The 56,010-nt window shown below is 71.6% G+C and carries 52 protein-coding genes and 1 riboswitch (1 of these 53 only partly in view); of the genes, 24 read left to right on the forward strand and 28 right to left on the reverse strand.

The annotated features are described in order from the left end of the window. Positions 1–143: 143 nt before the first annotated feature. The 3 genes from ACFT4A_RS12120 to ACFT4A_RS12130 all read right to left on the reverse strand — a co-directional run bounded on the left by ACFT4A_RS12120 (position 144) and on the right by ACFT4A_RS12130 (position 3,354). Entirely contained in the window at positions 144–1,073 is a 930-nt protein-coding gene (locus ACFT4A_RS12120) for a 1-phosphofructokinase family hexose kinase (RefSeq protein ID WP_382828495.1), read from the reverse strand. Positions 1,074–1,201: 128 nt separating this feature from the next. After that, on the reverse strand, positions 1,202–2,413 hold the full coding sequence (nagA, locus tag ACFT4A_RS12125; RefSeq protein WP_382828497.1) for an N-acetylglucosamine-6-phosphate deacetylase: 1,212 nt from the start codon (positions 2,411–2,413) through the stop codon (positions 1,202–1,204). Beyond that, positions 2,413–3,354 carry an ROK family protein gene (locus ACFT4A_RS12130; RefSeq protein WP_382828499.1) on the reverse strand — a complete coding sequence of 314 codons (942 nt, stop codon included), beginning with the start codon at positions 3,352–3,354 and terminating at the stop codon, positions 2,413–2,415. The genes nagA and ACFT4A_RS12130 overlap by 1 nt, the downstream gene beginning before the upstream one ends. A gap of 134 nt (positions 3,355–3,488) precedes the next feature. Here ACFT4A_RS12130 and ACFT4A_RS12135 point away from each other — a divergent pair, with 134 nt between their 5' ends. Both ACFT4A_RS12135 and ACFT4A_RS12140 read left to right on the forward strand, forming a co-directional pair. Further along, on the forward strand, positions 3,489–4,742 hold the full coding sequence (locus tag ACFT4A_RS12135; protein ID WP_382828502.1) for an ABC transporter substrate-binding protein: 1,254 nt from the start codon (positions 3,489–3,491) through the stop codon (positions 4,740–4,742). Positions 4,743–4,775: 33 nt separating this feature from the next. Continuing rightward, entirely contained in the window at positions 4,776–5,021 is a 246-nt protein-coding gene (locus tag ACFT4A_RS12140) for a DUF3263 domain-containing protein (RefSeq protein WP_382828504.1), read from the forward strand. Between the two features lie 106 nt (positions 5,022–5,127). Here the strand turns inward: ACFT4A_RS12140 and otsB are convergent, their stop codons facing one another. From otsB to ACFT4A_RS12155, 3 genes are all read right to left on the reverse strand, one after another. Continuing rightward, positions 5,128–6,027 carry a trehalose-phosphatase gene (otsB, locus tag ACFT4A_RS12145; RefSeq protein ID WP_382828506.1) on the reverse strand — a complete coding sequence of 300 codons (900 nt, stop codon included), beginning with the start codon at positions 6,025–6,027 and terminating at the stop codon, positions 5,128–5,130. Positions 6,028–6,081: 54 nt separating this feature from the next. Then, positions 6,082–7,470: a trehalose-6-phosphate synthase gene (locus ACFT4A_RS12150; RefSeq protein WP_382828508.1), complete on the reverse strand. Its 1,389-nt coding sequence runs from the start codon at positions 7,468–7,470 to the stop codon at positions 6,082–6,084. An 85-nt stretch (positions 7,471–7,555) separates the two neighbouring features. Next, positions 7,556–8,500: a glucosyl-3-phosphoglycerate synthase gene (locus ACFT4A_RS12155; protein ID WP_382828510.1), complete on the reverse strand. Its 945-nt coding sequence runs from the start codon at positions 8,498–8,500 to the stop codon at positions 7,556–7,558. A gap of 155 nt (positions 8,501–8,655) precedes the next feature. Beyond that, a riboswitch (SAM riboswitch) is annotated at positions 8,656–8,812 on the forward strand. An 18-nt stretch (positions 8,813–8,830) separates the two neighbouring features. Here ACFT4A_RS12155 and thrC point away from each other — a divergent pair. The 6 genes from thrC to ACFT4A_RS12185 all read left to right on the forward strand — a co-directional run bounded on the left by thrC (position 8,831) and on the right by ACFT4A_RS12185 (position 16,061). Continuing rightward, positions 8,831–10,117: a threonine synthase gene (thrC, locus tag ACFT4A_RS12160; RefSeq protein ID WP_382828513.1), complete on the forward strand. Its 1,287-nt coding sequence runs from the start codon at positions 8,831–8,833 to the stop codon at positions 10,115–10,117. Positions 10,118–10,219: 102 nt separating this feature from the next. Next, positions 10,220–10,495 (forward strand): MoaD/ThiS family protein, encoded by a 276-nt coding sequence (locus ACFT4A_RS12165; protein WP_215120661.1) that lies wholly within the window; start codon positions 10,220–10,222, stop codon positions 10,493–10,495. A gap of 448 nt (positions 10,496–10,943) precedes the next feature. Beyond that, positions 10,944–11,147 carry a cold-shock protein gene (locus ACFT4A_RS12170; RefSeq protein ID WP_003949956.1) on the forward strand — a complete coding sequence of 68 codons (204 nt, stop codon included), beginning with the start codon at positions 10,944–10,946 and terminating at the stop codon, positions 11,145–11,147. A 333-nt stretch (positions 11,148–11,480) separates the two neighbouring features. Next, positions 11,481–13,103 (forward strand): chaperonin GroEL, encoded by a 1,623-nt coding sequence (groL, locus tag ACFT4A_RS12175; RefSeq protein WP_382828516.1) that lies wholly within the window; start codon positions 11,481–11,483, stop codon positions 13,101–13,103. A 191-nt stretch (positions 13,104–13,294) separates the two neighbouring features. After that, positions 13,295–14,416 carry an NADH:flavin oxidoreductase gene (locus tag ACFT4A_RS12180; protein WP_382828518.1) on the forward strand — a complete coding sequence of 374 codons (1,122 nt, stop codon included), beginning with the start codon at positions 13,295–13,297 and terminating at the stop codon, positions 14,414–14,416. Positions 14,417–14,504: 88 nt separating this feature from the next. Next, on the forward strand, positions 14,505–16,061 hold the full coding sequence (locus tag ACFT4A_RS12185; RefSeq protein ID WP_382828520.1) for a carboxylesterase/lipase family protein: 1,557 nt from the start codon (positions 14,505–14,507) through the stop codon (positions 16,059–16,061). 1 nt (position 16,062) lies between these two features. Here ACFT4A_RS12185 and ACFT4A_RS12190 read toward each other — a convergent pair whose 3' ends face one another. The 5 genes from ACFT4A_RS12190 to ACFT4A_RS12210 all read right to left on the reverse strand — a co-directional run bounded on the left by ACFT4A_RS12190 (position 16,063) and on the right by ACFT4A_RS12210 (position 19,466). Beyond that, positions 16,063–16,632: a hypothetical protein gene (locus tag ACFT4A_RS12190; RefSeq protein WP_382828522.1), complete on the reverse strand. Its 570-nt coding sequence runs from the start codon at positions 16,630–16,632 to the stop codon at positions 16,063–16,065. A gap of 13 nt (positions 16,633–16,645) precedes the next feature. Continuing rightward, a complete protein-coding gene (locus tag ACFT4A_RS12195; RefSeq protein WP_382828524.1) occupies positions 16,646–17,317 on the reverse strand; it encodes a Uma2 family endonuclease in 672 nt (223 codons plus the stop codon). A gap of 59 nt (positions 17,318–17,376) precedes the next feature. Further along, positions 17,377–18,183 carry a hypothetical protein gene (locus ACFT4A_RS12200; RefSeq protein ID WP_382828525.1) on the reverse strand — a complete coding sequence of 269 codons (807 nt, stop codon included), beginning with the start codon at positions 18,181–18,183 and terminating at the stop codon, positions 17,377–17,379. 247 nt (positions 18,184–18,430) lie between these two features. After that, complete coding sequence (locus ACFT4A_RS12205) at positions 18,431–18,643, reverse strand: DUF397 domain-containing protein (RefSeq protein WP_382828528.1); 213 nt, start codon at positions 18,641–18,643, stop codon at positions 18,431–18,433. After that, complete coding sequence (locus ACFT4A_RS12210; RefSeq protein ID WP_382828531.1) at positions 18,627–19,466, reverse strand: Scr1 family TA system antitoxin-like transcriptional regulator; 840 nt, start codon at positions 19,464–19,466, stop codon at positions 18,627–18,629. Before ACFT4A_RS12210 ends, ACFT4A_RS12205 begins: the two co-directional genes overlap by 17 nt. Before the next feature lie 114 nt (positions 19,467–19,580). Between ACFT4A_RS12210 and ACFT4A_RS12215 the strand changes: the two genes are divergently transcribed. Together ACFT4A_RS12215 and ACFT4A_RS12220 are read left to right on the forward strand one after the other, a co-directional pair. After that, positions 19,581–19,826 carry a hypothetical protein gene (locus tag ACFT4A_RS12215; RefSeq protein ID WP_382829129.1) on the forward strand — a complete coding sequence of 82 codons (246 nt, stop codon included), beginning with the start codon at positions 19,581–19,583 and terminating at the stop codon, positions 19,824–19,826. Between the two features lie 131 nt (positions 19,827–19,957). Further along, the gene (locus tag ACFT4A_RS12220; RefSeq protein ID WP_382828533.1) at positions 19,958–22,021 is read left to right on the forward strand and encodes a hypothetical protein; all 2,064 of its coding nucleotides are present in this window, start codon (positions 19,958–19,960) and stop codon (positions 22,019–22,021) included. A gap of 4 nt (positions 22,022–22,025) precedes the next feature. On the opposite strand, the gene murQ is transcribed toward ACFT4A_RS12220, so the two are convergent. Next, positions 22,026–22,958: an N-acetylmuramic acid 6-phosphate etherase gene (murQ, locus tag ACFT4A_RS12225; RefSeq protein WP_382828535.1), complete on the reverse strand. Its 933-nt coding sequence runs from the start codon at positions 22,956–22,958 to the stop codon at positions 22,026–22,028. Between the two features lie 41 nt (positions 22,959–22,999). Then, the gene (locus ACFT4A_RS12230) at positions 23,000–23,914 is read right to left on the reverse strand and encodes a MurR/RpiR family transcriptional regulator (protein WP_382828537.1); all 915 of its coding nucleotides are present in this window, start codon (positions 23,912–23,914) and stop codon (positions 23,000–23,002) included. 56 nt (positions 23,915–23,970) lie between these two features. Here ACFT4A_RS12230 and ACFT4A_RS12235 point away from each other — a divergent pair, with 56 nt between their 5' ends. Both ACFT4A_RS12235 and ACFT4A_RS12240 read left to right on the forward strand, forming a co-directional pair. After that, entirely contained in the window at positions 23,971–24,351 is a 381-nt protein-coding gene (locus ACFT4A_RS12235; RefSeq protein ID WP_382828539.1) for a hypothetical protein, read from the forward strand. Positions 24,352–24,358: 7 nt separating this feature from the next. Next, positions 24,359–24,646, forward strand: a complete 288-nt coding sequence (locus ACFT4A_RS12240; protein ID WP_382828542.1) for a DUF4031 domain-containing protein — start codon at positions 24,359–24,361, stop codon at positions 24,644–24,646. Here the strand turns inward: ACFT4A_RS12240 and ACFT4A_RS12245 are convergent. The 4 genes from ACFT4A_RS12245 to ACFT4A_RS12260 form a co-directional block, all read right to left on the reverse strand. Then, positions 24,616–25,674, reverse strand: coding sequence for a GNAT family N-acetyltransferase (locus tag ACFT4A_RS12245; protein WP_382829095.1), 1,059 nt, complete (start codon positions 25,672–25,674; stop codon positions 24,616–24,618). The two genes, ACFT4A_RS12240 and ACFT4A_RS12245, sit on opposite strands and share 31 nt — an antisense overlap. Positions 25,675–25,708: 34 nt before the next feature. Beyond that, complete coding sequence (locus ACFT4A_RS12250; RefSeq protein ID WP_382828544.1) at positions 25,709–30,370, reverse strand: caspase family protein; 4,662 nt, start codon at positions 30,368–30,370, stop codon at positions 25,709–25,711. 172 nt (positions 30,371–30,542) lie between these two features. After that, a complete protein-coding gene (locus tag ACFT4A_RS12255) occupies positions 30,543–30,878 on the reverse strand; it encodes a hypothetical protein (protein WP_382828547.1) in 336 nt (111 codons plus the stop codon). 36 nt (positions 30,879–30,914) lie between these two features. After that, on the reverse strand, positions 30,915–31,592 hold the full coding sequence (locus ACFT4A_RS12260) for a hypothetical protein (RefSeq protein ID WP_382828549.1): 678 nt from the start codon (positions 31,590–31,592) through the stop codon (positions 30,915–30,917). Between the two features lie 47 nt (positions 31,593–31,639). Here ACFT4A_RS12260 and ACFT4A_RS12265 point away from each other — a divergent pair, with 47 nt between their 5' ends. From ACFT4A_RS12265 to ACFT4A_RS12280, 4 genes are all read left to right on the forward strand, one after another. Continuing rightward, positions 31,640–32,317 (forward strand): maleylpyruvate isomerase family mycothiol-dependent enzyme, encoded by a 678-nt coding sequence (locus ACFT4A_RS12265; protein ID WP_382828551.1) that lies wholly within the window; start codon positions 31,640–31,642, stop codon positions 32,315–32,317. A 103-nt stretch (positions 32,318–32,420) separates the two neighbouring features. Next, on the forward strand, positions 32,421–33,119 hold the full coding sequence (locus tag ACFT4A_RS12270; RefSeq protein ID WP_382828554.1) for a copper homeostasis protein CutC: 699 nt from the start codon (positions 32,421–32,423) through the stop codon (positions 33,117–33,119). A 74-nt stretch (positions 33,120–33,193) separates the two neighbouring features. Then, entirely contained in the window at positions 33,194–34,780 is a 1,587-nt protein-coding gene (locus tag ACFT4A_RS12275; RefSeq protein WP_382828557.1) for a BTAD domain-containing putative transcriptional regulator, read from the forward strand. A gap of 27 nt (positions 34,781–34,807) precedes the next feature. After that, a complete protein-coding gene (locus ACFT4A_RS12280) occupies positions 34,808–35,548 on the forward strand; it encodes an SDR family NAD(P)-dependent oxidoreductase (RefSeq protein WP_382828559.1) in 741 nt (246 codons plus the stop codon). 4 nt (positions 35,549–35,552) lie between these two features. On the opposite strand, the gene ACFT4A_RS12285 is transcribed toward ACFT4A_RS12280, so the two are convergent. Next, on the reverse strand, positions 35,553–37,598 hold the full coding sequence (locus ACFT4A_RS12285; RefSeq protein ID WP_382828562.1) for a HelD family protein: 2,046 nt from the start codon (positions 37,596–37,598) through the stop codon (positions 35,553–35,555). Positions 37,599–37,845: 247 nt separating this feature from the next. Here ACFT4A_RS12285 and ACFT4A_RS12290 point away from each other — a divergent pair, with 247 nt between their 5' ends. Continuing rightward, entirely contained in the window at positions 37,846–38,034 is a 189-nt protein-coding gene (locus tag ACFT4A_RS12290) for a hypothetical protein (protein ID WP_184599430.1), read from the forward strand. 19 nt (positions 38,035–38,053) lie between these two features. On the opposite strand, the gene ACFT4A_RS12295 is transcribed toward ACFT4A_RS12290, so the two are convergent. Then, complete coding sequence (locus ACFT4A_RS12295; protein ID WP_382828564.1) at positions 38,054–39,697, reverse strand: DNA repair helicase XPB; 1,644 nt, start codon at positions 39,695–39,697, stop codon at positions 38,054–38,056. A gap of 164 nt (positions 39,698–39,861) precedes the next feature. Between ACFT4A_RS12295 and istB the strand changes: the two genes are divergently transcribed. Continuing rightward, positions 39,862–41,181 (forward strand): IS21-like element helper ATPase IstB, encoded by a 1,320-nt coding sequence (gene istB / locus ACFT4A_RS12300; protein ID WP_382828566.1) that lies wholly within the window; start codon positions 39,862–39,864, stop codon positions 41,179–41,181. Here the strand turns inward: istB and ACFT4A_RS12305 are convergent. The 3 genes from ACFT4A_RS12305 to ACFT4A_RS12315 all read right to left on the reverse strand — a co-directional run bounded on the left by ACFT4A_RS12305 (position 41,159) and on the right by ACFT4A_RS12315 (position 44,307). Then, positions 41,159–41,350 (reverse strand): hypothetical protein, encoded by a 192-nt coding sequence (locus ACFT4A_RS12305; RefSeq protein ID WP_382828568.1) that lies wholly within the window; start codon positions 41,348–41,350, stop codon positions 41,159–41,161. The two genes, istB and ACFT4A_RS12305, sit on opposite strands and share 23 nt — an antisense overlap. Before the next feature lie 96 nt (positions 41,351–41,446). Next, entirely contained in the window at positions 41,447–41,578 is a 132-nt protein-coding gene (locus ACFT4A_RS12310; RefSeq protein ID WP_311126344.1) for a hypothetical protein, read from the reverse strand. A gap of 173 nt (positions 41,579–41,751) precedes the next feature. After that, on the reverse strand, positions 41,752–44,307 hold the full coding sequence (locus tag ACFT4A_RS12315) for a helicase-associated domain-containing protein (RefSeq protein ID WP_382828571.1): 2,556 nt from the start codon (positions 44,305–44,307) through the stop codon (positions 41,752–41,754). A gap of 152 nt (positions 44,308–44,459) precedes the next feature. On the opposite strand from ACFT4A_RS12315, the gene ACFT4A_RS12320 reads away from it, so the two are divergent. Together ACFT4A_RS12320 and ACFT4A_RS12325 are read left to right on the forward strand one after the other, a co-directional pair. Next, positions 44,460–45,452: a hypothetical protein gene (locus ACFT4A_RS12320; RefSeq protein ID WP_382828574.1), complete on the forward strand. Its 993-nt coding sequence runs from the start codon at positions 44,460–44,462 to the stop codon at positions 45,450–45,452. A gap of 52 nt (positions 45,453–45,504) precedes the next feature. Beyond that, a complete protein-coding gene (locus ACFT4A_RS12325) occupies positions 45,505–46,128 on the forward strand; it encodes an HAD family hydrolase (RefSeq protein WP_382828577.1) in 624 nt (207 codons plus the stop codon). Here the strand turns inward: ACFT4A_RS12325 and ACFT4A_RS12330 are convergent. Continuing rightward, the gene (locus ACFT4A_RS12330) at positions 46,107–46,355 is read right to left on the reverse strand and encodes a hypothetical protein (RefSeq protein ID WP_382828580.1); all 249 of its coding nucleotides are present in this window, start codon (positions 46,353–46,355) and stop codon (positions 46,107–46,109) included. The two genes, ACFT4A_RS12325 and ACFT4A_RS12330, sit on opposite strands and share 22 nt — an antisense overlap. A gap of 164 nt (positions 46,356–46,519) precedes the next feature. Between ACFT4A_RS12330 and ACFT4A_RS12335 the strand changes: the two genes are divergently transcribed. Beyond that, positions 46,520–46,903 carry a cold-shock protein gene (locus ACFT4A_RS12335; RefSeq protein WP_189729237.1) on the forward strand — a complete coding sequence of 128 codons (384 nt, stop codon included), beginning with the start codon at positions 46,520–46,522 and terminating at the stop codon, positions 46,901–46,903. 6 nt (positions 46,904–46,909) lie between these two features. On the opposite strand, the gene ACFT4A_RS12340 is transcribed toward ACFT4A_RS12335, so the two are convergent. The 4 genes from ACFT4A_RS12340 to ACFT4A_RS12355 all read right to left on the reverse strand — a co-directional run bounded on the left by ACFT4A_RS12340 (position 46,910) and on the right by ACFT4A_RS12355 (position 50,375). Then, positions 46,910–47,758 carry a 1,4-dihydroxy-6-naphthoate synthase gene (locus ACFT4A_RS12340; RefSeq protein WP_382828582.1) on the reverse strand — a complete coding sequence of 283 codons (849 nt, stop codon included), beginning with the start codon at positions 47,756–47,758 and terminating at the stop codon, positions 46,910–46,912. Next, positions 47,748–48,470 (reverse strand): futalosine hydrolase, encoded by a 723-nt coding sequence (locus tag ACFT4A_RS12345; RefSeq protein WP_382828585.1) that lies wholly within the window; start codon positions 48,468–48,470, stop codon positions 47,748–47,750. The genes ACFT4A_RS12340 and ACFT4A_RS12345 overlap by 11 nt, the downstream gene beginning before the upstream one ends. Beyond that, a complete protein-coding gene (locus tag ACFT4A_RS12350) occupies positions 48,440–48,913 on the reverse strand; it encodes a DUF2771 domain-containing protein (RefSeq protein WP_382828588.1) in 474 nt (157 codons plus the stop codon). Before ACFT4A_RS12350 ends, ACFT4A_RS12345 begins: the two co-directional genes overlap by 31 nt. 61 nt (positions 48,914–48,974) lie before the next feature. Beyond that, entirely contained in the window at positions 48,975–50,375 is a 1,401-nt protein-coding gene (locus ACFT4A_RS12355; RefSeq protein ID WP_382829098.1) for an MFS transporter, read from the reverse strand. A 262-nt stretch (positions 50,376–50,637) separates the two neighbouring features. Here ACFT4A_RS12355 and ACFT4A_RS12360 point away from each other — a divergent pair, with 262 nt between their 5' ends. Together ACFT4A_RS12360 and ACFT4A_RS12365 are read left to right on the forward strand one after the other, a co-directional pair. Continuing rightward, the gene (locus tag ACFT4A_RS12360; protein ID WP_382828591.1) at positions 50,638–51,567 is read left to right on the forward strand and encodes a DUF3027 domain-containing protein; all 930 of its coding nucleotides are present in this window, start codon (positions 50,638–50,640) and stop codon (positions 51,565–51,567) included. A 579-nt stretch (positions 51,568–52,146) separates the two neighbouring features. Then, entirely contained in the window at positions 52,147–55,275 is a 3,129-nt protein-coding gene (locus ACFT4A_RS12365; protein ID WP_382828593.1) for a sacsin N-terminal ATP-binding-like domain-containing protein, read from the forward strand. 13 nt (positions 55,276–55,288) lie between these two features. Here the strand turns inward: ACFT4A_RS12365 and ACFT4A_RS12370 are convergent, their stop codons facing one another. After that, entirely contained in the window at positions 55,289–55,519 is a 231-nt protein-coding gene (locus ACFT4A_RS12370; protein WP_382828596.1) for a hypothetical protein, read from the reverse strand. A gap of 207 nt (positions 55,520–55,726) precedes the next feature. On the opposite strand from ACFT4A_RS12370, the gene ACFT4A_RS12375 reads away from it, so the two are divergent. Continuing rightward, a protein-coding gene (locus ACFT4A_RS12375; RefSeq protein ID WP_382828599.1) for a hypothetical protein crosses the window boundary here: on the forward strand, positions 55,727–56,010 show its start. It continues 625 nt past the right edge of the window; the window shows 284 of its 909 coding nt (coding positions 1–284); it begins with the start codon at positions 55,727–55,729; the stop codon falls past the right edge of the window.

Consider the following 56,010-nt stretch of genomic DNA (forward strand, 5'->3'; position numbering starts at 1 on the left):
GGTCCCCCACACCGCGTGGGGGACGGCCGCCGTCGTACGAGCGGAGAATGAGGTCAGCTCACTCGACGCGGCCCCACTCCAGGCAGCGAGTCGCCGTGCCGGCGCTTCTCGGTGGGCGAGCTGCTGTGGGCTTCGCCTGTGCCCTACGCCGCAGATGCCTCACTCGTCACGGTGACCCGCCCCAGCAGTTCCTCGTACAGGCCCCGGTCGAACTCCCCTGCGACCGGCGCCGAGACCGTCGCCGCCGACAGGGCGACCGCCCGGGCCAGGCGATCCGGCCAGGGAAGGTGCTCCACCAAGGCCGACATCAGGCCCGCGACCGCGGAGTCGCCCGCGCCTGTCGGGTTGCCTCGTACGAGGGTGGGTGGGGTGGCGCGCCAGCGGCCCTCGGGGGATACCGCCAGCAGGCCTTCCGCGCCGAGGGACGCGACCACCGCGCGTGCGCCCCGGCGGCGGGCGTCGTGTGTGGCGCGCAGTGGGTCGTGGGAGCCGGTGAGTTCTGCCAGTTCGTCGGAGTTCGGCTTGATGACGTCGGGGCGGGCGGCGACGCCTCGGCGCAGGGGTTCGCCGCTGGTGTCGAGGAGGACCGGGATGCCGGCGGACCGGGCCGTGCGGACCAGTCCGGCGTAGGCGCCGACCGGGACGCCCGGGGGGAGGCTGCCGCACAGGGCCACCGCCGAGGCGGACGCCAGCAGGTCCGCGTAGGCCTCCTGGAAGGCCGACCACTCGGTGGGGGTGATCGTCGGGCCCGGTTCGTTGAGCTGCGTGGTGTCGCCGGTCCGGTCGTCGGCCACGGCGATCGTGCGGCGGGTGGTGCCCGTGATCGGGACCAGCGCGTCCGTCACGTCCGGCACCGAGGCCAGAAGTCCCTGGACGACCCGGCCCGTCGCACCGCCCGTGAATCCCGTCACCGTCACCTCGTGCCCGAGCGCCGCGAGGACCCGGGCCACGTTGACGCCCTTGCCGCCGGGGCGTTCCGTCACCTCGGAGACGCGGTGGGAGGCGTGCGGCCGGAGGGACCGTACGCGGTAGGTGATGTCGAGAGCGGTGTTCAGTGTGACCGTGAGGATCACCTGGTCGACCTCCCCCGATACCGAGCCGTGCGCTTGCTGCCGTGAACTTCCGGAGGCTCGATCATGCCAAAGAGACGGCGGTCGGCCCAGTCCTGGACTCGGCCACCGTCGCTCGACTACGGGATAGATCAGTGCAGTTGGGGACCGACCACCCATTCGCCCCGGCGCATCACGCCCTTGAGGTCGAAGTCGGCGTCCAGGAGGACCAGGTCCGCGTCCTTGCCGGGTTCCAGGGAGCCGATGCGGTCGGACATGCCGAGCAGGCGGGCCGGGGTCGCCGAGAGAGCCTGTACCGCGTCCTCGACCGACAGGCCGTCGATCGTGACCGCCCGTTTGAAGGCGCGGTCCAGGGTGAGGGTGGAGCCCGCGATCGTGCCGTCCTCGACCAGGCGGGCCACGCCGTCGGCGACCTCCACCTCCAGCGGGCCGAGCCAGTAGCGGCCGTCGCCGAAACCGGCCGCGTCCATCGCGTCCGTGATGAACGCGACGCGTGACGAGCCCGCGTGGTGGAACGCCAGCCGGAGTGCGGCGGGGTGCAGGTGCGTGCCGTCGTTGATCAGTTCGACCGTGATCCGGTCGTCCTCGAGGAGTGCGGTGATCGGGCCGGGGGAGCGGTGGCCGAGGGGCGGCATCGCGTTGAAGAGGTGGGTGGCCACCGTCGCGCCCGCGTCGATGGCCTCGACCGTCTGCTCGTAGGTCGCGTCCGTGTGGCCGATCGCCGCGATCACGCCCTGTTCGGCCAGGAGGCGTACGGAGTCCAGGCCGCCGGGGAGTTCGGTGGCCAGTGTGACCATCCTCGCCTGGCCCCGGGCCGCGTCGATCAGCTTGCGGACGTCCGCGGGCCGCGGGTCGCGCAGGAGGTTCTCGGCGTGGGCGCCCTTGCGGCAGGGGGAGATGAACGGGCCCTCGAAGTGGACACCGGCGATCTCGCCCTGTTCGGCGAGTTCGCTGAGCAGGCCGGCGCGTTGGGTGAGGAAGTCCATGTCGCCGGTGACGGTGGAGGCGACCAGGGTCGTCGTGCCGTGCAGGCGGTGGGTGTGGATGCCCTTGAGGATGTCCTCGGCCGAGCCGGAGGTGAAGGAGGCTCCGCCGCCGCCGTGGTTGTGCAGGTCGACGAAGCCGGGGATGACGTAGTGGCCGGTTACGTCGATGACCTGGGCGTTTTCCGGGGCTGTGGTGGCGATGCGGGTGCCGTGGATGGCTACCTGGCCGTTTGTGACCGTTTCCGTGGGGAGGACGACGGTCGCGCCGGACAGGACCGTGGGCTGTCCGGTCGTCGCGGGGTGCGGGTGGGTGGGGGCTGGTCGCGCAGTTCCCCGCGCCCCTGGGGCGGTTGCCATCAGGTGGTTACCTCCGAACGGTCGGTCTGGTCGAGGAGATCCCAGGCCAGGAGCCCGGCGCCCAGACAACCGGCCGCATCCCCGAGCGCCGCGGGGACGATCGACGGCTGTTTCTGGAAGGTGATGCGGCGTTCGATGGCCTCGCGCAGAGGCGCGAACAGCGTCTCTCCCGCCTCGGCCAGGCCGCCGCCGATGATCAGGGTGCGCGGGTCGAGCAGCGTGAGGGCCGTGACCAGGCCGTCGGCGAGGGCGTCCACCGCCTCCTGCCAGACCGCCCGGGCCCGTGGGTCGCCGGATACGACGGCTTTCGCGCAGTCGGCCGCGTCCGCGTCGGGATCGCCCGAGGCCGCGGCCCAGGCCTCGCTGACGGCCGCCGCAGACGCGAAACGCTCCAGGCAGCCGTGCTGCCCGCACGGGCAGGGGGCGCCTCCGGGCCGTACGACGATGTGGCCGATCTCGCCCGCGAAGCCGTGCGCGCCCGACTCGACCCGGCCCTCGACGCCGATGCCGCCCGCGATGCCGGTGCCCAGCGCCACGAACAGGAACCGGTCGGCGCCCCGGCCCGCGCCGACCCGGCCCTCGGCGAGAGCGCCGGTGCGCACGTCGTGGCCGAGGGCGACCGGGACGCCCAGGCGTTCCGCGAGCGCGTCGCGCAGGGGGATGTCGCGCCAGCCGAGGTTCGCGGCGTAGACGGCGATGCCCGCCGCCTCGTCGACGATGCCGGGGACGGCCACGCCGGCGGCGGCCGCGGGCGTGCCGAAGTGCTCGGCGCCGTACGCGTGCAGCTCGGCGGCGAAGTCGAGGATGCCCGCGACGACGGCCTCCGGGCCCTGGTCGCGTCCGGTGGCCCGGCGGGACCGGTGCAGCACCTCGCCCCCGGGCCCGGCCAGAGCGGCCTTCATTCCGGTGCCGCCCACGTCCAGGGCGATGACATGTCTCACGGAACACAGTGTGACCCGGGGACCCGCGAGAGGTCTAGTCCACTCACGTGGTGTAGACCTTATTCCGAATATCGAAAAGTTTTCGGTGGCGGTGACGCCAGGGTTGGGGAAGTACAGCGGTGCAGCGGCAGCGGATGGCAGGAACGATCGCGGTGGTGTCCGCACTGGGCATGACGGTGGTCCTCGGCGGCTGCGGCGTGACGGGCGGCTCGGCCGACGTGACCCTGAAACTCGTCGCAGCCGACTACGGCGACAGCAAGGCCAACAGCTCCAAGAAGTACTGGGACAAGCTCGTCAAGGAGTACGAGGCCGAGCACCCCGACGTGGCGGTGGACGTCAGCGTCTACTCCTGGAACGACGTCGACCGCAAAGTCAGGGAGATGGTCGCCGCCGGTGACCCGCCGGACATGGCGCAGATCGGCTCGTACGCCGGATACGCGGCGCAGAACCAGCTCTACAAGGCCGACGAACTGCTCTCCATACCCGTGCAGGCCGACTTCGTCGGGCAGCTGGCCTCCGCGGGACAGGTGAAGGGCGTGCAGTACGGCATGCCGTTCGCCTCCTCCACGCGCGTGCTCTTCTACAACAAGGCCCTCTTCTCCGAGGCCGGCATCACCCCGCCGAAGACCTGGGACGACCTGGTCGACGACGCCGAGGCGCTCAAGGCGGAGGGCGTGACCTACCCGTACGCGCTGCCCCTCGGTCCGGAGGAGGCGCCGGCCGAGACCATGCAGTGGATGCTGAGCGGAGGGGGCGGCTACACCGACACCGTCGACAGCTACGGCATCGACTCCCCGGAGAACGTCGACACCTTCTCCTGGCTGAAGGAGGAACTGGTCGGCAAGGGCTTGAACGGGCCGGTCGCGCCCGGGCAGCTCAACCGGGCCGACGCGTACGCCGCGTTCGCCAAGGGCGAGGTCGGCATGGTCAACGGGCACCCGTCGCTGATGAACATCGCCGGGAAGAAGGGCGTCAAGTACGGCATGGTGCCGACGCCGGGCAAGGAAGGCACGAGCAAGTCCACGCTCGGTGTCGCCGACTGGATGACGGCCTTCCGCAAGAACGGCAACCGCGACCAGGTCGGCGACTTCCTCGACTTCGTCTACAGCGAGAAGAACGTGCTGGCCTTCTCCCGCGAGTACGACCTGCTGCCGGTCACCACCTCCGCGTCCGGGACCATGTCCGCCTCCGAGCAGGACCGGCACCTCAGGCCGTTCCTTGAGGAGCTGCTGACCTCCGAGCTCTACCCCGTCGGCAAGACCTCCTGGGCCGACGTCAGCGCCGAGATCAAGCAGCGGATCGGCAAGGCCGTCGCCCCCGGCGGCAGCCCCTCGGCCGTCCTGGGCCAGCTCCAGGCGGAGGCGTCCCGGGCGGAGGCCGCGGAGTAGGCTCTGTCGGTGGCGGGCGCTACGGTGCCGGGCATGGACGAGGACACGGGTGAGCAGGGGCTCGGGCGCCGGGAGCGGGACATCCTCGCGCTCGAACGCCGGGGCTTTCCCGGCCCCGGTGCGAAGGAACGGGCCGTGCGGGAGGAGCTGGGGCTTGCCCCTGTGCGCTATTTCCAGCTCCTCAATGCCCTGCTGGATGATCCCCGGGCCCTTGCCCACGATCCGGTGACGGTGAATCGGCTGCGGCGGGTTCGGGAACGGCGGCGGGCGGAACGCTGAGGGCCGTGGGGTGACCGGCCGTGGCGGGGTGCGGGTGCGTTGTGGCTTGTTGCGCCCACGCGGCGGAGCCGCAGATCGATACAGCCCCGCGCCCCTATGAGGCGCCTCAGCCGAGGCGGTCCGCCAGCGCGCTCAGCAGGCGTACGACGCCCTCCGGGCCGTCCACCACCAGGTCCGCCCGCTCCCGTAGTTCCGTCACCTCGTCGCTGCCGCTGCACACCAGCAGGCCCGGGGTGCCGTCCGTGCGGAGGCGGTCGACAGCGGAGAAGGCGGGGAGGTCGCCCAGGTCGTCGCCGCCGTAGAGGACGGAACCGGCGCCGATCTCGTGGGCGAACTCGGTCAGGGCGACGCCCTTGTCCATGCCGGGCGGGCGGAGTTCCAGGACCATGCGGCCGGGCTCGACGATCAGGCCGTGGCGGCCGGCCAGGCCGGTGAGCGGCTCGCGCAGCTGGTCCAGGGTGGCCTGCGGGTCGGCGGCCCGGCGCGTGTGCACCGCCACGGCCCGGCCCTTCTCCTCGATCCAGGTTCCCTGCGACGCCCCGAGCCGTTCGAGGAGTTCGGGCAGTTCCGTGCGGACGCCCGCGACTCCGGGATGCGGGGGCGGGGCGGTGATCTCGCCGGTACGGGCGTCCCACCGCTCGGCGCCGTAGTGCCCCAGGACGACGAGGTGCTCCAGGCCGGGCACGTCGGCGAAGCCGCCGTTGCGCACCGCGACCTCGGCGGGCCGACCGGTGATCACCGCCACGGCGGCGACCTTCGGCGCGAGCGCGGCCAGCGCGGGCACCGCCTCGGGGTGGGCCCGGGCCTTCTCGGGATCGGCCACGATCGGCGCGAGCGTCCCGTCGAGGTCGAGACCGATCAACGCCTTGTCCGGTTGCGCGAGGAGGGCCGCGAGGCCGTCCTGGCCGGCCTGTGTGGCGGGCGTCGGAACGCCCCCCTCGCCAGCGGGATGCCCTTCGGCCGCCCGCTCTCCCCGCGGGCTGTTCGGATCCCGCGAGTCCGTCATCGCCGCTCCCTTGTCCTCACGCCTACCGGGTCCGTGTGGCCGTCCATCCGCCGCTCAACTCCTCAACGCGTCGAGCTGGTCCACGAACCACTGCGCGGGCGGCAGCGCGGTCGCCGCCGCGGCCAGGCGTTTGGCGCGCTCGGCGCGTTCCTCCGGGCGCATCGAGAGTGCCTCGTGCAGGGCCGCAGCCGTGCCGGTGACGTCGTACGGGTTCACCGTGATCGCGTCCTCGCCCAGCTCCTCGTGCGCCCCGGCCTCCCGGGACAGCACCAGCGCGCAGCCCGCGTCGGAGACGACCGGGACCTCCTTGGCGACGAGGTTCATGCCGTCGCGGATGGGGTTGACGAGCGCGACGTCGGCCAGCCGGTACGCGGCCAGGGAGCGGGCGAAGTCGTCCTTGAGGTTCAGTACGACCGGGGTCCACCCCGGCGTCCCGTACGCGGCGTTGATCTCGTCCGCCAGCCGCTGCACCTCGGCCGTGTAGTCCCGGTACACGGCGAGGTCCTGCCGCGAGGGGTACGCGAAGGCCACGTGCACCACGCGCTCGCGCCACTCGGGGTGGTCGTCGAGCAGCTGCCGGTACGCCAGCAGACCGCGCACGATGTTCTTCGACAGTTCGGTGCGGTCGACGCGGACGATGGTGCGGCGGCCCTCGCCGATCTCCTCCCGCAGTGCGGACATCCGCTCCTGGACGTCCTTCTCGTGCGACCGCTTGCGCAGGAAGTCCGCGTCGGCCCCCAGCCCGTGCACACCGACCCGCGTGCCCCCGAGTCCGTCGGCGAACCGCTCGGCGCATTCGACGAACGCGTCCGCCCAGCGCCGGGTGAGAAAGCCCAGCCGGTCCGCGCCCAGCATGCCGCGCAGCACCTGCCCGGCCACGTCGTCCGGCAGCATCCGGAAGTACTCCGCCGGCGCCCAGGGCGTGTGCGAGAAGTGCCCGATCCTCAGGTCCGGCCGCAGCTCGCGGAGCATGCCCGGCACCAGCGTCAGGTGGTAGTCCTGCACCACGACCGACGCGCCCTGCGCCGCCTCCTCGGCCAGCGCCTCCGCGAACGCCCGGTTGTACCTCTCGTACGACGCCCACTGCCGCCGGAACTCCGCGTCGAAGACCGGCTCCAGCGGGGTCTGGTACAGCATGTGGTGGACGAACCAGAGCACCGAGTTGGCGACGCCGTTGTACGCGTCGGCGTGCACGTCGGCCGGGATGTCCAGCATCCGTACGCCGTCCTCGCCGACACCCTGCCGGACGGCCTCACGGTCGCCGTCGGACAGCGCGGAGCAGACCCACAGCGCGTCGGCGTCCGAGCCGATCGCGGAGAGCCCCGAGACCAGTCCGCCGCCGCCGCGTTTGGCGTTCAGCGAACCGTCCTCACCCACCGTGTAGGAGACCGGGCCGCGGTTGGAGGCCACCAGCACCCGCGCAGCACCGTACGTAGAAGCCATAGCCCTCAACCTAGCCCGGCCCGGAAACGCTCAAACGTACGGACCTGGAAGCCCCCAGGCCCGCCCGGCCGAAAAACAGCCCCGGTCAGGCGGCCTTCCGTGCCTGGTACTCGGCGATCTCCACCATCGGCGGACGCTCCTCGGTGTCCACGGAGTACGTCCGCGGCTCGAAGCCGTCCCCGCCCCGCTCGAACTGCGTCAGGGACGGCCGGATCAGATGCCCGCGGGCCAGCCGCAGCTGGGCCGTGCGGTAGATCGCGGCGGCCATCCGGCCCAGCGCCTGCCCGTCCTGGTGCCGGTGCTTGCGCACCCCGACGTCGACCTGGGCGAGGGCGTCCAGGCCCGCCAGGTGCAGGGCGTCGACCAGCATGCCCAGCTCGACGCCGTACCCGACGGGGAACGGCAGCTGCTCCAGCAGCGAGCGGCGGGCCGCGTACTCGCCGCCGAGCGGCTGCACGAAGCCGGCCAGCTGCGGCCAGTGCATGTTGAGCAGAGGCCTGGCCATCAGCTCGGTGACCCGGCCGCCCTGTCCGGCGGCGCCGCCCAGCGGACGGTCGTACATGGCCTTCACCAGCTCCACGCCCGGATCGGTGAGCAGCGGGCCCACGATCCCGGAGACGAAGTCGGACGAGAAGTCCCTGAGGTCCGCGTCGACGAAGCAGACGATGTCCCCGCGGGTGGCGAGCAGCGAGCGCCACAGCACCTCGCCCTTGCCGGGCACCGCGGGCAGCCGCGGGAGTATCGCGTCCCGGTGCACCACCGTCGCGCCCGCGGCCGCGGCCACCTCCGACGTACGGTCGGTCGAGCCGGAGTCGACGACGACCAGCTCGTCGACGAGCGGCACCTGCCGCATCAGGTCGTGGCGGATGACCGCGGCGATGTCGCCGACCGTCTCCTCCTCGTTGAGCGCGGGCAGCACGACACTGACCGTCTGCCCCGTGCGCTGCTTGGCGGCGAGTATCTGGTGGAGGGGGCGATCGGTCGCGGACCAGGAACGGGTGCTCAGCCAGCGCTCGACTTCTTCCAGCACCTTGGCGGCTCCTCTGCGTACTCTCGGCGGGACGGACTGTGAGCCATCTCGCGGTTCGGACGACTATCTCAACTGTCCTGGTCGTCGGTTACAGTCTTGAACAACGCGGGTGACCATCGCATGTCCGGGGTCAACCCACGTCGACAACCGAATACAGCTCATCCAGAGGGGCAGAGGGACACGGCCCGTTGAAGCCCCGGCAACCCTCCAGTCGGTACTCGTAGGTCACTGTCGACCCCACGCGCGAGGCTCCCGGCTCGGGAAGGTGCCAAATCCGTCTCACGGCGAGATGCGTCGTGAGGAAGATGAGGAGAAAGGGCCTCGCCTCACATGGCTGCGCAGACTGTTGCAAGCACCACCGAATCCACCGTAGACCTCGGCCCCGCCGCCGCCCTGAGCTGCCGCGAGTGCGGTCACCGCGTCCCCCTCGGCCCGGTCTTCGCGTGCCAGGAGTGTTTCGGCCCGCTGGAGATCGCCTACGACTTCTCGGCCTACGACACCGAAGAGCTCCGCAAGCGCATCGAAGCGGGCCCCGCGAACATCTGGCGCTACGCCCCGCTGCTGCCGGTCCCGGCCGACGTGGCGGACAAGCCGAACATCAACCCCGGCTGGACCAAGCTCGTCAAGGCCGACAACCTGGCCCGTGAGCTCGGCGTCGACGCCGGCAAGCTCTTCGTCAAGGACGACTCCGGCAACCCGACGCACTCCTTCAAGGACCGCGTCGTCGCCCAGGCCCTGGAGGCCGCCCGCGCCTTCGGCTTCACCACCCTGTCCTGCTCCTCCACCGGCAACCTCGCCGGTGCGGTGGGTGCCGCCGCCGCCCGCGCCGGCTTCCGCTCCTGCGTGTTCATCCCGCACGACCTGGAGCAGGGCAAGGTCGTCATGGCCGCGATCTACGGCGGCGAGCTCGTCGGCATCGAGGGCAACTACGACGACGTGAACCGTTTCTGCTCCGAGCTGATCGGCGACCCGGCCGGCGAGGGCTGGGGCTTCGTCAACGTCAACCTGCGGCCGTACTACGCCGAGGGCTCCAAGACGCTGGCGTACGAGATCTGCGAGCAGCTCGGCTGGCAGCTGCCGGACCAGCTGGTCGTGCCGATCGCCTCCGGCTCGCAGCTCACGAAGATCGACAAGGGTCTGCAGGAGCTGATCAAGCTCGGTCTGGTCGAGGACAAGCCGTACAAGATCTTCGGCGCGCAGGCCGAGGGCTGCTCGCCGGTGTCCACGGCGTACAAGGCCGGGCACGACGTCGTACGTCCCCAGAAGCCGGACACCATCGCCAAGTCGCTGGCGATCGGCAACCCGGCGGACGGGCCGTACGTGCTGGACATCGCGCGGCGTACGGGCGGTGCGGTGGAGGACGTGAACGACGAGCAGGTCGTCGAGGCGATCAAGCTGCTCGCGAAGACCGAGGGTGTGTTCGCGGAGACCGCCGGTGGGGTGACGGTGGGGGTGGCGAAGAAGCTGCTGGAGAGCGGGCTTCTCGACCCTGCCAAGACCACGGTCGTCCTGAACACGGGGGATGGGCTGAAGACGTTGGATGCCGTGGCCGGGACCGGGCTCACCGCGACCATCCGGCCCAACCTGGACTCGTTCCGGGACGCCGGCCTCGTCTGAACCGTTGTTCGCTGCGGGCCGGTGGGGGCTGGTCGCGCAGTTCCCCGCGCCCCTGGGTGCGCGGCCCAGCCGTAGCTTCAATCGAAACCGGAGGTCATTCCGATGAGCGTCACCGTTCGCATCCCCACCATCCTGCGTACCTACACCGGCGGGCAGGCCGAGGTCGCCGCCGAGGGCGGGAACCTCGGGGAGGTCATCGCCGATCTGGAGAAGAACCACACCGGGATCGCCGCCCGGGTGCTGGACGACCAGGGCAAGCTGCGCCGGTTCGTCAACGTGTACGTCAATGACGACGACGTGCGGTTCGAGCAGGGTCTCGAGACGGCGACTCCGGACGGTGCCGGTGTGTCGATCATTCCGGCCGTCGCCGGTGGCTGAACCGGTCGACCGGCTTGATTATTACCATCGGTAACGGCCGTCACTGAGCGTTCATTGAATTGCCCCCTCCGTGAGAGAAGCGGAGGGGGCAATTCTGTGTGATTGAGCGCGGTACAGTTGGGGAACGCGATCCCGATCCCCTGATCGGGCACCCTGAATTCCGGGCACGCGCCCGACAAGATGTAGCCAAAGTGTGTGCGCCTTTCGCCGCTTTTGCTCCCTTTGCGTGGCCCGACTTGCCCTGAAGTCAGGCGAATTCTCCCCACATTCCGGATCCCGCGCGTCCAGAATTCTCGTCCGATTGACCTGTTGCAGAGGGCAGTTGGACAGATACATTCGGCCGCGGTCGACGCGTTCCGGCGCACGCCCCCAATCCGTGGGGGGTGAGGTCTGACCCGGATCCGCGAAGTGCGGATCTGTGCAAGGGCCAGTAATAGGGGAGTTAGGCATGGCTCAGGGCACCGTCAAGTGGTTCAACGCGGAGAAGGGGTACGGCTTCATCGCGGTCGACGGTGGTGCGGATGTTTTCGTCCACTACAGCGCGATTCAGATGGACGGCTACCGCACCCTTGAAGAGGGTCAGCGGGTCGAGTTCGAGATCTCGCAGGGCCAGAAGGGTCCACAGGCCGACATGGTTCGCGTCGCTGCCTGAACGCGCGACCACGACAAACCGCAAGCGGCAGGTCTTCTCTGAAGGGCCCGTACCCCCCGGGGTGCGGGCCCTTCGGTCTGTCCGAAGGGCCCGCCGGACGCCGTTCGCGGGTGGCTGAGCGGCCCGCCCGATCCCTGGGAGGCGCTTGCACTCGCCATGCCCGAGTGCTAATCATTGCGTTAGCACTCTGAAGGTGAGAGTGACAACGTAAGGACCGGGTCGGTGAGGCCCGCAGGCCGGGTGGGGAAGGAACCACGAGGCTGGCGAGCCGTCCGTCGCGGGCGCGGGCGCGGTCCGAAGTAATCACCCCCAGTCCTGGAGGGACCACTTCACATGGCCAAGATCATCGCGTTCGACGAGGAGGCGCGGCGCGGCCTCGAGCGCGGCATGAACCAGCTCGCGGACGCCGTCAAGGTGACGCTCGGCCCCAAGGGCCGCAACGTCGTCCTCGAGAAGAAGTGGGGCGCCCCCACGATCACCAACGATGGTGTCTCCATCGCCAAGGAGATCGAGCTCGAGGACCCGTACGAGAAGATCGGCGCCGAGCTGGTCAAGGAAGTCGCCAAGAAGACGGACGACGTCGCCGGTGACGGTACGACCACCGCGACCGTTCTCGCCCAGGCCCTGGTCAAGGAGGGCCTGCGCAACGTAGCCGCCGGCGCCAACCCGATGGCCCTCAAGCGTGGCATCGAGCGCGCCGTCGAGGCCGTCTCCGCCGCCCTGCTGGAGCAGGCGAAGGATGTCGAGACCAAGGAGCAGATCGCTTCCACGGCCTCCATCTCCGCCGCCGACACCCAGATCGGCGAGCTCATCGCCGAGGCCATGGACAAGGTCGGCAAGGAAGGCGTCATCACCGTCGAGGAGTCCCAGACCTTCGGTCTGGAGCTTGAGCTCACCGAGGGTATGCGCTTCGACAAGGGCTACATCTCGGCGTACTTCGCGACCGACATGGAGCGTATGGAGGCCGTCCTCGACGACCCGTACATCCTGATCGCGAACTCCAAGATCTCCAACGTCAAGGACCTGCTCCCGCTCCTGGAGAAGGTCATGCAGTCGGGCAAGCCGCTGCTGATCATCGCCGAGGACGTCGAGGGCGAGGCCCTGTCGACCCTGGTCGTCAACAAGATCCGCGGCACCTTCAAGTCCGTCGCCGTCAAGGCCCCGGGCTTCGGCGACCGCCGCAAGGCGATGCTGCAGGACATCGGCATCCTCACGGGCGGCGAGGTGATCTCCGAGGAGGTCGGCCTCAAGCTGGAGAACGCCACGGTCGACCTGCTGGGCAAGGCCCGCAAGGTGGTCATCACCAAGGACGAGACGACCATCGTCGACGGTGCCGGCTCGACCGACCAGGTCAACGGCCGCGTCAACCAGATCCGCGCCGAGATCGAGAACAGCGACTCGGACTACGACCGCGAGAAGCTCCAGGAGCGCCTGGCGAAGCTCGCGGGCGGCGTGGCGGTCATCAAGGCCGGTGCCGCCACCGAGGTGGAGCTCAAGGAGCGCAAGCACCGCATCGAGGACGCCGTGCGCAACGCCAAGGCGGCCGTCGAGGAGGGCATCGTCGCCGGTGGTGGCGTGGCCCTGCTGCAGGCCTCCCAGGTCTTCGAGAAGCTGGAGCTCGAGGGTGACGAGGCGACCGGCGCCAACGCCGTGAAGCTCGCGCTGGAGGCCCCGCTCAAGCAGATCGCCGTCAACGGTGGTCTCGAGGGTGGCGTCGTCGTGGAGAAGGTCCGCAACCTCCAGGTCGGCCACGGCCTGAACGCCGCGACCGGTGAGTACGTCGACATGATCGCCGAGGGCATCATCGACCCGGCGAAGGTGACCCGTTCCGCGCTGCAGAACGCCGCCTCCATCGCCGCGCTGTTCCTCACCACCGAGGCCGTCATCGCCGACAAGCCGGAGAAGTCCGCCGCGCCCGCCGGTGGCGGCATGCCGGGCGGTGACATGGACTTCTGATCGACTCCCCGGGATTCCCCGGGTCGATCAACGGTCTTGCCGAGGGCGGCACTCCCTGTTCCGACAGGGGGTGCCGCCCTCGGGCGTGTGCGGGGTCACAGCGCGGGCGGGATGGCACGGGCGGACCGGGTGGTTGAAACGTACGTCCTATGCGTATGCACATACTGTCCGGTATCCGAAGGAGCCCCTGAGTGACCGTCGCCGCCTCCCGCGCCGCCGAAATCCTGTCCCGGCCCGTCACGCTCAACGGCCTGACCGTCCCGAACCGCATCGCGATGGCGCCGATGACCCGCATGTTCTCCCCGGGCGGTGTCCCCACCGAGGACGTCGTCTCCTACTACTCCCGCCGTGCCGCCGCCGGAGTCGGCCTGATCGTCACCGAGGGCACCTACGTCGGGCACGAGTCGGCCGGGCAGAGCGACAGCGTGCCGCGGTTCCACGGCGAGGAGCAGCTCGCGGGCTGGGCGAAGGTCGCCGAGGCGGTGCACGCCGCGGGCGGCACGATCGTGCCGCAGCTCTGGCACATCGGCATGGTCCGCAACCAGGGTGAGCCGCCCGTCGCGGACGCCCCGGCCGTCGGCCCCTCCGGTCTGCGCATCGGTGCTTCGGAGCCCACCGGCAAGGCCATGACCCAGGCCGACATCGACGCCGTCATCGGCGCGTTCGCCGAGGCCGCGGCCGCCGCCGAGCGCATCGGCTTCGACGGCGTGGAGATCCACGGCGCCCACGGCTACCTGCTCGACCAGTTCCTCTGGGAGGGCACCAACCGCCGCACCGACGCCTACGGCGGCAACTCGGTCGCCCGCGCCAAGCTCTCGGAGGAGATCGTCGCGGCCGTCCGCGAGACCGTGTCCGCCGACTTCCCGATCATCTTCCGCTACTCGCAGTGGAAGCAGGAGGCCTACGACGCCCGCCTCGCCGAGACGCCCGAGGAGCTGGAGGCCATCCTCGCCCCGCTCGCGGCCGCCGGCGTCGACGCCTTCCACGCCTCCACCCGCCGCTACTGGGTGCCCGAGTTCGACGACTCCGACCTCAACCTGGCCGGCTGGACCAAGAAGCTCACCGGCAAGCCCGCCATCACCGTCGGCTCGGTCGGCCTGAACGGCGTCGACTTCCTCAAGTCCTTCCAGGGCCAGGGCGCCGAGGTCAACGACCTCGACAACCTCCTGGACCGCTTCGAGCGCGACGAGTTCGACATGGTCGCCGTCGGCCGCGCCCTGCTCCAGGACCCGCAGTGGGCGGCCAAGGTGCTGGACGGCCGCTTCGAGGACACGGCCCCGTACGACCCGGCGGCGCTGAAGACCCTCAGCTGACCTCGTCATCTGAGGCTCTGGATTTGCTTGCGTCAGTCAAGGACACTGGCCGAACGCCTGTGCACCGGCCTTTCGCGAGGAGATCCAGATGACGACGACCGAGTCCCGCCCGTCGGCGGGTGGCCCTTCGGGGGAGCCCGCGCCGGTGGTCCGTACGACTGCCGGCGCGGTACGCGGCCGAAGGGAGGAGGGACTCGCCGTCTTCCGCGGCATCCCCTTCGCCGCACCTCCGGTGGGCGAGGCCCGCTTCCTGGCCCCTCGCCCGGCCGAACCATGGGACGGCATACGCGACGCCCACGCCTTCGGCCCGCCGCCCCCGCAGGACGTCGGCAGCCTCGGCGGGCCCGGTCTGTTGAACCTCCCCGAGGGCGACGAGTGGCTCACGGTCAACGTCTGGACCCCCGAAGCCGACCCGGCGGCCCGCCGTCCGGTGATGGTGTGGATCTACGGCGGTGCCTACAAGCTCGGCCACTCCGGCAGCCCCGGCTACGACGCCCGGCACATCGCGGCCGACGGCGATGTGGTCGTCGTGTCCCTCAACTACCGCCTGGGCATGGAGGGTTTCGCGTTCATCGAGGGCGCGCCCGCCAACCGTGGCCTGCTCGACCAGGTGGCGGGACTGGAGTGGGTCCGGGAGAACATCGAGGCGTTCGGCGGCGACCCGGACCAGGTCACGGTCTTCGGTGAATCGGCCGGCGCGGGCTCGGTCGCCTCGCTGCTGGCCATGCCACGGGCGGCCGGTCTCTTCCGGCGGGCGATCGCGCAGAGCGTGCCGGGGACGTTCTTCTCCGATGCCCTGGCCCGTGACATCGGTCTCGCCCTGGCCGCCGAGGTGGGGCTGCGCCCCACGGTCGCCGATCTCTCGACGATCGCTCCGCACCGGCTGACGTCGGCGGGCGAGACGCTGAGCGCCAAGATGCTCCAGTACGTCGACCGCTGGGGCCAGGCCGCTCCTACGGTCACGCCCTTCTCCCCGGTGGTCGACGGCGAGGTCCTGCCGACCACGCCGTGGCAGGCCCTGGCGGCGGGTTCGGCGAAGGACATCGACCTGCTCGTCGGCCACAACCGTGACGAGTTCCGCCTCTTCATCGCCATGTCGGGCCGACTGGGCCAGATCACCGACGAGCAGGCGACCTCGGCCCTTCGCCTGTTCGCCCCGGGACCCGACGGAGAGCGGGCCTACCGCGCCGCCTTCCCCGACGCCTCCCCGGGCGAGCTCTACGAACGCGTCCAGACGGACTGGCTGTTCAACATGCCCTCCCTGCACCTGGCCGACGCGCAGCGCGCGGGCGGCGGCAGCGCCTACGTCTACGAACTGACCTGGGCGGCCCCGGGCAGTGGCGGCGCGCTCGGCGCCTGCCACGGCCTGGACATCCCGCTGCTGTTCGGCACGTTCGGGGCGGACCTGGGCGCCCTGCTGTTCGCGGGCGCGGAGCCGTCCGAAGAGGCCCTGGCGCTGTCGTCCCGTTTCCGCTCGTCCTGGACGTCCTTCGCGCGGTCGGGGGACCCGGGCTGGCCGGCGTACGACGAGCAGGAGCGGCTGGTGCGGGTGCTGGACGCGGAGCCCGAGGTGAGGGCGTACCCGGAGGAGGCGTCGCGGCGCCTGTGGGAGGGCCACGACTTCCAGGCCCTGCCCCTGCTGTGAGCTACAGGTTGCCCATGGGCTCGATGTCGATCTTGACCGGCGTACCCCACACGCGCAGCACCTCGTAGTCGGTGAACTCGTGCACGAGCCGGTACGCCATGGCCGACCTGGGCGCCTTGCGCTGGGCGGCGATGTACAGCTCGGCCTCGCGGCGGTCCCGGCGCGGGGTGCCGCACAGCTGCCACGTCTGGCCGGTCCACAGCTCCGGCAGCCAGCGCTGCTGGGGCTGGGGGCGGTCACCGCTCACGCCGTAGCGGGACTGGACCGGGTCGGTCTGGGGCTGCTGCGGGGCGGGCCCGTTGAACTCGTTCCGGCGGGCCGTCCTGCGCCGGGTCTCGCACAGCAGACACAGGTCGGGGGCGTTCTCGTCGACGGGACCGTTCGGGTGCTCGGGGCATCGCGTACTGGGCGCCGCTCCCGTGACGCTCTCGTCCAGCAGGTCCAGGGCCCGCTTCAGATCGGCCCTGACCTCGTGCAGTTTGCCGTCCGGGGTATCGGAGGTGAGGGCTTCCCCGTGCTCACCGAGAAGACGGAGGGCACGGCCTAGGGCGGTGAGCTGGGCGTGGTTCATGGGTCCATTGTCGCTAGTCGGCGTAGTCCTTGAGTTCTTCTGTGTCCAGAGTGAAGCCGAGAGGATCGGGCAGTTCGACCGGGGTGCCCCAGGAGTGAGAGGCCTTCTGCTGGTACCGGCCGTCTTCGGGCTCGCTGTACACGACGACCGTGTTGTTGTCGCGGTCGATGAGCAGGTAGACGGGGATCTCGACGGCTGCGTATCCGACAGGCCTGTCGATGCGGTCTCGCTGGTTGGTGTCGCGGTCGTGGGAGGTGATCTCGACAGCCATGAGGATGCCGTTGGACGCTGACCACTCACCGTGGCCTTTGAAGTGCCCCCGTCGTACGAGTGCTCCATCGGCCCGGGCACGGCCTTTGCGATAGGCCTCGGTCCGGACGCCTCGCTCGTGATGGAGGCGCAGGTCGGGCCGATGCTGCAGGCACTGCTCAAGCAGCCACATGTGAATCTCGCTGTGGTTGCCGTCCGGCATCGCCTTGACCTCTAGTTTTCCGTTGATGTATTCGAGCCGCACGGTCTCCGGGGCGCGGCGTTCCAGCTCTTCGAAGTCCTCGACGCTGAGCGGGTCCTTCGTACGGACGCGACCGTCGACGTACTCGAGCCGCACGTGGGCCGGGGCCACCTCGGCCAGGTCCTCGAAGTCCTCGATGGGCATCAGCGGGCGGTCAGCGGTACCAGGGGTCATGGTGGTGCCTCCTCCCTTCCATCGTGCCCCGGGGGAGTGACGTCGCACCGTAGGAGCCGTCATGTGTGTGCCTTCTCCTGACGTTGTTGGAACAGTGCGGCCCGGATCTGGGCTGCGTGGTCGTGAACCGCGGGGGCGGACAGAGGTGCAGGGGGTTGTGCGGGGGCGCGTTCGCCCCGGCAGGCGCTGCAACGGCCCCCTGGCAGGGACTCCGGGCGCCCCGGAGCGCCGCAGTTCGCGCACTCCAGGACCCGCAGGGGCGGGCGTGGGGCGGGTGGTGGTGGGAGTTTGCTGGTCAGGCGGTTGCGGACCAAGGCGGCGGGGTGATGGACGGGCGTCGGCAGGCCGGCGGTGAGCGCACGCAGTACGGCGTCCTCCGAGGCGCCCCGCGCGAACCAGTCCGCCACGAGTGGGGCGAGCGTCGCGCAGTCCGCCTCGGAGAGGGACAGGACGGATGCTGTGCGGCCGAGGGCGGCGAGGAGGATGTGGGCCCGGGAGCGGGTGGGGCGCGCTGCCTGCCGCGGTACGTCGCCGCGGGTGAAGGCCGCCCACCAGTCGTCGTCCCAGGCCGTACGGGACCACCACGAACGGGTGATCCAGCGGGAGCTGCCGTCGTCGGCCGTCAGGCACTCCCGGCCTCGGCGCAGGTGGCCTGCCCCCTGGAGGCGGTTGAGGGCGGTACCGAGGGCGCACTGTCCGTACGGGAGCTGTTTGGCCAGCGTCTTCACGGAGATGTCCGCGCCGTCGGGGAGCCGGTCGAGGTAGGCGGCGATGGCGGCTTCGCGGGGTGGGAGGTGTGCGAAGTCGTGCTTCGTGCACGGGAGTTGGTCGGGGGCGGTGCGTTTGCCGTAGCCCGGGCTTGCCATGGGGTGCGCGGACGGGCGGGCAGCACTAAAGTTGGCTTCATCCATGGGATCGGTCTCGCGATCTCGTTGGTAAGCCCCCGCAGGTGTTGGCGCACCGGGCGGGGGCTGTTGCTTGTCCAGGAACGTTAGAGGCTCGTGACTGTCCGTGGCAAGCCGGACGCGTCAAGTCAACACGCGGGGTGGGAGGGCGGGTTGAGGCCCTGTACCCGTTCCTTGAAAAGAGGGCTCGAAGCCCGGGTCCCGAAGCTCAGGCGGTCCCGTTCTTGAGGTTTGAGACGAACGCGGCCCACGCCGTGGCCCGGAACACGAGCTTCGGGCCGGAGGGGTTCTTCGAGTCGCGGACGGGGGTCAAGGTGGGGTGGCCGACGGCTGTCTCAATGCAGTTGCCGCCGTCGCCTCCGCTGTAGCTGGACTTGCGCCAGGCGACCTCGCCCAGGTCATGCTCAGTGATGCTCCTCATGAGCGTAATCCTGCGCCATCCCCTCGATCAGGGCCAGGGAGTTCCCGGGCGAAAGTGCGCAGGCAGCGAGGAGTTCGTAGGTGAACCTCTGGTGTTTCACGACGGCTGGATCGTCCTCCAGGCGTCCGGTGCCGACCCCTTCGAAGTAGACCAGCGGCGGGGCGTCCTCGAAGTCCATCAGCTTGATGGCGCCCTGCATTGCCGCGTGGGCTCCCGCAGCGAAGGGCAACACCTGCACGATGATCCGTCCCCGGCGGGCCAAGTCGGCGATGTGGCGCAGGATCTCCGCCATCACCTGAGGCCCGCCTGTCACGCGTCGCAGGGCGGCCTCGTCAATCACCGCCCACAACAAGGGCGCTGTTGGATCGTCGAGGAGCTGTGTGCGCACCATCCGCGCGGCCACCAACCGCTCGATCGCCTCCTCCGGCGCCGTCGGCTGATAGGCGCGGCAGACGGCCCGCGTGTAGGCGGGCGTCTGGAGCAGGCCGGGGATCAGCAGCGGCGTGTACTCCCGAATCGCCGTCGCTTGCGCCTCCGCCTCCGCCGCCTCCGCGAAGTGCTCCGGATACTTCGACTTCGCCGCCGCCCCGCAGTTCCGCTGGAAGAAGTCCCCTGTCCCCAGCTCCTCGTCCAACAACCGCGCGTACTCCCGCTGCAACCTCCGCGTACCCGCCTCCAACTGCCCGATGAACGACCCGCTCGCGAACAACCGCTGCCCCAACTCCTCCTGGCTCAGGCCGGCCTTCTCGCGGGCGTGGCGGAGTTCGGCGCCCAGCAGGGCCCGAGGGGAGGAGGACGGGTCGAGGTCCCTGGGGCCGGGCATGGGCAACTCCCTGTCGTACAGATCGGGTTGTTGGACCGCCGTATCTGGCCAGGCTAGAGCCGCTTCGGACACGCTGTGTGGTGCATCACAAACTCAGCGTGGAGGTAGCGAGACGTGCGCTCGACCGAAGAGATCGTGAAGTCGCTGCGGGACGCCCTCGCCGGAGTCGGGGTCGTGCTGCCCTCCCTCGGTGTCGACCCGGTGACCGGCGCGAGTGACGAGCCGTTCGCCCTGGTCGATCTGGGGCGGTGCAACGTGCGGACGGCCGAGCATCTGACCGACGTGCTGCGCTCGCTGCCGACGGGGGAGACGCTGCGCGCTCGGGTACGCCAGGTCAACCGTGAGACAAAGTCACGGTGAAGTAATGGTGTCTGACAGATGTACAACCATTCGCCCACCAGTGCCGTCGAACAGGCGTATCGCGCTACATACCGGCGTTCGCCCCACCGCGCGCCATCCGGATGACACGTCCTTTCCCAGAAAGACTCCCCATGACGTTCCGTTGGCTGTGCGGTGTCCTGCGCGTGCGCGGGAAGACCGACCTCTTGCTCGTGTTCCTGTTCGCCGCGGGATTCGCCGCCCTGCCCGTCTTCGCGCTGCTCCCGTCGCTGTGGGGCTTCGCCGCTGCCTCGGCCGTGACGTACGCCGTGGACGAGGTGCTGCACACGCGCTCGCCCGCGTTCGTGCGGCGGCTGGCCGCGTTGCAGTTGACCCGGACGATGCGGTTCGCTGTGCGGACGGTGATGCTGCTCGCCCTGGCGGAGCGGATGGACGCGCCGGGCGCGGTGCTGGTGGCCGCGCTGGCCGTGCTCAGCGCCCACTTCACCCTGGTGATCATGTTCACGGCGGTGCATCACGCCATCCGGCGGCGGCGCTTGCTCCCGGTGGTGGTGCGCAACCTCGACATGAGCGAGGCGGGCATTCCGCAGGCCCCGCCCGCCCTCCTCTACCGGCGGTTCCTGCGCAAGCTGCTGCATCTGGACGTGCCCGCGCACGCGGGGCTGCTGGTCGCCCTCGCCACCGGCTCGTCGTACCCGGCGGGCATCGGCTTCGCGCTGACGGCCGGGCTCGCGGTCGCGGCCGTGGCGGCGCTGCTCGGGCAGTTGCGGCGGGCCCGGCGGATGCCGTCGGGGGACGAGATGATCGCCGAGGTCAACCGGCAACTCGCCGGGTACCGGCCGGAGGTGGCGCTGTACTTCAGTTTCGCGTCCGTGTCCCGGGACTTCATGTACCAGGTCAACATGTGGATCGAGACGCTGGAGCGGCTCGACCGGCGGCCGTTGATCATCCTGCGGGAGCGGGCCTCGTTCCGCTATCTGGGCCGTACGCGCATCCCGGTGCTGTGCCTGCCGAAGGCCGATGACGTGGCGCAACTGGAGATGCCCGAGCTTCGGGTCGTGCTGTATCCCGGGAACGCGGGCAAGAACGTGCACATGCTGCGCGTCGCCGAGGCCAAGCACGTGTTCATCGGGCACGGCGACAGTGACAAGCTCGCCAGCAGCAACCGGGTGAGCAAGGTGTACGACGAGATCTGGGTCGCGGGGAAGGCCGGGCGCGATCGCTACCAGCGCGTGCGGCACGCCATCAGCGACTCGGCGATCGTCGAGGTGGGCCGTCCGCAGCTGTCGTCGATCCGGCTGCACGCCGACCAGGTGCCCGGGCCGCTGCCGACCGTGCTGTACGCGCCGACCTGGGAGGGCTGGAGCGACGACGACTGCCACACGTCCCTGATCCCGATGGGCGTGCCGCTGGTCGAGAAGCTGCTCGCCGAGAACGTACGGGTCCTCTACAAGCCGCATCCCCTCACCGGCAAGCGCTCCCGCGCGGCGGCCGAAGCCGACCGGGCGATACGGGAGTTGCTGCGCACCGACAACGAGCGACGGGACGCCGAACTCGCCGAGGCCGCCATCGACGCCGCCCGGCCGAGGCTCGCGGAGATCCAGGCCCGGCTCGCCGAACTGTCCGGGCGGCTCCCCGGCGACGACGCCCAGCAGACGCGCGAGGCGCGGGTGCCCGAGCGGGACGGGGAGGCCGAGTGGCAGGAGCTGCGCGCCGAGTGGCACCGGATCTTCTGGGAGAGCCGGGGGGCGGTGCGGCACCAGGTGGTGCTGAAGCAACTGCCCACGCTGTACGACTGCTTCGACCAGGCCGACATCCTCGTCAGCGATGTGTCGTCGGTGGTCGCGGACTTCGTGGCCAGCCTCAAGCCGTACGTCCTGACCAACGCGAACGACCTGAGCGACGAGGAGTTCCGGGCCGCCTACACCACCGCGGGCGGTGCCTACCTCCTCGACCGGGACTGCACCCGGCTCCCGGAGATCCTGCGCTCGGTGCGCGACCCGCGTCACGACACGATGGCGGCCGAGCGCCGGGTGCTGAAGGAGTACGTGCTGGGTCCGGACCGTCCGACCTCGATGGAGCGGTTCAACACGGCCGTCAACGCCCTGGCGGAGAAGGCCACGGCTGAGCAGGCGACCGCGGTGCGGGCGACGGTGGCCGGTGGGGCGGAGGCCGGGCGGCTCGGGGAGGAGCCGCGGGTGGTTCTGGGGGCGTGACGGCTCAGCCGGTCCCGGCCAGGGCCGCCCGCAGACGGCCGTCCGACTGTTCCAGCAGTCGGGCCGCCGTCGGGCCGTCCACGTCGGCCAGGATGGTGAGGATGGCGTTCTTGACCTCTCCGTCCGTGGCCTTCAGGGCTCGTTCGATCTCCTCGTCGGACGCGCCGGTGGCGAGGGCGACGATGCGGTGGGAGCGGGCGCGGAGTTTGTCGTTCGACGCGCGGACGTCGACCATCAGGTTTCCGTAGGTCTTGCCCAGCCGGATCATCGTGATCGTCGAGATCATGTTCAGGACGAGCTTCTGTGCCGTACCGGCCTTCAGGCGGGTGGAGCCGGTGAGCAGTTCGGGCCCCACGACGATCTCGATGCCGTGGTCGGCGGCGGCCCCGAGCGGGCTGCCGGGGTTGCAGGCGAGGCCGACGGTGAGGGAGCCCCGGGTGCGGGCGTACTCGACCGCGCCGATGGCGTACGGCGTGCGGCCGGAGGCGGAGATGCCGACCACCGTGTCGTCGGGGGTGAGGCCGAGGGTCTCCAGTTCGGTCCGGGCCAGCTCCCGGGAGTCCTCCGCGCCCTCGACCGAGGTGACCATGGCCTGCGGGCCGCCCGCGATCAGGCCGACGACCCTGGACGGGTCGGTGTTGAACGTGGGCGGGCACTCGGAGGCGTCCAGGATCCCCAGCCGGCCCGCCGTGCCCGCGCCCGCGTAGACGAGACGGCCGCCCCGGGCCATCCGCTCCGCGACCGCGTCGATCGCGGCGGCGATCTGCGGCAGCCGCGCCGCGACCGCCCCGGCCACGGTGGCGTCCTCGCCGTTCATCAGCCGCGCGATGTCCAGGGTGGGCAGCCGGTCGATGTCCGCGAGCTCCGGCCGGAAGGCCTCGGTGGTCAGGGACTCCAGCTCGGTTCTGAGGTCCCGGGGGTCGGAGGTGGAGGTCATGACGGCTCTTTCCGTGCTTCCCGTGTCTTTGTCGGTGTGCTTCAGGAACGGTGCCGGTGGGCCAGTGCCTCGTACGACGCCGAGAGCGCCGGCGCCGCCGTGTCGTACGTCCGCTGCGCCACCCCTACGAACAGGCAGTCCACCACAAGGAGCTGGCCGGTCCGCGACGACATCGCCGCCGGACGCAGTTCGCTCTCCCGGGCGGTGGACGTGGTGAGGATGTGATCGGCGTACTGCGTCACCGGGCCGTCCGGGCGGCCGGTGATCGCCACGGTCGTCGCGCCGCGCTCGAAGGCGACCCGCAGCGGCTCGATGACGTCCCCGGTCGACCCCGAGTGCGTGATGGCGATCGCCACGTCACCGGCCCGCAGCTGCACCGCGTTCGTCACGGCCAGATGCGGGTCGCTGTGGGCGTGGGTCATCAGCCCTATGCGCAGCAGCTTCTGCGTGAGGTCCTGGGCGACCAGGCCGGACGCCCCGACGCCGTACACATCGGTGCGCCGGGCCGCGACCAGCGCGGTGACGGCGGCGCCCAGCTGGACGGTGTCGAGCCCGGCGGCGGTGTCGGCGAGGGTCTGCTGTTCGTCGTAGGCGAGCTTCGCGACCACGTCGGCGATCGGGTCGTCGACCGCGATGTCCGTCGTGATGGCCGGGGCCCGGCCGGACTGCTGCTGGGCGGCGAGGCCGGCGAGGGCGAGGCGCAGGTCCCGGTAGCCCGGATAGCCGAGCAGCCGGGCGGTGCGTACGACGGTCGCCTCGCTGGTGCCGGTGAGTTCGGCGAGGCCGGTGACCGTGAGGGCCGCGCAGCCGGCCGGGTCGCCCGCGACGGCCTCGGCGACGCGCTGCATGGAACGCGTCATCGACGGGGCCAGGGTGCGGACCTTGGCCGCGAGGGCGGCGGGGGCGGGCGGGGTGCCGAGCGAGCCGACGAAAATTTCCTTCACTCTTCGGGTCACCACTGAAAGATATTTTCGGCTCGGTGCCGGGGTCAAGAGTGCGCACAATGGGGGGCATGGAGCCCATCACCCCCCTGGAGCAGACGCTGCACGCCGCGCGTGCCCTGGTACTGGCCGACCTCGTCGCGGGACGCGTCGCCGAGGCGGATGTCGTGTCCCTGGTCGAGGAGGCCGTCACGGAGCGGCGGTGGTGGGTCGAGCAGTGGCCGGAGGGCGCGCCGTACGTGGCCGGTCTGGTCGCGCAGGACGTCCAGGACGCCCTGCTGGAGCGGTACGGCCGCTGGCCGCTGTGCCCGGTGTGCGGTGACGGCGACCCGCACGCGCTGGACGTGGATCCGGTGCTGGGGGCCGACCCGCACTGGGTGTGCGGCGAGGCGGGCGTGAAGGTCGCGGCGGTGGGGTCGCTGGGCGAGGCCCTCGGCGGGGCGTCCTCGTGAGGCCCTGGTGACGATCTACATAGACCCGCCGGCCTGGCCCGGACACGGCCGCATGTGGTCCCACCTGATCAGCGACGTCTCCTACGACGAACTGCACGGCTTCGCCGAACGCCTCGGCGTGCCCCGGCGGGCCTTCGAACGCGACCACTACGACATCCCCGCCCAGCGGTACGCCGACGCGGTGGGCGCCGGGGCCGTGGAGGTCAGCAGCCGCGAGGTGGTGCGGCTGCTGCACGGGGCGGGGCTGCGGCGGCCCAAGGGCCTCTACCGCTCGCCGGGTCCCCGCAGCTCGTAGGTCACCTGCTCCGTGTCCTCCGCGACGGCCGTGAACCCGGCGCGGGTGAGGACGTTCCGCGAGGGCGTGTTCTCCCGCTCGACGTTCGCGACCACGATCCGCACCTCGTCCCGGGCCAGCGCCCACGCCGACAGCGCACGCAGCGCCTCGGTGGCATATCCCTGTCCCCGGGCCGCTTCGACCAGGTCGTAGCCGATCTCGACCCGCCCCGCCTCGTCGGGAACGGCGTGGAACCCCATGGCGCCGAGCGCCTGGTCGTCCTCGCGGCGGACCAGCACGTACATGCCCCACTCCGGCCGGTGGACCCCGTCCTCGTACTGCTTGAACACCAGTCCGGCGCCCACCCGGGTGCCCTCGGCCGGGCTCCCTCCGAGCCACTCGAAGCAGCCGCCTTCACCGACCGTGGCAAGGCCGTCGGCCACCGCCGGGGTCACTCCCTCGAGGGTGAGCCGTTCGGTGCCGATCACCAGGTTGTTGTTCCACCGCCACTCGGTGACGGGCGCCCGCCCCGGCAGCTCACCCCGGCCGGTGGCCCACAACAGGGTCTGCCAGGGGGTCGGTCCCGGCTGGACATGCGGAAAGATCCGCCGGAGAACGAAGTCACACAGCTCGGAGTCCGCCTCGTACGCCACGCCCAGCCCCTCGGCGATGTCGTGCGTGTGCAGCAGCACCTCGGCCACGCCCATCGCCGCGAACCCCTCACGGTTCGCGTGGCGGAACGGGTACGGATGAAAGGCCCGCACGTGCCGAGGCGTCGTCCGGATCGCCGCCGCGAGCAGAGCCCCCGTCGTCCTGATCACCCGCACGGCACCCGCGTTGTCCGTCCCCTCCTCCAGCGACATCTCGAACGGCGAGTACCCCTCGCGCTCCCGCCCCGCCAACTGCCCCGCGTACGCGATGAGATCCTCGGCGATGTGCACGGCCGTCTCCCGACAACTCCACGCGAGCCGCCCGGCCGCCGCCCCCTCCCAGTCCCGGCCGGCGACTTCCCCCAGCAGCGCCGCGCACTCGTCGACGGCCTGCTCCACCTGTTCCGCGCCTGTTGTCCACATGGTGGGGAGGTTACGAGGGGGCGGGGGCCTGGGGCGACGGGATTTCCTGGTCGGGGAACCAGTCCTCGATCTCGTGACGGATGCCGAGTTCGGTGGCTTTGAGGGCGGTTTCGCGGAGCGACTTGGCGGCAGTGAAGGCTACGACGGCCAAGGTGACCAGGGAGAGTGCGGGGTCGTCGGGGTGGAGGGTGGGGGTTGGGGCCTTCGCGGCGGTGAGGGCGTGGAGCAGGGTCTCTTCCAGGCGGAGTTCTCTGAGGCAGCTTTCCGGCAGGGGGGCGACGTCATAGCCGAAATCGGTGAGGGCTTTGGCTCGGCCGCCCACAGCCTTGAGGGCGGCGGGGGATACCTGGCCGTAGGTGGCGGGGTCGGCGAACGGGTGGTACCTGAACAACGCGCTGGTGATGCCATTGGCGTGGGAAAGGGCCTCGGCTGTGACCGAGCAGCGATAGCCCCATTTGGCGAGGACGGAGATCGCCTCGGACAGGGGGATCCCCGCCTGTTGCGCGCCGTGCGCCACATCGAGCACGCTCAGGGGATGGTCCGTACGCAGCGCGATACTTCGATTGACGAGAGCGGTATCAGCCAGGGAGGGCAGCTGTCCTTCCTCGTCGGGGACAGACGCAACCGCGTAGCCGAGTTCCTCCAGCCGCGCCGCGACGGAGGGAACGGGCCTGTGGAGATGGCGCGCCACAGCCGTCATGTAGAGGAGCGAGACCTCCTGATCCACCCAAGGACGCTGGGAGTTGTACAGCAGCAGCGATCGGTCGTCCTCAGTGAGTTCAGGGGCGTCCGCGGGCAGCTGGAAGCCAAGTTCGGACAGGAATTCCGTGGTGCTGAGCACGGTCGCATCCGTGTGGTGCGCCACCGAGGCCAGCTGGGCGTGTGAGATCCGCAGAGCCTCTTCCGGGTCTGGCGTGATGGCAGACGACGACCACAAGTCCATGAGGATGGCCCGCTCCTCGTCGGTCCAGTGCTCCCGGACCGGATGGTCCTCCGGCACGGTGAAGCCCAGTTCCCGCAGACGCCGCGCGGCTTCCTGAGTGGAGCAGGCGTTGTGCACGGCACTGACACAGATCTGGGCTCCCGAAAGCACCGCGCCCGGAGTCAGCCAGCCCGACGAGGTGCCCATCCTCCACAGCAGTGGAAGATCCTCGTGGTCGGCGGCGGCGCAGCCTGCCAAGGGCTCGACCTGGTAGCCAAGGGAGGTGAGCCGGGCGGCGATTTCCGCGGGTGAGCGTTCCGACCTGCTGCTCAGCGTCAAGACCTCGGCGGCGCTGAGAGGCTGGGCGGGATCGCGCCAGTCGTAGAGGAAACCGAGAAGCAACGCGGGATGCCGTTCGTCCTTCTGCCCCAACCAATCCCGGTACGCCGCGTCCCACCGCCTGTTCCGAACTCCGGTGATCAGCAACTGGTCGGAGGGCCGGGCGCACAACTCGTCGGACGGGCACGCTTCCGACAACGACACCGGGCCCCCGAGACCCACGCGGTACAGCGCTCGCAGGCGCCAACGCAGCACACCCGACGGCATGGTGCCGAAGAATCGGGCAGCGTGGCGCCGGCGTAGTTCCTCCGGGTAGTTGCCGGTCACCAAGGAGATCAGGTCGGTGTCGGGGAGGAAGTAGCCGACCTCGCGGAAGGGTATGGAGGCGTCCCCGATCCGCCACGACAGTCCGGCCAACCGGGCGTGCCGGGCCACGAGATCGGCGAACCACGGTGAGATCTGGCTGGCCTGGGTCAGCCAGCCACGGGTCGGAAGGGGAAGGTCCGGAAGAGCCAGGCTCGGAGCGGCGGCAGTGACGACAGCTCGTACGTGATCGCCGTCGAGGGAACGTACTTTCTTCCGATCGACAGTGAGCACCGGCGCATGCTCACCATGCAGATTCAGGACGACGCCATGAGGGACCTGCCCCACGGCATGGAATGCCCCTTCGGACTCCGTCAACAGGCCGTCGGACAGGACGATGCCCTGACGGTCGATCCACCAGAGGTCGGGGGAGTCGGACGCAAGACAGATCGGGTCCTTGACGCGAGGTCCCGGCTGCCGTCTCGACAGCTCGATCTCAAGAGCCGTAGGAGACAACTCTCCCGGTTCCCACCCATGCTCCCGAGACCCATGCACTGCCGACGTCCGATAAGGCGCCACCCACAACAACCGCTGCAGCGCCTCCACGCACGACACATGCTTCCCCTGCCGCGACAACAACAGCCGAACAGTCGTCCCCGAAGCGTCGCCCTCTCCCAGGTCCTCCACCCGGAACAGATTCCCCGGCCCCGCGATCGTCACCTGCAGCAACCGCCCGGGCCGCCCGTCCCGCCCCATGCGGCAGGTGCGGACCACGATCTCGTCGGCCAGCATGAAGTAGCTCAGGACCCCGATGCCGAAACGGGAGTTGGGGTACAGCCGGAGCTTGGGTTCGGGGAGTTCGCTCCAGGCGACCTGTTCCTCGATGTACTCGGGCAGGTCGACGAAGCGGGTGCCGCCCTGGGAGAAGACGCTGCCGAGTTCGGTGAGGCCCATGCCGATGCCGTTGTCGCGGCACTCCAGGTAGGGGCGGCCGTCCGAGCCCACGCCCTGGACAAACTCGATCCGGCCCTCCCAGGACGCCGTCGGACGGCCCGTGCGCTGGAGGTACTGCGTGCGGCAGTCCCGGTAGCGCAGCGCGTCCAGCGCGTTCTGGTACAGCTCGCGCACCGCCAGCTCGCGGTCGCCGTAGAGCTGTTCGCCCATGAGGAGTTCCTGGACGCGGTCCTCGGCGAGCTGGAAGCGGATGCCGTCGGAGAGCTGGTCGGGGGTGTTGCCGTCGAGGCGGACCCGGCTGCCGTCGGCGTAGGGCGGCAGGGCGCCGAGCGGGGCCAGCGCGGGGTTGTCGTCCCGGTTGATCTCACGGAGCAGGGTGTCGACGCGGGTGGCGTGTTCCCGCAGGGCGATCTGGACGGCCGGGTGGGTGCAGACCGCGTTCAGGGAGCGGCCGACCCCGGAGTGGCGCCAGTCGGAGCGGCGCACGGTCGTCCTGAGCTCGCCGAGGTCGACGCTGTCGTAGATGCCGAGGTGCTCCACGACGATCTCGGGCAGGTCGACCGGGTCGACGGCCATCGCGTAGGCCGCCTTGAGCAGGGCGGACACCAGGGGCGGGCGCACCTCGTGCTCGTCGCCGGTGGTGGCGGCGATGACATCGTGGTCGTCGAGGGTGCCGGAAGGGCGGGCCGTGGCCCGGCGGACGGAGAACGGAGCCGTCCGGTGGTCCTTCAGCAGCCGCATCAGACGGTCCGCGCTCAGCGCGTCGGCGACCCACGTCGGCTGGTCGGAGCCGACCGTCACCTCGCCGAGGAGGGACTTGAGCTTCTCCGCCGCGTACAGCTCCGGCTGCTGGATCAGCCAGCGGTGGAACAGCCACCAGCGGATCCGCTCCACGGAGCCGCGCGCAGCCGCCTGGTCGTGCAGGGTGCGCAGCCGGCGCTTGAGGCGCGGGAAACCCTGGCCGAACTTGCGGAAGCGGGTGTGGTCGGGGCCGGTGGCGCAGAGGTCCGTACCGAGTACGCCGACGCGCTGTGCGGCCTCCTGGGTCCAGAAGGCCTGCTCGACCAGGGGCAGCAGGACCGCCAGTGCGGCCTCGGTGGGCGACAGCCTGACGTTGTCGGCCAGCCGGCTGGTGAGGAAGTCCAGCCTGACGTGGGTGCGCCGGGCCAGCTCGGCGTCGTGCCAGGGATCGTCGCGCAGGGCATGGGCCGCGCTCTCGTAGGCCGTGGCCAGGCGGGACGCCAGGGCGGCGCAGGTCTCCTGGAGGTGCCGGCGGGCAGGGGCGTCGGGGGTGCGCTGCCAGATCGGGTGCTGTTCGGCGGAACGGATCCACGGGTGCGCCTCGGTACGCCGGTCGGGGCCGGGCAGCAGCGGGAAGTCCTCGCCGCCTGGGGTGGCCGAGGTCTCCGTGACGACCGTGACCTGCTGCGGCGGGCGCGTCTTGCCGTAGGCGCGGTGGAGTTCCTCGACCCGTTTCTGCACCCGCGCCGCGAACTCGCGCAGACGCAGGGCGTGCGGGTCCGCCGCGATCGTGTCCGCGAGGGCGCGGGAGAAGAGGCTGAAGGACTCGCCCGGTTGGGTGCCGGGGTCGAAGCCCGGCCGGACCGTCTCCTTCTCGCCGACGAACAGGGCCAGTTGGGGAGCCGTGCACGCGTGCACGTACGCCACCTTGCGGCGCAGCGCGTCGGCGACCTTGCGCCGGGGCCAGGGCTGTACGCCGGGCAGCGCGGCCATGGTGTCCCGGTCGATGCCCTCGCGGCAGGCGTCGACGAGGAAGACGACATGGCCGGCGGGGGAGTCCTCCAGCTCCCGCTCCCAGCCGATCTCGATGCAGCTGTCGGCGAAGACCCCCACGTCGAAGGTGGCGTCCTCGGGGATCAGGAAGTCCTTGCCCTCGAAGTGCTGGCCGTGCCCGCTGAGCAGGATCAGCAGGGTGTCGCCCCGGCCGGCGTCGCGCAGGAAACCGCGGATGCGCCCGTTGACCGTGTTGGGTGTGATGCCGCGCTTGCTCTCGACGATCTCCGCTGCCTGGAAGCCGCGTTCGATGAGCACGTCCCGGATCCGCTGGAGGTCGTCGCGGACGAACGGCAGGTCCTGGATGCGCGGGTCGTCGTACTCGCTCGCTCCGATGAGGAGAGCCTTGTGCTGGGGCATGCGCGGCGGGTCAGGCGGCGCGGAGGGATTCGGCTCCCGCGGTCGTCGCCGCCGCTGTGTTCCGGTTCGCCGCGCTGCCGCTCATGCCGTCCCCCTGACCCTCGGCCGTTCGTCCGACAACTTTAGTTCACAAAGGGGTTGTTGCGTCCCCTCAGGAAGTCCCTGGAAGGCGCTAGGAAGGCCGCTTGAAGACCAGCGTCAGTCCGCGGGTGCCCTGCACCTGGCCGGTGCCGAGGAGCTGGACGCCGCCGCTCGCGGTGACCTGGAAGGACAGCTGGGCCTCGGCGAGCGGCAGGGTGCCGCCCCGGGCCGCGGCGTCCTCGAACAGCTGTTGGAGAGCGTCGACGGTCTCCGCGAGGTTCTTGCGCAGGGGGCCGAGAGGGACGGAGCGCAGGGCGGGTTCGCCGCCGCCGAACAGGCCCATCGAGTCGTCGTCGCCCTCCTCGGTGACGGTGACCCAGAACGGCAGGCTCGGCTCGATGACCTCGGGCTCGGTGACGTTGTCCATCCGTGTTCCCCTCCCTGTGGTGCGGTGGGGTCAACCCTAGAACTCGGAGGCCGGTCCGGCGGGCGAATCCTCCAGCAGTTCCAGCTCCGACCGCAGGTTGTAGCGCGCCGTCGCCTCCCACGTCGCCGCTCCGTACGGGGTCCTGAACAGCCTCGGCAGGTCCAGGAGTTGGCGGAGGATGGTGGCGCGGCCCGTGCGGAAGGCGTCGTTCGGGACGAAGTGGTACTCCTCGCGGACGGCGGTGGTGTAGGCCGCGTACGTCGACGGGGGTGAGGCGAGGATCGCGAGGTCGGCGTCGCACAGGACCTGGCCGTCGGGGTCGTCGGCGGCGGGGTCGTGGGTGATCGTGAGGCGGACCAGGCGGGCCACCTCGGCGGTCTTGGTGGCGGGGACGCCGGCCTCCGTGAGGGCGCGTTCGGCGAGGCGGGCGGAGCGTTCCTCGTTCTCGGAGCGGTCGGGGAGGTAGACCGCGTCGTGGAACCAGGCGGCGAGGCGCACCACGTCCAGGTCGTGCGCGTGCTGCTCCAGCACGTCGATGTGATCGAGGACCGCCGTGAGGTGCTCGACCGTGTGGTAGCGGCGCTGGGGCTCCTGCCAGCGGGTGAGCAGGTTGTCCGCGTACGGCGCCGGGTCGGGGCCGCCGGCCGGGCCCCGGGCTCCTTCCAGGGCGCGGGCGAAGCGGGTGCGCAGGGTGTCGGGATCGGGATCGGCCATGGAGTCATTCTCCCGCTGAGCCGGGGGTGGGACCTAGCGTGGGTCGTATGACGACTCCTGCTGATGTGCACGACGTACGGGACCCCGAGCAGCCCGGGCGGCTGCTCACGATCGAGCGTGACGCGCTGATCCCGCTGCTGCGGGGCAGGGCCGAGGAGGACTTCGCACGGCCCGTGGCCGCGTGTCCGGGCTGGACGGTCCGGGATGTGCTGGCGCACTGCTCGGCCGTCCTGGCCCGGGTGGCGGAGGGCAGGTTCGAGGCGGGCGTGTTCTCGCCCGAGTCGAACGACCGGGACATCGCGGAGCGGGAGGGGTGGAGCAACGCGCAGGTCGTGGAGGAGCTGGAGCGCGGGCTGGGCGAGGCCGGGGCGGTGATCGCCGGGGCGGACGGGAAGCTGGACGGTCTCGCGCTCGGGGAGTGGGTGCACGCCGGGGACGTGCGCGAGGCCCTCGGGGAGCCGGGGGCGTACGGCGGGGCCGGGCTGCCGGACGCGCTCGCGCTGCTCGCCCGGATCACCCGCGAGCGGGGGCACGTGTCGCTGCACGCCGACCTCGACGACCTGGACGAGCCACTGCGGCTGGGCGAGAGCGACGGGGAGCGGCCCCCGGGGCGTTTCATCGGGGACGGGCCGACCCTCGTACGGCTGTACGCGGGGCGTCCGGTCGGCGAGGCGACGTACGAGCTGGCCGGGGTGGAGGCGAAGGAGCTGAACATCTTCGGCTGAGGCGCCTCACCGGGGCGTGGGAGGCGGCGGGACTGGGCAGCGTAGTCTTTGATTGGACTAGACCTGTCGCCGAACGCCGATTCCATGCCGACGAAGGGGCCCCATGAGCAAGCGTGCAGTCCTGGAGGTGATCGCCCTCGGCGTCGAGGACGCGGTCGCCGCCCAGGCGGGAGGCGCGGACCGCCTCGAGCTGGTCACCGACATGGCGGCCGACGGGCTCACCCCGTCGGCCGGGACCGTCGCCGGGATCCGCCGGGCCGTCGATCTCTCGCTGCGGGTGATGCTCCGGCTCACGGACGGCTTCGCGGCGGGGGACGCCGACCGGCTGGTCCGGGTGGCGGGCGAGCTGCGGGAGGCCGGGGCCGAGGAGTTCGTGCTCGGGTTCCTCGACACGGACGGTGGCGTGGACCTGCCGGCCGTGGAGCGGGTTGTCGCGGCGCTGGACGGCTGCCCCTGGACCTTCCACCGGGCGATCGACCGCGCCGCCGACCGGGACGCCCTGCGCAAGCAGCTGGACGGGATGCCGGGGCTCGACACGTACCTGACCGCCGGATCGGCCGACGGCGTCGACGACGGGCTGTCCGTACTGCTCGCGGAGGCGGCCCGCCGGGGAGAGCCGGGGTACGAGCAGCACCTGCTGGTCGGGGGCGGGCTGCGGCTCGACCATGTGCCGACGCTGCTGGCGGCCGGGGTCGACGGCTTCCACATCGGCGGGGCGGCCCGGCCGGACGGCTGGGAGGCGCCGGTGTCGGCGCAGGCCGTCGCACGCTGGCGGACCGCCCTGGACGCCGCCCCCGCGTGACCCCGAGACCGTCGGTCGAACTCCCCCGCGTCATACGGGGAAGCACGGGATGAGCCCGTGCGTTGTGCTGCTGCATGAGCCTGCGCTTCTCACTCCTGGGTCCGGTACGAGCCTGGCGCGACGAAGAGGAGATCGAACTGGGGCCGCGCCAGCAGCGGGCGGTGCTGGCGGCGTTGCTGCTGAACAACGGCATCCGGCTGAGCAACGACCAGTTGATCGGCATGGTCTGGGACGACCCGACGCCCAGCGCGGTGATGGCGCTGCGGACGTACGTGTACAAGCTCCGCAAGACGCTTCCGGAGCTGAACCTGAAGTCCTCGGACGGCGGGTACGCGGTCCGCGCGGAGATCGTCGACGACTGCCGGGGCGAGCCGTTGGAGGGCCTGCGGAGTGCCTACTTCGACGCGCAACGGGTGCGGCTCGGCGACTCCCGGCTCAAGGCGCGGGAGGACTGCCTCGAACGCGAACTCGACGTGCTGGAGCTGCAGAAGCACGTCGCCGCCTTCCCGCTCAGGGAACGACCGCGCGCCCTCCTGATGCGCGCGCTCTATCTGGAGGGCAGGCAGGGCGAGGCACTCGATCACTTCCACCAGGTGCGCGCACTCCTCATCGAGGAGTTCGGCCTCGAACCAGGGCCGGAGCTGCGCAAGGTCCACGCGCAGATCCTCGACGGCGACCTCACCCTGCCGCGCAGGCCGGAGCAGCTGGTGCCGGATCTGGCCGACTTCACCGGCCGCGCCGAGGAGATCGCGCTGGCTCTGCGGACGCTGCCGGGCACCGTGGGCATCACCGGGATGCGCGGCAGCGGCAAGACCGCGCTGGCCACCCGGATCGGCCACCTCGTCAAGGAACGCTTCCCGGACGGGCAGATCTTCGTCAGGGGCGGGGACGTCGCCAACGGGCTGCTGCGCGCGGTCGGCGTGGAGAACCCCGTCGGCGACCGAGCCGCGCTGTGGCGGGAGAAGGCGCGCGGCAAGCGGTTCCTGGTCGTGGTCGACGATGTGCGGGACGCGGCGGCCGTGCGCGATCTCGCCACGCCCGGCTCGGCGATGATCCTCACGAGTGTCCGCCGCTTGCACGAGCTGCCGGGCGTGACCTGGCTGAAGATCGCCGGGCTGACCGCGCGGGAGGCGCGGGAGTTCCTGCGCACGGCCGTCGGCCCGGCACGCGTGGACGCGGAACCCGAGCAGGCCGAGGTGCTGCTGGAACGCCTTTCGCGACTGCCGCACCCGATCAGGGTGGTCGGCGGCAAGCTCAGCTCGCGTCCGCACTGGACGATCGAGATGGTCTTGCGGCAGATGGAGCGGAAGAGCAGGCTCGCCGACGTGATCCCGCCCGACTGCGCCGCGATGATGGCCCCGTTGGTCGCGGCCGAGAAGCAGCTGAGCGATCCGGAACGGCACATGCTCAGGTGCTTCGCGCGCCAGGACGCCGAGGTGATCGACAGTCACAATGCGGCGGAGATGTCCGGGGCCGACGCCGGCGAGATCGAGCTGGTGCTGGAGTCGCTCGCGAGCGTGCACCTGATCGAGCCGCTCGTACTCGGCCGCTACCGGCTGCCGCGGTTCGTGCGCCTCTGCTTCGCGCAGCGCACGGCGGCTTCCTCACGACCTGACCAGGCCGTACCTGACCAGGCCGTATATGCGGAAACTATGCTCTGACGATCCGGCGCGGCCAAGTTGGCAGACATGACAACCAAGGAACTTCAGAACCAGAAGGCACTCGTCACCGGCGCCACGTCGGGCATCGGCCGCGCGATCGCGGTCAAGCTCGCGGAGGCGGGTGCCACCGTCTATGTGACCGGGCGCAGGGCCGAACTCGGCAAGGAGACCGTCGAGCTGATCGAGCGGGCGGGCGGGACGGGCCACTTCGTCGTCGCGGACGTCGCGAACATCGACGACGTCCGCAAGCTCGCCGAGGAGGTCGGCGAGGTGGACGTGCTCGTGAACAACGCGGGCATCTTCCCGTTCTCGACGACCCCCGAGCAGCCGCTCGACAGCTACGAGCAGGTGTTCGACGTCAACGTCCGTGCGACCTACTTCCTGACGGCCGCGCTCGCACCGGCCATGGTGGCGAAGCAGAAGGGCGCGATCGTCAACGTCTCGTCGGTCGCCGGGCAGGTCGGCACCCCGGTCGGCTCCGTCTACAACGCCACCAAGGCCGCGATGGACGCGCTGACCCGGTCGTGGGCCGTCGAGTTCGGCGCGGCGGGCGTTCGCGTCAACTCCGTGGCGCCCGGCCCGATCCGCACCGACATGGCCGTCGAGACGGTGGGCGAGATGTTCGAGGAGTTCAGCCGGAACACCCCGCTCGCCCGCGCCGGCGAGCCCGAGGAGATCGCCGAGGCCGTGGTGTTCCTGGCCTCCGACAAGGCCAGCTACATCACCGGCGCGGTGCTCGCCGCCGACGGGGGCTACGTCGCCACCTGAGCGGTCAGGGAGAGGCCAGCTGCGGCGGCAGCCCGGCCGCGTGCGTGACGATCAGCCCCGACACGGCTCGGGTCAGCGCCACGTACAGACGGCGCAGGCCGGTGCGCTCGTCGGGTTCGCCGTCGACCACGGCCCGCGGCTCGTCCAGGACGACGTAGTCGTACTCCAGGCCCTTCGCGAGCGAGGCCGGGACCAGGGTCAGGCGGGTCTCCCGGGTGGTTTCCTCGCCGGGGCCGAGGTACGGGATCCCGGCCTCAGCGAGGGCCTCCGCCAGTTCCGGGATCCGGGCGTCCGCCGCGATCAGGCCGGTCGAGCCCTCGTTGCGCAGCAGTCGGCGGCAGGCCTCGATCACGCCGTCGCTCCCGGCGACCTCCCTGACCTCGAAGTGGCCCGGGTTCTCACGGATCGACACGACCGGGGTGAGGCCCGGGGCGATGTACGGCAGCAGCCGGGAGGCGTAGGTGATGACGTCCGTCGGCACGCGGAAGCCGGCCGTCAGCTCCTCCACCACCGCGTCCCGCTTGCCCAGGTGGGTCAGCGCCTCCTGCCAGCCTCGGGTCGCCCAGGGCGTGGTGCCCTGCGCCAGGTCGCCGAGGACGGTCGCGCTGCCGGTGGTGCAGCGGCGGCCGACCGCCCGGTACTGCATGGGGGAGAGGTCCTGCGCCTCGTCGAGGACGACATGCCCGAGGGAGTGCGTGCGCTGGATCAGGTCGGTGGCCTCGTCGATGAGCACGGCGTCGGCGGTCGACCACTTGGCGGACTTGACGCTGCGCGCCGGCTTCGCCCACAGCACCGCCTTCTGCTCCTCCTCGTCGAGGATCCCCTCGGCGTGTTCGGCGAGGAAGTCCGCGTCCGACAGCAGGCGCAGCACCAGTTTCGCCGGGTCGACGGCCGGCCACACCGACTTCACGGCCGCCTTGACCGCGCTGTTGCGGGCCACCGCGTCCTGCACCCGGTCGTCCGGCGCCTCCCCCGAGCGCTCCATCTGCACCAGCACGGCGTGCGCGATGCGCTGCGGCAGGGCCTCGCGGGCGGCGCCGTAGCGGATGTCGCGGTCGAGCAACTCGCGGACGATGTCCTCCAGTTCGTACTGGGCGACGCGCCAGCGGCGGGAACCGCGTACGACCATGACCGGCTCGGTGGGCAGGGTGACGTGCGCGTAGAGGGCCCCGCGCAGCACCTGTGCCATGCGGGCGTCGCCCTTGACGACCGCGGCCGTCGCGTCGTCCGTGCCCTTGATCTCGACATGGGCCACCAGGTCCTCGACGGTGGCCTGCTGGACGCTCAACTCGCCGAGGGCGGGCAGCACTTGCTCGATGTAATGCAGGAAGGACCGGTTGGGTCCGATGACCAGGGTGCCGGTGCGGGCGAGGCGCTCGCGGTGGGCGTAGAGGAGGTAGGCGACCCGGTGCAGGCCGACGGCGGTCTTCCCGGTGCCCGGGCCGCCCTGCACGCACACCGTGCCGGAGAGGCCGGAGCGCACGATCTCGTCCTGCTCGGGCTGGATCGTCGCGACGATGTCCCGCATCGGGCCGACGCGCGGTCGCTCGATCTCCTGCTGGAGGAGTCTGCTGGTCTTCGCCGCCTCGGCCGGGTCGGAGAGGTGCTCGTCCTCGTACGCCGTGAGGTCGCCGCCCGTGTAGCCGAAGCGGCGGCGCAGCGCGATGTCCAGCGGGTCCTTCTTGGAGGCCCGGTAGAACGGCTGCGAGACGGGTGCGCGCCAGTCGATCACCATGGGGTCGCCGTCGGCGTCGTGCACATGCCGCCGCCCGATATAGAAGCGCTCCCCGTCAGCCCCCTCGGCCTGCTCGGCGCCCGGGGTGTGCAGATAGTCGAGCCGCCCGAAGAACAGCGGGGTGTCGCTGAGGTCGGCCAGCGCCTTGATGCGCTCCGCGATCTGGTGGTTCAGCGCCTCCGCGTTGACCCAGTTCGCGGTGACGTCGCTGATGTCGAGGGCCTCGACGTCCTCGCGCATGGCGCGCAGGGCGGAACGGGACGAGGAGAGGTGGGAGCGCTCACGGGAGAGCGGGTCGTCGACGGGCGTGGACAAGGGGGTGCCTCCGGAGGACCTGCGGAAGGGATGGCGGTGAGATGCAGACCGGTTTCCGTCCGGTCGGCGGCGCTCCGTGAGGGAGGCGGGCAAGAAGCGGAGATTCTAGAGGAGCGGGGGAGACGACCGCCAACGGTTTTTCGGTGACCCGCAAGGGTCGTTGTCATTCGAGGTCATACGAGCGGAGGACGCAGGATCGGTCCCTGGACCGACGCGGGCTTTACGGGCGAAACGGCACCATGGAGACATGAGCGCAGCAACCCTCTCTCCTGCCCCCGCACCGGGCCGGCCGCCGGGTGCCACCGCCGTGACCGGCAGCCACCGCCACCGCCTCGGCGACGCCCTGCGCGCCGTCAAGGTCTTCGCGGGCGCCGCCTTCGATGTGATCGTCCTCGGCCAGTACGGCGAGGAGGTCGGCGTGGTCCGCCGCAAGTGAGCCGGCGGACCCGCCGTTCTCAGCTGTCCGCGAGCAGCTCGTCCGCGTCGACGATGCGGTACGCGTACCCCTGCTCCGCCAGGAAGCGCTGCCGGTGGGCCGCGAAGTCCTGGTCGATGGTGTCCCGGGCGACCACGGAGTAGAAGTGGGCCTGGTGGCCGTCCGACTTGGGGCGCAGCACCCGGCCGAGGCGCTGGGCCTCCTCCTGGCGGGAGCCGAAGGTGCCCGACACCTGGATCGCGACCGTCGCCTCCGGCAGGTCGATCGAGAAGTTCGCGACCTTGGAGACCACCAGCACGCTGATCTCGCCCTCGCGGAAGGCGTCGAAGAGCTTCTCGCGCTGCGCGTTCGACGTCTCGCCCTTGATCACGGGCGCCCCGAGGTGTTCACCCAGCTCGTCGAGCTGGTCGATGTACTGGCCGATCACGAGGATCTGCTGCCCGGCGAAGCGGCGGACGATCGCCTCCGTGACCTTCCGCTTGGTCGCGGTCGTGGCGCAGAAGCGGTACTTCTCCTCCGTCTCGGCCGTGGCGTACGCGAGCCGCTCGGAGTCGGTCAGATTGACCCGGACCTCGACGCAGTCGGCGGGCGCGATGTAGCCCTGCGCCTCGATCTCCTTCCACGGCGCGTCGAACCGCTTGGGCCCGATCAGCGAGAACACGTCCGACTCACGGCCGTCCTCACGCACCAGGGTGGCCGTCAGGCCGAGACGGCGACGGGCCTGCAGATCCGCGGTGAACTTGAAGACCGGCGCGGGCAGCAGATGCACCTCGTCGTAGACGACCAGGCCCCAGTCCCGCGAGTCGAACAGCTCCAGGTGCGGGTAGACGCCCTTCCGCTTGGTCGTCAGCACCTGGTACGTGGCGATGGTGACGGGCCGGATCTCCTTGCGCGTCCCGCTGTACTCGCCGATCTCCTCCTCGGTGAGGGAGGTCCGCTTCACCAGCTCGTGCTTCCACTGCCGGGCGGAGACGGTGTTGGTGACGAGGATCAGGGTCGTGGACTTCGCCTGCGCCATCGACCCGGCCCCGACCAGCGTCTTCCCGGCGCCGCAGGGCAGGACGACGACGCCGGAGCCGCCGTGCCAGAAGTTCTCGACGGCCTGCTTCTGGTACGGCCGCAGCGCCCAGCCGTCCTCGGCCAGCTCGATCGGGTGCGCCTCGCCGTCGACGTACCCGGCGAGGTCCTCGGCCGGCCAGCCCAGCTTCAGCAGGGTCTGCTTGATCTGCCCGCGTTCGGAGGGGTGCACGGCGACGGTGTCCGGGTCGATCCGGGCGCCGACCAGCGGCGTGATCCGCTTCGACCGCAGGATCTCCTCCAGCACCGGCCGGTCGGTGGTCGTCAGGACCAGGCCGTGCGCCGGGTGCTTGGACAGGGTGAGCCGGCCGTAGCGGTCCATCGTCTCGGCGATGTCGACGAGCAGCGCGTGCGGCACCGGATAGCGGCTGTACTCCACCAGGGCGTCCACGACCTGCTCGGCGTCATGGCCCGCCGCGCGCGCGTTCCACAGGCCCAGCGGGGTCACCCGGTAGGTGTGGATGTGCTCCGGCGCCCGCTCCAGCTCCGCGAAGGGGGCGATGACGCGACGGCAGTCGTCGGCCCGCTCGTGGTCGACTTCCAGGAGCAGGGTCTTGTCGGACTGGACGATCAGCGGACCATTCACGCGCGGCACCCTTTCTGCGGCCAAACGTCCAGTGTGCCTGATCGACGCCGCCCCAGGGTGTGATCTGCGCTGCTGGAACGACACCGGTCCTACAGAATGCCTTTTCATCCCAACGTGTGGTGTGAATTCAGTTTTTCCTCGGTGGCCCCGAAGAATGGCGAACCGTGCAGAATACGCCGACGACCACGCTCGGATACGCCCTGTTCGCCACCCGCTGGCTCCAGGCCCCGCTGTACTTCGGGCTGGTGGCCGCTCAGGGCGTCTACGTGTACAAGTTCTTCAAGGAACTCTGGACCTTAATCCTCATGTGCGTGAGCGGGCACGCCACCGAGACCTATGTGATGCTCGCCGTGCTCAAGCTCGTCGACGTCGTCATGATCGCCAACCTGCTGATCATGGTGATCGTCGGCGGCTACGAGACCTTCGTCTCGCGCATCGGCCTCCAGGGCCACCGCGACCAGCCGGAATGGCTCTCGCACGTCAACTCCAATGTACTGAAGGTCAAGCTCGCGACCGCGATCGTGGGCATCTCCTCGGTGCATCTGCTCCAGATGTTCGTGGACGTCCACCACACCTCCCACCACGCCTTGATGTGGGGGACGGTGATCCACATGGCGTTCATCGCCTCGGCGGCGATCCTCGCGTACATGTCGGGGCCGATGGCGGCGCAGAGCGACCGCGGGCACGGCGACCGCGGACATGCCGACCGCGGGCATGCCGAGCGGGGCCACGGTGCCCGCGGGCATGCCGATCTCGGACACGCCGATCTCGGACACGTCGACCTCGCGCCGGCCGGGCACCCGCAGGCCGGACTCCCGCGGCCGGGCCGGGAGACCCCGGCGACCGCGCTGCCCCGCCCCCGGCAGCCGGAGCCGGAGCCCACGTCCCTGCCGGAACCCGACGCCGACGCCGAGGCCCGGATCCGCGCGGCCGGCTTCCCCGCCCGCAAGCTGCTGGAGGACTTCGACCAGCAGCACCCCCGGGGCTTCGACCGGGAGACCGTGGCCCGGCTCGGCAAGGCGGAGTTCGTCGCCGCCCGGCGCAACGTGGTGTTCGTCGGCCCGACCGGCACCGGCAAGACGCATCTGGCCGTCGCCCTGGGCGTGCGGGCCTGCCAGGCCGGGCACCGGGTGCTGTTCGCGACCGCCGCCGAGTGGGCCGCCCGGCTGTCCGACGCCCGGGCCGCCGGCCGGCTCGAAGCGGAGCTGGCCGCCCTCGACGAACACCCCCTCCTGATCGTCGACGAGATCGGCTACACGCCCTTCGACGCGGCCACCGCAGGCCTGTTCTTCCAGCTGGTCGCGCACCGCTACGAGCGTGGCTCGCTGATCGTGACCGGCGACCGCCCGCTCGGCCGCTGGGACGAGGTGTTCGGTACCTCCGCACCCGCGATGGCGGACCGCCTCGCCCATCACGCCGAGGTGGTCCGGCTGGAGGGCGACAGTTACCGGACGCGCCGCGCTACCGCAGCGTGGACAGACTGATGGTGTTGACCAGCGGGCCCTCGACGGAGACGCCTTCGCCCACCAGGGACTCGGCGTGGGCCGCCGGGATGGGCAGCGGCAGCGCGGGCGTGGCCGCCGCGGCCGAGGGGGCGAGCACGCCCACGAGAGCGGCGGCGGAGAGCAGGACGGCGGGAAGCTTTTCACGCATGGCGGCAGGGCCTTTCACGGGCTGAGCGGTGCGGGACACCGCACCCCGGGCCGGCCCGGAACGCGGGGCCGGCCCCGACGGGTGCGCGGAGACGGATCAGATCTGCGGCGTCTCGATGACGAGGCCGGCGACATCGATGCCGACCGCCGCGGCCGGGGTGGCGAGGCCACCGAACATCATCAGGGCGGCGGTGGCCAGGACGGCGGTGACTCGACGGACAGCGCGCATGCTGGGACTTCCTTTCGACCGTGCTCACAGGAACACCCGGTGGCTGCCCCCGGGCACAGCGCGTGAAGCGGCACGCCCGGCAAGGTCGCCCGAGCGTGGGACATCCCCGGCGTGGCGTGCATGAACGCGGGCGGGTACCCGAACGGGTGAGAAGCGGCCCCTGCCCGACAGGGTCAGCCGGAGTCGTCCGCCAGCTCCGCGACCCCGGTGATCCGGTGCAGCGGATACGTACGGACCTCGTCCGCCGTGTGGTCGTACGCCGTGACGAAACCGCCCTCGACGCGGATGGGCGCGATGACCCGCTGGCTGGCGGTGCCCTCGGCGTTGACGTAGCCGATCCACAGGGCCTCGCCGGTCAGGACGGCGGCCTGCATGGTGGCGAGGGTCTCGGCGGAACCGGTGCGGGGCAGCTCGCCGTTGACCGCCGGGGCGGTGCCGGGCTTGCGCGGGGTGGTGGAGGCGAGGTCGCCGGCCCGGATGGCGCGCAGCGCCGCCGCGAGGAGGACGTCGTCGGGGACCGGCGGGCCGTCCGGCACCGGCTCGGGCGCCGTACGGGGCGGGGTGCGGTGGGCGAGGGCGCGGGTGATCAGCACATCGCCCTCGGCGGACTCGGCGGCCGGCGCGAACCCCATCACCCGCAGCCCTTCGAGGAGGCCCGCGGGGTCGGCCTGCGCGGCGAGCACGGTCGGGGCGAGGCGGCGCAGGCCCAGGCCGGCGGCCCGCTTGTCGGCGAGGATCTCGTTGAGCACCGCGTCGTCGTCGCAGCGCACATACGCCGAGGCCGCGCCCACGCGCAGATGGCCGTGTCTGCGGGCCACGTCGTCGATCAGGTAGGCGAGCGGCTGCGGCACCGGCGTACGGGAGTGCGCGGCGAGGAAGGCGTGCAGGTCGGAGGCGGCCTGACCGGCGTCGAGCGCGCGGCGCACCGAGCCGGGCGTGAACCGGTAGACGGTGGCCCCGCCCTTGGACTCGACGTCCGCCAGCACCCCGAGCATGTCGGCGAGCGGGCGCCGCAGGGGCCCGGGCGCCACCGCCGTCAGGTCGGCCTGGAGCAGCACATGGTCCAGCGGCTCGGGCAGCTGGGGCGTGAGGAGTCGGGCCGCGGCGGCGGAGGCGACGGCCTGCTCGGCGGGGGAGAGGGGAGCGATCGGCGCGGGGCGATGGTGGTGGTGATGGACGGGGAGCTTGTCTCCCGGACCGCTGTCTCCCGGGCCGGAGCCCTCCGCTTCGGGGTGGCGTGCGGCCGCCGCCGCGCCGAGCAGGGCCCGGCCGTGGGCCGACAGGGCGCCCCGGCCGGTGACGCCCAGCAGCTCCGCCTCGGACAGCGCCCACCGGGCGAGCCGGGTCCGCGGGTCGTCCTCGTGCTGCGCCCCGCGCAGGGGGCGCTCCCAGCGCAGCCGGGCGAGCACCGACCCGTCGTCCGGAGCGGCCCCCTCCGGCAGCACGGCCAGCAGCGCCAGCACCCGGTGCCGTACCTCGGGCGCCGCCGAACGGTCCAGGCCCGGCCCGAGCGCCGACAACGTACGGTCCTTCGCGTCCCGCCCGCCCACCAGCCCGGCCGTCCGGGTCGCCGCGAGCCACGCCGTGGCCAGCCGCGACCAGCGCTCGGCGGCGGGCGCCTCCAGCCACTCGTCGTAGGCCGGGGTCGCCGCGTACCGCTCGTCGGCCTCCCCGTCCGAGGCGATCAGGCCCGCCGCGTACGCCAGTTCCACCCAGAACGCGGCGACCGGCTCGGGCACGTCGAGGGCGACGGCCGTCCGCTTCAGGTCCCGCACGCTCAGCCCGCCGGCCCGCAGCACCGCGGGCCCGCCCTCGTCCCAGTCCTTCAGCAGCTCCTCGACGGTCGCCAGCGCGGTGTACGCCTGTCCGGCCGCCGTACTGTCCACAACCTGTGGACGATGCACGGCGACGGCCTCGACCACCGGCGGCACGGGCTCGGGCGTCCGGTGCGCCAGCCCCCGCCGCAGGTGCAGGGCGACCTCGCGCGGCAGGACGACCGTCCCCGGCGCCGTCGGCAGCAGCAGCCCCCGGTCCAGCAGCCAGCGCAGCCGCGCCGCCGGATCCGCGGTGACCTGTCCGTACGGCGGCCCCCACACCAGGCGTTCCAGGACCTCCAGGGAGTCGGCCGGGGCGTCGGCGAGCAGCGTGGCCATCCGGGCCCGGTCCGTGAACAGGCCGGTGAGGGCGGTCACCGCGGAGACCGAGTCATGCGTCGAGGACAGTCCGGCGGTCGTGACGATGTCCTGGATCCGCCCCGGGGACATCCCGGCGGTGGCCTCCTGGACCGTCGGGCCGAGACCGGTCGGCGAGGGGTGCTGCGGCGCGGGAGCCAGCAGTTCACGTGCCGTGCGCACCAGCCGCAGCCGGTCGTCGCCGCCCCAGACCAGGGCCTGCTCGCGCAGGACGTCCAGGGCGTGCGGCAGGGCGGCGACCACGGCCGGGTCGGCGTCGTCCCCGGCGGTGAGCCCGAGCAGTTCGTCGTACGTCGCCGGTTCCGCCGCCACGGCCAGCGCCTCCGCCGTCTGCAGCGTGAACCGGTCCAGCCGCTCCAGGGCCCGCACGACCGAGGCGCGGGTGCCGGCCCGGGTCGCGAGCTGGGTGAGGTCGGTCGGTACGGGCGTGATGAGGTCCGGGCGGCTGCGCAGCAGCGCGCCCAGCGGGACATCGCCCCGCGCGCGGAGCGCTTCCGCGAGGGAGCGGGGGGCCGGGGGCCTGTCCTCGGTGCTCATCCGGTCCACGGTAGCGGGTCGCCTCCGGCGGCCGGGCCGACCGCGGGCCGCCTCGGCCTCGATCGCCGGGCGGTCTTTTGGCCGACCCGCCGGTCCTCGCGATACCGTCGTCCGACGGCGTCAGCCAACGCACCCGCCCCGGAGGGGACTTCGTGGGGATTGAGAGCGACCAGGTCGTTTACGAGTATCTGAGCCGTGTCGGCGACGTGGCCCAGCAGCGGCAGTTGTCCTCGGCCACCCGGATGCGCCTGGTCGCGGACCTGCGCGACGAGATCGACCGGCGGCGCGCGAAAGCCACCGTCGACTCGCCCGCCGCCGTCCGCCGCATCCTGACCCGCATGGGCAGCCCCGACGAGATCGTGGCGGCGGCAGCGGAGGGCACCGGCGGTGTGCCGCGGAGCGCAGCCCCCGCTCCGGCCTCCGTGCCCGTGCAGCGCGACGCCGAGCCGGAGGAGCGGGCGAAGGGGATGCTGCGGCGCGTCGTCCCGCGGCCCCGCCCCGCGCGGCCCGCCGAGGAGTCGCACCCGGCGCCCGCCGAGGGCCCGGCCCCGCCGCACCTGGCCGCCGGGCACGAACTCGGGGACAGCGTCGTCCAGCCCGACTGGTGGCGGGTGGACAGCAGCCCGTTCGGTGTGGGCGAGGAGGTGCCGGGCTTCGTGGGCGGTGTGGAACTGCCGGACCTGCTGAAGCCGCCGCAGCCGAGGAAGCCGGAGCCGGAGAAGACGGCGGCCGAGCCGCCCGTCGAGGCCGTCGAGGAGGAGGCCGTCGCCGGAACCCGGCGCCGCCGCCTCCCCGGTCTGCCCTCCGGCAACTGGAGCAATCCGCTGCTCCTGGCCGCCGCCGGTCTGCTCGTCGCGGGCGCCGTGCTCGGCAACTGGTTCGTGCTCCTCCTCGGCTGGCTCATCGCCTACGCCTCGCGCCGCCTGACCCAGGCGGAGACGAAGTGGGCGGTCATGGTCCTGCCCGGGCTCGCCGTCACCTCGGGCCTGGTCTGGCTCTGGGGCAGGATGAACGGCCGCTGGGGCACTCCGATCGCCGAGGGCCACATGAACGACGCGGTCTCCGAGACCTGGCCCTGGGTGGTCCGGGGCGCGGCGGTGGCGTCGGCGCTGTTCCTGGTGTGGCGCTCGCAGCGGCAGAAGTAGCCCACGTCCCGGGCACCCCCGGGACGCCTGTCGGCCATACGCCCTGGGCACAATGGCGCATATGGCACTCACCGTCGGTTTCGACCTGGACATGACCCTCATCGACTCCCGTCCCGGCATCCGCGCCTGCTACCAGGCGCTGTCCGAGCGGACGGGGACGTACATCGACGCCGATCTGACGGTCACGCGGCTCGGGCCGCCGCTGGCCGAGGAGTTGATCAACTGGTTCCCGGCCGAGGAGGTCGCGGACATGGCCGTCCTGTACCGCGCGATGTACCCGTCGATCGCCATCGCCGCGACCCCGGCGATGACCGGCGCCGCCGAGGCCATCGCGGCCGTACGGGAGGCCGGCGGGCGCGCGATAGTCGTCACCGCCAAGTACGAGCCCAACGCCAAGCTGCACCTCGCCCACCTCGGCATGGAGCCCGACGCGGTGATCGGCGACCTGTGGGCCGAACAGAAGGCGGAGGCGCTGCGCGAGCACGACGCGGGCGTCTACGTCGGCGACCACGTCGGGGACGTGCGCGGTGCCCGGACGGCCGGCGCGCTGTCCGTCGCGGTGGCCACCGGCCCCTGCCCCCCGGAGGAACTGCGCGCGGCGGGCGCGGACGTCGTCCTCGGCGACCTCACCGAATTCCCCGGGTGGCTTTCGGACTACCGCCCCGCGCGCGCCTGACGCCGGCCGGCCGCCACGGAACGCAGTACTCCCGCGCCGGCCGTCAGGAAACCGACCGCCATGAGCATGCTCAATCCGAACATGTACGTCGGAAAGGGCGTCGTCCCGAGGAACAGCGGGGCGACCGTGACCAGTGTGGCCACGGCACCGATGAAGAAGACGATGGCACCGGCACGGACCAGACGGTCACCGGGCGCGGCGGAATTCGTTTGGGTTTTGTCAGGCACCGGACCAGGGTAGTTCCCTGCCCGAAGGAACAACCCGGTGACGTCTTGTCACCGGCCTGAAGAGCATTAGCCTTGGTACCGGCGGGTCCGTGCGGCCCGCCCGAGTGCTATCAAGAGCCGTTTCCAGAAGCAGTTTTCCGACGAGTACGAGGACGAGGACAGACGTGCCTACCGGCAAGGTCAAGTGGTTCAACAGCGAGAAGGGCTTCGGCTTTCTCTCCCGCGACGACGGCGGTGACGTCTTCGTCCATTCCTCGGTCCTCCCCGCCGGAGTCGAGACGCTCAAGCCCGGTCAGCGCGTGGAGTTCGGCGTGGTCGCCGGGCAGCGCGGCGACCAGGCACTGTCCCTGACGATTCTGGACCCGACCCCCTCGGTCGCCGCGGCGACGCGCAAGAAGCCCGACGAACTCGCCTCGATCGTCCAGGACCTCACGACCCTGCTGGAGAACATCACCCCGATGCTGGAGCGGGGCCGCTACCCCGAGCGGACCTCCGGCAAGAAGATCGCCGGCCTGCTGCGGGCGGTCGCCGACCAGCTGGACGTCTGAGGCTTCTCAGGGAAAGCGCAGCGCGTTCGGGCCGAGGGGCGGTACGAGTCCCTCGGCCGCCGCGCGTGTCAGCAGTCCGCGTACGGCCGCGTAGCCGTCCTCGCCGAGGGCGGCCGTGAACTCGTTGACGTACAGCCCGATGTGCTGGTCGGCGACGGCCGGGTCCATCTCCTGGGCGTGCTCCATGACATACGGGCGGGACACCTCGGGGTCGTCCCAGGCGGCGCGCACGGACGTCCGGATGGAGTCGGCGAGCAGCCGCAGCTTCTGCTCGCCCAGCGACCGCTTGGCGATGATCGCGCCCAGCGGGATCGGCAGCCCGGTGGTGTGCTCCCAGTGCTCGCCCATGTCGGCGAGCTTGTGCAGGCCGTAGCCGCCGTACGTGAAGCGCGCCTCGTGGATCACCAGCCCCGCGTCGACCTTCCCGTCCCGCACGGCCGGCATGATCTCGTGGAACGGCAGGACGACGATCTCGCCGACCCCGTCGGCCAGGGTGTCGGCGGCCCACAGCCGGAACAGCAGATAGGCGGTGGACTTCTCGCTGGGCACGGCGACGGTGCGCCCGGCGAGGTCGACGTCCGCCTCCCGCGTCAGCACCAGCGGCCCGCAGCCCCGCCCCAGGGCGCCACCGCAGGGCAGCAGCGCGTACTCGTCGAGGACGTACGGCAGCACGGCGTACGACACCTTCAGTACGTCGAACTCGCCGCGCTCGGCCATGCCGTTGGTGACGTCGATGTCGGCGAAGGTCACGTCGAGGGCGGGGGCGCCGGGGACGCGGCCGTGGGCCAGGGCGTCGAAGACGAAGGTGTCGTTGGGGCAGGGGGAGTACGCGATCTGCAACTGGTCACTGGTCATGCCGGTTCCAACTCTCCAGTACGGGCACGAGCTTCCCGAAACCCTCGGTCAAAGCGGCCAGAGCGTCCCCGATGCGCCAGGCGGCGCGGTCACGCGGCCCAACGGGATTGGAGATCGCCCGGATCTCCAGCACGGGCACCCCGTGCGCGCCGGCGGCCTCGGCGACGCCGAAGCCCTCCATGGCCTCGGCGAGAGCGGTGGGGTGCCGCTCGCGCAGCGCCGTGGCCCTGGCGGCCGTCCCGGTCACGGTGGACACGGTGAGCACGGCCCCGGCACGGGCCCCGGCGGCCTCGGCGACCCGCCGTACGAGGTCCCCGGGCGGCTGGTGCCGTACGGTCCCGAACCCGAGCTCCGTGACCGACAGGAACCCGTCGGGTGTCTCGGCCCCCAGATCGGCCGCGACGATCTCATCGGCGACGACGAGCGATCCCACGGGCGCGTCCGGCTGGAACCCGCCCCCGATCCCGGCGGAGACCACGAGGTCGTAGGGGGTGCCCTGGAGGGCGGCGGCGGTGAGAGCGGAGGCGACGGAGGCGGCGGCGAGGGCGGGCCCGACACCGGCGTCGATCACATCGATGCCGCTACCGCTGGTGCCGTGGGCTGCGAAGCCCTGTGCCACCGCGTCCCTCTCCACGGGAACAGCGGTGGCGACCAGCACCCTGCCCAGCCCAGCGGCAGCGATTACGCGTCCTTCTCCAGCTTGAAGTTCCACAGGCCGGACGTGTCCTTCTCGCCCTCCTTGATGGAGACCAGCGTCGAGTCGCCCTGCGCGCCGTACTGGGCGTTGAAGAACACGCTGCCCGGGATGGTGCGGTACGTCTTCGTGCTGGCGTCGGTCAGCGGCTGACCGTTCATCAGGATCGTCCAGCCCTTGTCGGCGATCTCCGGGTCGACACCGAAGCGCACGGTCTCGTCCGGGTCGACCGAGATGGACTTGATGCCCTTGTCCTTCAGACACTGCGTGAGGTCGGCGGGCTTCAGGGCGTCGCCCTCGCCGCCACAGGTGGCCTCGGAGTTCACCGAGTCGCTGCCCACGGTGACCGTGGCGATCGGCGTCGGCTTGTCACAGGCCGACAGGACGAGCAGTCCGGCGGATACGACACCGACGACAGCGACGGCGCGGCGGCGTCGCACTACGGATTGCAACGTGTTCATGGGCGAAGGTTATCGGGCACACGACCGGGAGTGCCCACGCGGGGTACGGCGTGCCCGACGGCTACGCCACACGCGGCCGCGTCGCCCCGCCGCGCCGGGCCGAGTGGATCAGCCCCCGTACGGTCGTCAGCCAGCCCCCGGCGACGATCGCCGCGCCCACCGCCAGCCCGACCGGGCCGTCGAGCGGCAGCGCGATGCCGATCGCCCCGCCCAGCACCCAGGCCATCTGCAGCAGGGTCTCGGAACGGGCGAAGGCCGAGGTCCGGACCAGTTCGGGCACGTCCCGCTGGATCAGCGCGTCCAGGGACAGTTTGGCCAGGGCCTGCGCGAAGCCGGCCATCGCCGCCAGGCAGGCCACCAGGACCGCGCTGAAGAACACGGACGCCAGGACCGCCACGCCCACCACACACGCCACCACCGTCACGATGATGATCTCCGGCGCGCGGGAGCGCAGCCACGCCCCGACCGCCGTGCCGAGCGCGTTGCCCACGCCCGCCGAGACGCCCACGATCCCCAGGGACACGGCGGCGCTCTGGCCCGAGACCGGGTGCTCGCGGAGCAGGAAGGCGAGGAAGAAGATCAGGAAGCCGGTGAGGCAGCGGATGGAGGCGTTGGCGGCCAGGGCGTGGGTGACGGCCGGGCCGACCGTGCGCAGCCCCGGGCGTTTGACGGGCCGGCGGTGCGGGCCGTGCAGATGCTGTTCGTCCGCGGCCAGCAGCGCGGTGTCCTCGCCCTTGGCGGAGTCCACCTTGGGCGGCAGCGTGAACGACAGGACCGCCCCCACGATGAAGAGCACGAAGGCGCCGTAGAGCGGCCAGCGCGGCCCGATCTGCTGGAGTCCGGCGCCGATCGGGGCGGCGATGCCGGTGGCGAGGAGCCCGCCGAGGGTGACCCGCGAGTTGGCCTTCACCAGGGAGAAGCCGGGTGGCAGCAGCCGGGGCACGACGGCGCTTCTGACCACCCCGTACGCCTTCGACGAGACGAGGACGCCGAGCGCCGCCGGGTACAGCTCGATCCCGCCGGTGACGACGGCTCCGGACAGGACGATCGCGAGCAGCGCCCGGGCCAGCATCGCGCCGGCCATGGCCGCCCGGCGGCCGTGCGGGATGCGGTCGAGGAGGGGGCCGATCACCGGCGCGAGAAGCGTGAAGGGCGCCATGGTGATGGCGAGGTACAGCGCGACGCGGCCGCGGGCCTCGTCGGTCGGGACGGAGAAGAAGACGGTCGAGGCGAGGGCGACGGTGACCATGACATCGCCGGCGCCGTTCACGCCGTGCAGCTCGATCAGCTTGCCGAGGCCGGACTCGCCGGCGCCGTGCGCGTGGGTGGCCTTGCGGATGCCGCGGGCGGTTCCGGTCACCGGGAAGTGCAGGGCACGGCCGACCGCGCGGAGGGAGCCGCGCATACGGCCCGGTCCGCTCAGTCGGCTGCTTCCCTTGGTGGGCGTCTTCGCGGCTGCCACGACGTCATAGTGCCCCGAGAAGGCTGTGGGTAGTGCCATTACCGCTTGTATAGGGCCTGTGGGGTGACTGTCGGATGACTGCCCGGTCGTCGGGTCATGGGACCGTCGGTGTACGCGACGTGGGGCGGAAGGGTAGCGTGCGTATCTCAGCCATCCCGCAAAATGGATGAAGGATGTCGACGCGGTCCCCCGGTCCGCTCCGTCCGCCCCCGCGCCGGGAGTGGCGCACTCGTGAGACGGCGTATGGAGAGAAGCGATACCTGTGAGCGCAGCGACAACGCGAAGCCGCACCCCTGACCGTCTGTGCGCCGAGGCCGTCGACCTCGCGCGTGCCGCAGCCGAGGAGGCCGCGGCGCCAGGGATCGTCGGCGAGCACGTGGGAACGGTCTCCGAGGGGGACCGCGTTGTCACACACTTCTTCGAATGCCGGGAGCTGGGGTACCGGGGCTGGCGCTGGGCCGTGACGGTGGCCCGGGCGTCCCGGGCGAAGATCGTCACGGTGGACGAGGCGGCGCTGCTGCCCGGCCCGGACGCGGTGCTCGCCCCCGAGTGGGTGCCGTGGAGCGAGCGGCTGCGCCCCGGCGACATGGGGCCTGGTGATCTGCTGCCCACGGACGCCGAGGATCTGCGTCTGGAGCCCGGCTACTCGGGCGAGGACGAGCCGGCGCCGAATTCCCCCGTGTCGCACGAGATGGCCGAGCTGGTGGAGGCGGAGGACGCGGACGTCACCGCGGGACCCCCGTCGGGTTTCCTCCCGGCCATCCCCTCCCGCGGCTCCATCACCGGAGTGGCGGAGGAGCTCGGCATGCGCCGGGCCCGCGTCCTGTCCCGCTACGGCCTGTACACCGCGGCCGACCGCTGGGAAGAAGCGTTCGGCCCCAAGACCCCCATGGCCCAGTCGGCCCCGGCGGCCTGTGTCACCTGCGGCTTCCTCGCCCCCATCGGCGGCTCCCTCGGCCAGGCCTTCGGCGTCTGCGCCAACGAGTTCTCCCCGGCCGACGGCCGCCTCGTCTCCCTCACCTACGGCTGCGGCGGCCACTCCGAGGCCGCGGTCATGCCCCGCCCCCCGCAGCCGCCCTCCCCGGTCATCGACGAGACCCGGGTCGACCCGTTCCCGCTGCGCCCGGCGCCGGACTCGGGTTCGGTCGAGGCGACGGCGGACGAGAGCACGGAGGAGCTGGGCCACTCGTAGCCGTGCCCTCGCCCGGCCGCTGAACGGCTATGTGTCCAGCTCGTCCGAGAAGATCTGCTCGGCAGTGGGTGCGATCACGGCGCGTCGGTGCCAGTGGCGCAGGGTTTCGAGGTCATCGCAGCTCACGATGCGCTCGCGGACCGCTTCGGGGACGTCGATGCCACGGACGTCCAGGACCTCCAGGACGTCTGCGGCCCCCCGCCGAGCCTCACCCTCGGCCCGGCCTGTTCCGCGGCCGGGTGCTTGCCCAGGCCTTGTGCGATGGTTCGACGATCGGGTCTGTGATGGGGTGCGGGGTGTCCCGCAGGACGGTTGCGGTGCATCGCCTCGTGGGGCGAGCTGACCATACGGGGTCCTGTGAGGGTGAGTGTTGCTTACGGGATCGGGCATGCCTCTGGCATATGCCGAAAGGGCTTCGTCTGAGCGTAGGAGCCAACTGCTGCTCTCTTGCTCCCAGTTGATGACGTTCACTCGCGTGAGTGAGTGAGCCCGGGGGCATCGCCGGCGTCGGGCGGCGTGCGCAGCCCCGATCCCCAAGCGGTACCGTCTCCTCACGTCGACGAGGAGAAGGTACGGAACGTGAGCAGCAAGTTCGTGCGGCCTGCCGCCGAGGGGGCCGATCCGTTCGGTACCGCCCGACTGCGGCGCGGTGTCCTCGACGCCTGGGCCACCAGCCCCGCCCGGTTCCGTGAGGACGCCAACGCCGAGGAGGACCTGGTCCTCGGCGGCTACCGGGACCGGCTCGTCGTCGAGCTCGCCCAGAACGCCGCCGACGCCGCGGCCCGGGCCGGGGTGCCGGGACGGCTGCGGCTCACCCTGCGCGACGGGGTCCTCGTCGCCGCCAACACCGGCGCCCCGCTGGACGCGGCCGGTGTGGAGTCGCTGTCCACGCTGCGGGCGTCGGCGAAGCGGGAGAGCCAGGAGCAGGCCATCGGACGCTTCGGCGTCGGCTTCGCCGCCGTCCTCTCGGTCACCGACGAGCCCGCCCTCATCGGCCGGCACGGCGGGGTGCGCTGGTCCCTCGCCGAGGCCCGGGACCTGGCCGCCGAGACCGCCCGGCACAGCCCCGGGCTCGGCGACGAGGTCCGCAGGCGTGACGGGCACGTCCCGCTGCTGCGGCTGCCGTTCGCCGCCGAGGGCACCGCCCCCGCCCCGTACGACACCGCCGTCATCCTGCCCCTGCGCGACGACCCCGCCGCCGCTCTCGCCGAGCGGCTGCTGCACGCCGTGGACGACGCGCTGCTGCTCGCCCTCCCGGGCCTCGAAGAAGTCGTCGTGGAGGTCAACGGCGAGACGCCGCGTACGATCACCCGCCGCACCGACGGCCCCTTCATCGTCATCGACGACTCCGGCGACGGCGTCACCCACTGGCGTACCACCGAGGCCCACGGCCCCCTCACCCCCGAGCTGCTCGCCGACCGGCCCGTCGAGGAGCGGCTGCGTCCGCGGTGGTCCGTCACCTGGGCCGTGCCCGTCGACAGCGACGGCAGCCCGGCCCGGCCCCGCACCAGCCCGGTCGTGCACGCCCCCACGCCCAGCGACGAGCCGCTGGGTGTCCCGGCCCTGCTCATCGCCTCGTTCCCGCTGGACTCCACCCGCCGGCACGCCGCCCCCGGGCCGCTGACCGACTTCCTGGTCCAGCGCGCGGCCGACGCGTACGCCGAACTCCTCGGCGACTGGCGGCCGGTGACCGCCGGGATCATCGGCCTGGTGCCCGGCCCGCTCGGCAAGGGTGAGCTGGACGGCGCCCTGCGCCAGGCGATCCTGGAGCGGCTGCCGAGGACCTCTTTCCTGCCGCCCGCCGCCGAGCCCCAGGAGCACGACGACGACCTGCCCGACTCCCTCCGCCCCCGGGACGCCGAGATCGTCGAGGGCGCGGGCGCGGACACCGTGCGGGTCCTCGCCGAGGTGCTGCCCACCCTGCTGCCCGGCGGGCTGGAGCGGCGCGCGGAGCTGCGGACCCTGGGCGTCGCCCGCGTCCCGCTGACCGACGCCGTCGACCGGCTGGCCGGGCTGGAGAAGGACCCCGGCTGGTGGCGGCGGCTCTACGACAGCCTCGCCGGGGTGGACCCCGACCGGCTGTCGGGCCTCCCCGTGCCGCTCGCCGACGGCCGTACGACGATCGGCCCCCGGCAGGTCCTCCTGCCCAGCGCGGAGGCTGCCCGTATCGACCCCGAGGTGCTGGCCCGGCTCGGCCTGAAGGTCGCCCACCCGGACGCCTCCCACCCGCTCCTGGAGAAGCTCGGCGCCCTGCCCGCGACCCCGCGTGCCGTGCTCACCACCCCGCAGGTCCGGGCGGCCGTCGCCGCGTCCCTGGACGACGAGGGCGGGGTGAACTGGGAAGAGGACACCCTCGACGCCGACGAACTGGCCGACACCGTGCTCGCGCTGGTGCGGGACGCCGGACTGGAGCCCGGCGACGAGCCCTGGCTCGGCGCCCTCGCCCTGCCCGACGAGGACGGCGAACCGGCCCCCGCCTGCGAACTCGTCTTCCCCGGCAGCCCCTTCGCCCAGGTGATGCGCGAGGGCGAACTCGCCGCCGTGGACGCGGAGCTGGCCGGCCGGTGGGGCGAGCAGCCGCTCGCCGCCTGCGGGGTCCTGGCGAACTTCGCGCTGGTCCGCGCCACCGACGTCGTCCTCGACCCGGACGAACTGGAGCCCCGCGAGGGCGACTTCGCCGAGCCCGACGACGCGGGACTGCTGGACGCCGTCGACGTGTGGTGCGAGGACATCCTCGACCGCTTCCCGGACAGCCCGGTCCCGCCGGTCGCCACGGAGATCATCGCCGTACGGGACCTGGACCTGGTCGACGAGGACAAGTGGGCCCAGGCCCTGGCTCTGCTGTCGCAGCCGCCCTACCGGGACGCGATCGTCGAGCCCGTGCGGATCCTGCTGCACGACGGGACCCACGAGGTCGTACGGCCGTACGCGGCGTGGTGGCTGCGCGGCAACCCGGTGCTCGACGGCCGCCGCCCGGCCGGACTGCGCGCCGCCGGCGGCGACCCGCTGCTGCGCGGTCTCTACGACGAGGCCGACGCCACCGGCTTCGAGGACGAAGAGGTGCTGCGCGCACTGGGGGTCCGCACGTCCGTCGCCGCGCTGCTGGACGAGCCCGGCGGGGCCGCCGAGCTGCTCGACCGGCTCGCCGAGCCCGAGCGCGAGGTGGCGGACGCCCAGCTGCACGCCCTCTACGGCGCGCTGGCCGAGCTGGACCCCGAGCAGGTGACCCTGCCGGACGAGCTGCGCGCGGTCGTCGACGGCCGGGTGGAGGTCGTGGACGCGGCCGACGCCGTGGTCGTCGACTCGCCCGACCTGCTCCCCTTCACCGCGGGCGTCCCGCTGCTCCCGGTCCGCCCCTCCCGGGCCGCCGATCTGGCCGAGCTGTTCCAGGTACGGCGCCTGAGCGAGTCCGTCACCGGGCAGGTCGGCTCCGAGGGTGTCGAGCACGACGTACCCGAGCCGGTGCGGATCCTGCTCGGCCGGCTGACCCCGGCCTCCTACGTCGAACACGAGGAACTCGTCGTCGACGGCGTGGAGATCGACTGGCGCCTCACGAACGACGGCGTCCTGCACGCCGCCACCCTGGAGGGCGTCGCGGCGGGGCTGGCCTGGGCGGCCGGGCAGTGGCCGCGACGGTTCGAGGTGGCGGCGCTCCTGGAGGACCCGTCCCGGACGGAGGAGCTGGCGCGGGACCGGTGGTTCGACTGACGACCCGTTCCCGTCAGTCCGCTTCGGGCTCCAGGAAGTAGTCGTACGTCTTCAGGTCGAGGGTGATGCCGGTCAGTCGCCGGACGCGAGCGGCGTGTTCCCGCGTCAGGGGATACACGTCGACCAGTTGGTCCGCCGGCATCCCCAGAAGCTCGCCGAACGCCTCCGCGCCGGTGGCGGTGACGTCGGTGGACGAGTCGGGGATGTCCTCGTCCTTGCGATAGCGGGTGACAAGAAAGACCACGGTGTTGCTTTCCGGGATAGGAGGGGATCTGCGGTCTTGGTCCAGGCCACGTCGGCGGCTCTGAAACTCCCGCACAAAATTTTCACTTCTCGTACAACCATGCGCACCAGTCACGTATCTGATCACGTGAGTCAACAGACTCCACGATCACTTGGGCCCCATGGAGCCGACGACGAGCGCCGGGGCCCCTCTCCACTTGGAGAACGCATGCGCATCCGAGCCACCGTGGCCGCCGTCACCGGCGCCCTGGCCCTTTCCGCCTTCGCCGTGCCGGTCGCGCAGGCCGCCGAGCCGAAGGTTCCCGCGGACATCGCCGCCGCCAGCGCGGTCGTCCACGCCGACTCCGGCCGGTCGGCTCTCGCCGCCGCCGCGGAGGGCGAGCCGTACGCCCTGAACGCGACCTTCTCCTCGGTCAAGGTCAACAACGGCAAGAACATCTCCGCCGGCACCACCAACCTGGTGAAGGTGCCCGTCTCCTTCAAGCTGACGCA

The sequence above is a fragment of the Streptomyces sp. NPDC057099 genome (assembly GCF_042671245.1).
Classification (GTDB): domain Bacteria; phylum Actinomycetota; class Actinomycetes; order Streptomycetales; family Streptomycetaceae; genus Streptomyces; species Streptomyces purpurascens.

Excerpts from the sequence above, each read along its gene's own strand:
- thrC (WP_382828513.1), top strand. The coding sequence starts at position 8,831 with ATGGCTGCGCAGACTGTTGCAAGCACCACCGAATCCACCGTAGACCTC.
- ACFT4A_RS12310 (WP_311126344.1), bottom strand. The coding sequence starts at position 41,578 with ATGCGCGCTGTCCGTCGAGTCACCGCCGTCCTGGCCACCGCCGCCCTG.
- ACFT4A_RS12195 (WP_382828524.1), bottom strand. The coding sequence starts at position 17,317 with ATGACCCCTGGTACCGCTGACCGCCCGCTGATGCCCATCGAGGACTTC.
- ACFT4A_RS12325 (WP_382828577.1), top strand. The coding sequence starts at position 45,505 with ATGGCGCATATGGCACTCACCGTCGGTTTCGACCTGGACATGACCCTC.
- ACFT4A_RS12150 (WP_382828508.1), bottom strand. The coding sequence starts at position 7,470 with ATGGCTTCTACGTACGGTGCTGCGCGGGTGCTGGTGGCCTCCAACCGC.
- ACFT4A_RS12165 (WP_215120661.1), top strand. The coding sequence starts at position 10,220 with ATGAGCGTCACCGTTCGCATCCCCACCATCCTGCGTACCTACACCGGC.
- ACFT4A_RS12220 (WP_382828533.1), top strand. The coding sequence starts at position 19,958 with ATGACGTTCCGTTGGCTGTGCGGTGTCCTGCGCGTGCGCGGGAAGACC.
- ACFT4A_RS12260 (WP_382828549.1), bottom strand. The coding sequence starts at position 31,592 with ATGGCCGATCCCGATCCCGACACCCTGCGCACCCGCTTCGCCCGCGCC.
- ACFT4A_RS12340 (WP_382828582.1), bottom strand. The coding sequence starts at position 47,758 with ATGACCAGTGACCAGTTGCAGATCGCGTACTCCCCCTGCCCCAACGAC.
- ACFT4A_RS12205 (WP_382828528.1), bottom strand. The coding sequence starts at position 18,643 with ATGAGGAGCATCACTGAGCATGACCTGGGCGAGGTCGCCTGGCGCAAG.
- ACFT4A_RS12190 (WP_382828522.1), bottom strand. The coding sequence starts at position 16,632 with ATGAACCACGCCCAGCTCACCGCCCTAGGCCGTGCCCTCCGTCTTCTC.
- ACFT4A_RS12305 (WP_382828568.1), bottom strand. The coding sequence starts at position 41,350 with ATGCGTGAAAAGCTTCCCGCCGTCCTGCTCTCCGCCGCCGCTCTCGTG.
- ACFT4A_RS12265 (WP_382828551.1), top strand. The coding sequence starts at position 31,640 with ATGACGACTCCTGCTGATGTGCACGACGTACGGGACCCCGAGCAGCCC.
- groL (WP_382828516.1), top strand. The coding sequence starts at position 11,481 with ATGGCCAAGATCATCGCGTTCGACGAGGAGGCGCGGCGCGGCCTCGAG.
- ACFT4A_RS12275 (WP_382828557.1), top strand. The coding sequence starts at position 33,194 with ATGAGCCTGCGCTTCTCACTCCTGGGTCCGGTACGAGCCTGGCGCGAC.
- ACFT4A_RS12255 (WP_382828547.1), bottom strand. The coding sequence starts at position 30,878 with ATGGACAACGTCACCGAGCCCGAGGTCATCGAGCCGAGCCTGCCGTTC.
- ACFT4A_RS12170 (WP_003949956.1), top strand. The coding sequence starts at position 10,944 with ATGGCTCAGGGCACCGTCAAGTGGTTCAACGCGGAGAAGGGGTACGGC.
- nagA (WP_382828497.1), bottom strand. The coding sequence starts at position 2,413 with ATGGCAACCGCCCCAGGGGCGCGGGGAACTGCGCGACCAGCCCCCACC.
- ACFT4A_RS12315 (WP_382828571.1), bottom strand. The coding sequence starts at position 44,307 with ATGAGCACCGAGGACAGGCCCCCGGCCCCCCGCTCCCTCGCGGAAGCG.
- ACFT4A_RS12250 (WP_382828544.1), bottom strand. The coding sequence starts at position 30,370 with ATGCCCCAGCACAAGGCTCTCCTCATCGGAGCGAGCGAGTACGACGAC.
- ACFT4A_RS12200 (WP_382828525.1), bottom strand. The coding sequence starts at position 18,183 with ATGGCAAGCCCGGGCTACGGCAAACGCACCGCCCCCGACCAACTCCCG.
- ACFT4A_RS12280 (WP_382828559.1), top strand. The coding sequence starts at position 34,808 with ATGACAACCAAGGAACTTCAGAACCAGAAGGCACTCGTCACCGGCGCC.
- ACFT4A_RS12235 (WP_382828539.1), top strand. The coding sequence starts at position 23,971 with ATGGAGCCCATCACCCCCCTGGAGCAGACGCTGCACGCCGCGCGTGCC.
- ACFT4A_RS12140 (WP_382828504.1), top strand. The coding sequence starts at position 4,776 with ATGGACGAGGACACGGGTGAGCAGGGGCTCGGGCGCCGGGAGCGGGAC.
- otsB (WP_382828506.1), bottom strand. The coding sequence starts at position 6,027 with ATGACGGACTCGCGGGATCCGAACAGCCCGCGGGGAGAGCGGGCGGCC.
- murQ (WP_382828535.1), bottom strand. The coding sequence starts at position 22,958 with ATGACCTCCACCTCCGACCCCCGGGACCTCAGAACCGAGCTGGAGTCC.
- ACFT4A_RS12290 (WP_184599430.1), top strand. The coding sequence starts at position 37,846 with ATGAGCGCAGCAACCCTCTCTCCTGCCCCCGCACCGGGCCGGCCGCCG.
- ACFT4A_RS12350 (WP_382828588.1), bottom strand. The coding sequence starts at position 48,913 with ATGAACACGTTGCAATCCGTAGTGCGACGCCGCCGCGCCGTCGCTGTC.
- ACFT4A_RS12185 (WP_382828520.1), top strand. The coding sequence starts at position 14,505 with ATGACGACGACCGAGTCCCGCCCGTCGGCGGGTGGCCCTTCGGGGGAG.
- ACFT4A_RS12210 (WP_382828531.1), bottom strand. The coding sequence starts at position 19,466 with ATGCCCGGCCCCAGGGACCTCGACCCGTCCTCCTCCCCTCGGGCCCTG.
- ACFT4A_RS12135 (WP_382828502.1), top strand. The coding sequence starts at position 3,489 with ATGGCAGGAACGATCGCGGTGGTGTCCGCACTGGGCATGACGGTGGTC.
- ACFT4A_RS12270 (WP_382828554.1), top strand. The coding sequence starts at position 32,421 with ATGAGCAAGCGTGCAGTCCTGGAGGTGATCGCCCTCGGCGTCGAGGAC.